Annotated in this window: 51 protein-coding genes (2 of these 51 running past the window's edge); 25 read left to right on the forward strand and 26 right to left on the reverse strand. The window is 66.4% G+C overall.

Features of this window, described 5'->3' with window-relative positions; genetic code table 11:
- Positions 1–579, reverse strand: the 5' portion of a protein-coding gene (locus J2W23_RS26105; protein WP_307650812.1) for a UdgX family uracil-DNA binding protein. The gene continues 888 nt to the left of window position 1, outside the view; only the first 579 of its 1,467 coding nucleotides appear in the window; it begins with the start codon at positions 577–579; its stop codon lies off the left edge, out of view.
- A gap of 11 nt (positions 580–590) precedes the next feature.
- The gene (locus tag J2W23_RS26110) at positions 591–1,853 is read right to left on the reverse strand and encodes a putative DNA modification/repair radical SAM protein (RefSeq protein ID WP_176660088.1); all 1,263 of its coding nucleotides are present in this window, start codon (positions 1,851–1,853) and stop codon (positions 591–593) included.
- A gap of 121 nt (positions 1,854–1,974) precedes the next feature.
- Between J2W23_RS26110 and J2W23_RS26115 the strand changes: the two genes are divergently transcribed.
- The 3 genes from J2W23_RS26115 to J2W23_RS26125 are packed head-to-tail and all read left to right on the forward strand — an operon-like array spanning position 1,975 to position 3,220.
- The gene (locus J2W23_RS26115) at positions 1,975–2,325 is read left to right on the forward strand and encodes a Rieske (2Fe-2S) protein (protein WP_176660087.1); all 351 of its coding nucleotides are present in this window, start codon (positions 1,975–1,977) and stop codon (positions 2,323–2,325) included.
- A gap of 28 nt (positions 2,326–2,353) precedes the next feature.
- The gene (locus J2W23_RS26120; protein ID WP_307650813.1) at positions 2,354–2,932 is read left to right on the forward strand and encodes a YbhB/YbcL family Raf kinase inhibitor-like protein; all 579 of its coding nucleotides are present in this window, start codon (positions 2,354–2,356) and stop codon (positions 2,930–2,932) included.
- Positions 2,933–2,983: 51 nt separating this feature from the next.
- Positions 2,984–3,220: a hypothetical protein gene (locus tag J2W23_RS26125; RefSeq protein WP_307650814.1), complete on the forward strand. Its 237-nt coding sequence runs from the start codon at positions 2,984–2,986 to the stop codon at positions 3,218–3,220.
- Here J2W23_RS26125 and J2W23_RS26130 read toward each other — a convergent pair.
- Positions 3,205–4,125 (reverse strand): LysR family transcriptional regulator, encoded by a 921-nt coding sequence (locus J2W23_RS26130; RefSeq protein WP_176660084.1) that lies wholly within the window; start codon positions 4,123–4,125, stop codon positions 3,205–3,207. The two genes, J2W23_RS26125 and J2W23_RS26130, sit on opposite strands and share 16 nt — an antisense overlap.
- A gap of 157 nt (positions 4,126–4,282) precedes the next feature.
- On the opposite strand from J2W23_RS26130, the gene J2W23_RS26135 reads away from it, so the two are divergent.
- From J2W23_RS26135 to J2W23_RS26225, 19 genes are all read left to right on the forward strand, one after another.
- Positions 4,283–6,418 (forward strand): 3-hydroxyacyl-CoA dehydrogenase NAD-binding domain-containing protein, encoded by a 2,136-nt coding sequence (locus tag J2W23_RS26135; RefSeq protein ID WP_307650815.1) that lies wholly within the window; start codon positions 4,283–4,285, stop codon positions 6,416–6,418.
- A gap of 14 nt (positions 6,419–6,432) precedes the next feature.
- Complete coding sequence (locus tag J2W23_RS26140) at positions 6,433–7,623, forward strand: acetyl-CoA C-acyltransferase (RefSeq protein WP_307650816.1); 1,191 nt, start codon at positions 6,433–6,435, stop codon at positions 7,621–7,623.
- 10 nt (positions 7,624–7,633) lie between these two features.
- Complete coding sequence (locus tag J2W23_RS26145) at positions 7,634–8,842, forward strand: acyl-CoA dehydrogenase family protein (RefSeq protein ID WP_307650817.1); 1,209 nt, start codon at positions 7,634–7,636, stop codon at positions 8,840–8,842.
- Positions 8,843–8,853: 11 nt separating this feature from the next.
- Positions 8,854–9,996: an acyl-CoA dehydrogenase family protein gene (locus J2W23_RS26150; protein ID WP_307650818.1), complete on the forward strand. Its 1,143-nt coding sequence runs from the start codon at positions 8,854–8,856 to the stop codon at positions 9,994–9,996.
- Positions 9,993–10,805 carry an oxepin-CoA hydrolase, alternative type gene (locus J2W23_RS26155; RefSeq protein ID WP_307650819.1) on the forward strand — a complete coding sequence of 271 codons (813 nt, stop codon included), beginning with the start codon at positions 9,993–9,995 and terminating at the stop codon, positions 10,803–10,805. The genes J2W23_RS26150 and J2W23_RS26155 overlap by 4 nt, the downstream gene beginning before the upstream one ends.
- An 82-nt stretch (positions 10,806–10,887) precedes the next feature.
- The gene (locus J2W23_RS26160) at positions 10,888–12,096 is read left to right on the forward strand and encodes a CaiB/BaiF CoA transferase family protein (protein ID WP_307650820.1); all 1,209 of its coding nucleotides are present in this window, start codon (positions 10,888–10,890) and stop codon (positions 12,094–12,096) included.
- Positions 12,097–12,141: 45 nt separating this feature from the next.
- The gene (locus tag J2W23_RS26165) at positions 12,142–13,140 is read left to right on the forward strand and encodes a Bug family tripartite tricarboxylate transporter substrate binding protein (protein ID WP_307650821.1); all 999 of its coding nucleotides are present in this window, start codon (positions 12,142–12,144) and stop codon (positions 13,138–13,140) included.
- Positions 13,141–13,193: 53 nt separating this feature from the next.
- Complete coding sequence (locus J2W23_RS26170) at positions 13,194–15,149, forward strand: acyl-CoA synthetase (protein WP_307650822.1); 1,956 nt, start codon at positions 13,194–13,196, stop codon at positions 15,147–15,149.
- A 42-nt stretch (positions 15,150–15,191) separates the two neighbouring features.
- Positions 15,192–16,193: a Bug family tripartite tricarboxylate transporter substrate binding protein gene (locus J2W23_RS26175; protein ID WP_307650823.1), complete on the forward strand. Its 1,002-nt coding sequence runs from the start codon at positions 15,192–15,194 to the stop codon at positions 16,191–16,193.
- A 32-nt stretch (positions 16,194–16,225) separates the two neighbouring features.
- Positions 16,226–16,975, forward strand: a complete 750-nt coding sequence (locus J2W23_RS26180) for an electron transfer flavoprotein subunit beta/FixA family protein (protein WP_307650824.1) — start codon at positions 16,226–16,228, stop codon at positions 16,973–16,975.
- Between the two features lie 2 nt (positions 16,976–16,977).
- Positions 16,978–17,910, forward strand: coding sequence for an electron transfer flavoprotein subunit alpha/FixB family protein (locus J2W23_RS26185; RefSeq protein ID WP_176658325.1), 933 nt, complete (start codon positions 16,978–16,980; stop codon positions 17,908–17,910).
- A gap of 4 nt (positions 17,911–17,914) precedes the next feature.
- A complete protein-coding gene (locus J2W23_RS26190) occupies positions 17,915–18,886 on the forward strand; it encodes an NAD(P)H-dependent flavin oxidoreductase (protein WP_307650825.1) in 972 nt (323 codons plus the stop codon).
- A gap of 952 nt (positions 18,887–19,838) precedes the next feature.
- Positions 19,839–21,158: a hypothetical protein gene (locus J2W23_RS26195; RefSeq protein ID WP_307650826.1), complete on the forward strand. Its 1,320-nt coding sequence runs from the start codon at positions 19,839–19,841 to the stop codon at positions 21,156–21,158.
- 42 nt (positions 21,159–21,200) lie between these two features.
- On the forward strand, positions 21,201–22,055 hold the full coding sequence (locus J2W23_RS26200; RefSeq protein ID WP_307650827.1) for a DNA adenine methylase: 855 nt from the start codon (positions 21,201–21,203) through the stop codon (positions 22,053–22,055).
- A 387-nt stretch (positions 22,056–22,442) separates the two neighbouring features.
- Complete coding sequence (locus J2W23_RS26205) at positions 22,443–23,927, forward strand: hypothetical protein (RefSeq protein ID WP_307650828.1); 1,485 nt, start codon at positions 22,443–22,445, stop codon at positions 23,925–23,927.
- Between the two features lie 809 nt (positions 23,928–24,736).
- Positions 24,737–25,327 (forward strand): TRAP transporter small permease, encoded by a 591-nt coding sequence (locus tag J2W23_RS26210; RefSeq protein WP_307650829.1) that lies wholly within the window; start codon positions 24,737–24,739, stop codon positions 25,325–25,327.
- Positions 25,324–26,622, forward strand: a complete 1,299-nt coding sequence (locus J2W23_RS26215; protein ID WP_206177170.1) for a TRAP transporter large permease — start codon at positions 25,324–25,326, stop codon at positions 26,620–26,622. Before J2W23_RS26210 ends, J2W23_RS26215 begins: the two co-directional genes overlap by 4 nt.
- A gap of 36 nt (positions 26,623–26,658) precedes the next feature.
- Positions 26,659–27,696, forward strand: a complete 1,038-nt coding sequence (locus tag J2W23_RS26220; RefSeq protein ID WP_307650830.1) for a DctP family TRAP transporter solute-binding subunit — start codon at positions 26,659–26,661, stop codon at positions 27,694–27,696.
- A gap of 248 nt (positions 27,697–27,944) precedes the next feature.
- Positions 27,945–29,003 carry a nucleoside hydrolase gene (locus J2W23_RS26225; protein ID WP_307650831.1) on the forward strand — a complete coding sequence of 353 codons (1,059 nt, stop codon included), beginning with the start codon at positions 27,945–27,947 and terminating at the stop codon, positions 29,001–29,003.
- A gap of 78 nt (positions 29,004–29,081) precedes the next feature.
- Here the strand turns inward: J2W23_RS26225 and J2W23_RS26230 are convergent, their stop codons facing one another.
- From J2W23_RS26230 to J2W23_RS26255, 6 genes are all read right to left on the reverse strand, one after another.
- Positions 29,082–29,819: an amino acid ABC transporter ATP-binding protein gene (locus tag J2W23_RS26230; protein WP_056576214.1), complete on the reverse strand. Its 738-nt coding sequence runs from the start codon at positions 29,817–29,819 to the stop codon at positions 29,082–29,084.
- Positions 29,820–29,854: 35 nt separating this feature from the next.
- Complete coding sequence (locus tag J2W23_RS26235; protein WP_176660067.1) at positions 29,855–30,544, reverse strand: amino acid ABC transporter permease; 690 nt, start codon at positions 30,542–30,544, stop codon at positions 29,855–29,857.
- 1 nt (position 30,545) lies between these two features.
- Positions 30,546–31,277, reverse strand: coding sequence for an amino acid ABC transporter permease (locus J2W23_RS26240; RefSeq protein ID WP_176660066.1), 732 nt, complete (start codon positions 31,275–31,277; stop codon positions 30,546–30,548).
- Between the two features lie 91 nt (positions 31,278–31,368).
- Positions 31,369–32,268, reverse strand: coding sequence for an amino acid ABC transporter substrate-binding protein (locus tag J2W23_RS26245; RefSeq protein WP_176660065.1), 900 nt, complete (start codon positions 32,266–32,268; stop codon positions 31,369–31,371).
- 182 nt (positions 32,269–32,450) lie between these two features.
- Complete coding sequence (locus J2W23_RS26250) at positions 32,451–33,917, reverse strand: aspartate ammonia-lyase (protein ID WP_307650832.1); 1,467 nt, start codon at positions 33,915–33,917, stop codon at positions 32,451–32,453.
- A gap of 196 nt (positions 33,918–34,113) precedes the next feature.
- A complete protein-coding gene (locus tag J2W23_RS26255) occupies positions 34,114–35,106 on the reverse strand; it encodes a LysR substrate-binding domain-containing protein (RefSeq protein WP_307650833.1) in 993 nt (330 codons plus the stop codon).
- Positions 35,107–35,167: 61 nt separating this feature from the next.
- Here J2W23_RS26255 and J2W23_RS26260 point away from each other — a divergent pair, with 61 nt between their 5' ends.
- Positions 35,168–36,610, forward strand: a complete 1,443-nt coding sequence (locus J2W23_RS26260) for an amidase (protein ID WP_307650834.1) — start codon at positions 35,168–35,170, stop codon at positions 36,608–36,610.
- 29 nt (positions 36,611–36,639) lie between these two features.
- Here J2W23_RS26260 and J2W23_RS26265 read toward each other — a convergent pair whose 3' ends face one another.
- Together J2W23_RS26265 and J2W23_RS26270 are read right to left on the reverse strand one after the other, a co-directional pair.
- Positions 36,640–37,578, reverse strand: a complete 939-nt coding sequence (locus tag J2W23_RS26265; RefSeq protein ID WP_176660061.1) for a 2-hydroxyacid dehydrogenase — start codon at positions 37,576–37,578, stop codon at positions 36,640–36,642.
- Between the two features lie 43 nt (positions 37,579–37,621).
- On the reverse strand, positions 37,622–39,454 hold the full coding sequence (locus tag J2W23_RS26270) for an ABCB family ABC transporter ATP-binding protein/permease (RefSeq protein ID WP_307650923.1): 1,833 nt from the start codon (positions 39,452–39,454) through the stop codon (positions 37,622–37,624).
- Between the two features lie 41 nt (positions 39,455–39,495).
- On the opposite strand from J2W23_RS26270, the gene J2W23_RS26275 reads away from it, so the two are divergent.
- A complete protein-coding gene (locus tag J2W23_RS26275) occupies positions 39,496–39,924 on the forward strand; it encodes an acyl-CoA thioesterase (protein WP_307650835.1) in 429 nt (142 codons plus the stop codon).
- Between the two features lie 85 nt (positions 39,925–40,009).
- On the opposite strand, the gene J2W23_RS26280 is transcribed toward J2W23_RS26275, so the two are convergent.
- From J2W23_RS26280 to J2W23_RS26335, 12 genes are all read right to left on the reverse strand, one after another.
- The gene (locus tag J2W23_RS26280; RefSeq protein ID WP_373423988.1) at positions 40,010–41,167 is read right to left on the reverse strand and encodes an ABC transporter substrate-binding protein; all 1,158 of its coding nucleotides are present in this window, start codon (positions 41,165–41,167) and stop codon (positions 40,010–40,012) included.
- Positions 41,168–41,313: 146 nt separating this feature from the next.
- Positions 41,314–42,078: an enoyl-CoA hydratase gene (locus J2W23_RS26285; RefSeq protein ID WP_176660058.1), complete on the reverse strand. Its 765-nt coding sequence runs from the start codon at positions 42,076–42,078 to the stop codon at positions 41,314–41,316.
- Positions 42,079–42,116: 38 nt separating this feature from the next.
- Positions 42,117–42,710: a 2-hydroxychromene-2-carboxylate isomerase gene (locus tag J2W23_RS26290; RefSeq protein ID WP_307650837.1), complete on the reverse strand. Its 594-nt coding sequence runs from the start codon at positions 42,708–42,710 to the stop codon at positions 42,117–42,119.
- A 29-nt stretch (positions 42,711–42,739) separates the two neighbouring features.
- Complete coding sequence (locus tag J2W23_RS26295) at positions 42,740–43,489, reverse strand: SDR family oxidoreductase (protein ID WP_307650838.1); 750 nt, start codon at positions 43,487–43,489, stop codon at positions 42,740–42,742.
- 6 nt (positions 43,490–43,495) lie between these two features.
- Positions 43,496–44,329 (reverse strand): acyl-CoA thioesterase, encoded by an 834-nt coding sequence (locus tag J2W23_RS26300; RefSeq protein WP_176660056.1) that lies wholly within the window; start codon positions 44,327–44,329, stop codon positions 43,496–43,498.
- 32 nt (positions 44,330–44,361) lie between these two features.
- Positions 44,362–45,288, reverse strand: coding sequence for an alpha/beta hydrolase family protein (locus tag J2W23_RS26305; protein ID WP_307650839.1), 927 nt, complete (start codon positions 45,286–45,288; stop codon positions 44,362–44,364).
- Positions 45,289–45,343: 55 nt separating this feature from the next.
- On the reverse strand, positions 45,344–46,543 hold the full coding sequence (locus J2W23_RS26310) for an acetyl-CoA C-acyltransferase (RefSeq protein WP_307650840.1): 1,200 nt from the start codon (positions 46,541–46,543) through the stop codon (positions 45,344–45,346).
- A gap of 11 nt (positions 46,544–46,554) precedes the next feature.
- Positions 46,555–48,954 (reverse strand): 3-hydroxyacyl-CoA dehydrogenase/enoyl-CoA hydratase family protein, encoded by a 2,400-nt coding sequence (locus J2W23_RS26315; RefSeq protein WP_307650841.1) that lies wholly within the window; start codon positions 48,952–48,954, stop codon positions 46,555–46,557.
- Between the two features lie 39 nt (positions 48,955–48,993).
- On the reverse strand, positions 48,994–49,428 hold the full coding sequence (locus J2W23_RS26320) for a DUF2147 domain-containing protein (RefSeq protein ID WP_307510728.1): 435 nt from the start codon (positions 49,426–49,428) through the stop codon (positions 48,994–48,996).
- Positions 49,429–49,468: 40 nt separating this feature from the next.
- The gene (locus J2W23_RS26325) at positions 49,469–51,265 is read right to left on the reverse strand and encodes an acyl-CoA dehydrogenase C-terminal domain-containing protein (RefSeq protein WP_307650842.1); all 1,797 of its coding nucleotides are present in this window, start codon (positions 51,263–51,265) and stop codon (positions 49,469–49,471) included.
- A 73-nt stretch (positions 51,266–51,338) separates the two neighbouring features.
- Positions 51,339–52,034, reverse strand: a complete 696-nt coding sequence (locus J2W23_RS26330; RefSeq protein ID WP_307650843.1) for a TetR/AcrR family transcriptional regulator — start codon at positions 52,032–52,034, stop codon at positions 51,339–51,341.
- A 127-nt stretch (positions 52,035–52,161) separates the two neighbouring features.
- Positions 52,162–52,920 carry an SDR family oxidoreductase gene (locus J2W23_RS26335; RefSeq protein ID WP_307650844.1) on the reverse strand — a complete coding sequence of 253 codons (759 nt, stop codon included), beginning with the start codon at positions 52,918–52,920 and terminating at the stop codon, positions 52,162–52,164.
- 110 nt (positions 52,921–53,030) lie between these two features.
- Here J2W23_RS26335 and J2W23_RS26340 point away from each other — a divergent pair, with 110 nt between their 5' ends.
- Positions 53,031–53,918, forward strand: coding sequence for a LysR family transcriptional regulator (locus J2W23_RS26340; RefSeq protein WP_176660048.1), 888 nt, complete (start codon positions 53,031–53,033; stop codon positions 53,916–53,918).
- Positions 53,919–53,927: 9 nt separating this feature from the next.
- Here J2W23_RS26340 and J2W23_RS26345 read toward each other — a convergent pair whose 3' ends face one another.
- The 3 genes in view from J2W23_RS26345 to J2W23_RS26355 are tightly spaced (each overlapping or abutting the next) and all read right to left on the reverse strand, a layout consistent with a single transcriptional unit that may run on beyond the window.
- Entirely contained in the window at positions 53,928–54,791 is an 864-nt protein-coding gene (locus J2W23_RS26345; protein WP_307650845.1) for an isocitrate lyase/PEP mutase family protein, read from the reverse strand.
- Positions 54,788–56,200 (reverse strand): FAD-dependent oxidoreductase, encoded by a 1,413-nt coding sequence (locus J2W23_RS26350; protein WP_307650846.1) that lies wholly within the window; start codon positions 56,198–56,200, stop codon positions 54,788–54,790. The genes J2W23_RS26345 and J2W23_RS26350 overlap by 4 nt, the downstream gene beginning before the upstream one ends.
- On the reverse strand, positions 56,197–56,609 hold the 3' portion of the coding sequence (locus J2W23_RS26355; RefSeq protein ID WP_307650847.1) for a cysteine hydrolase family protein. Its footprint extends 202 nt past the window's final position; 413 of the gene's 615 nt are visible here — the last part of the coding sequence; its start codon lies off the right edge, out of view — the gene reads right to left on this strand; the stop codon is at positions 56,197–56,199. Before J2W23_RS26355 ends, J2W23_RS26350 begins: the two co-directional genes overlap by 4 nt.

Raw genomic sequence — 56,609 nt, forward strand, 5'->3', positions numbered from 1 at the left:
GAAGGCCAGCGTTTCGCCGTCCCACTCGACACACCGCTCCGGCGTGAGGATGGCCCAGCGCATCTGCGCGAAGCGGCGTGCGAAGAACGGCGCGTTGGCCTCGACGATGTGGTGGTCGGGCTCGAACCACGCGACGTGGCGCTCGAGCCCGTCCTCCCCCATGACACGGGTGAAGCGCACGAAGGCGCGCATCTTGTGGATGTCGCGGTGCACGGCCTTGGCCATCTGCTGCGCCTGCAGCATGTCGGCGTCGAGCGGGTCGTGCCGCAGCGAGGGCTCGTGCGCGAGCCGCCACAGGAGCCGATACATCAATGCGAAGCGCTGCGGGTCGCGGTGCAGGATCACGTCGCCGCACAGCGCGACGAAGGCGGCGGGCACGGCATGCCGCTCGCCGGACGTCGGCGTCGCGGGCGGTGCGGCGTCGCCTGTCTCGCCTCCTTGGCCCGTCTCGCCGAACAGGTCCTCGTCACGCGCCCCGTTCCACGCGGCCTGCGCCGGCGGCACGCCCGCGGCCAGCAGCTGCCGCGCGTGGCGGCGGAAGGCGTCGAGATCCACCGGGTCATCGAGCCGCACGTGCATCGTGAACCCGCTCAGAACAGCGAAGCCTGCGCAGCTTGCGGCGCACGCGCGGCAGGCGCCGCCGAAGCCATCGCACCCGCCGCGGGCCGGTGCCCGTCGGCCACCACGAACGGCAGCACCCTGCGCGCCGGCACATGCAGCCGCCGCAAGTCGTCCGCGCGCACCCGGCGCACGCGCCGCGCCTGCAGCAGCCGCTCGACCGCCTTCACGCCCAGGCCGGGCACGCGCAGCAGCATCTCGCGCGGCGCGTGGTTCAGGTCGACCGGGAAACGCTCGGCATGCGCGAGCGCCCAGGCCATCTTGGGATCGACATCGAGCCGCAGCAGGCCATCGGGCGCGGCCACGATTTCCTGGTGCTCGAAGCCGTAGAAGCGCATGAGCCAGTCGGCCTGGTAGAGCCGGTGCTCGCGCATCAGCGGCGGCGCGACCAGCGGCAGCGCGCGGGCCGCATCGGGGATGGGGCTGAAGGCCGAGTAATAGACGCGCTTGAGCTTGTAGGCGCCGTAGAGCGTGGCGCTGGAGGCGAGGATGTGCCGGTCGTCGGTGGCGTCGGCGCCCACGATCATCTGCGTGCTCTGGCCCGCGGGCGCAAAGGGCGGCGGCTTGGCGGCGGTGGGAGCGGCGCCCGGCAACGCGCGGATCGGCACCACGCGGCGCGCCTCCTCGCGCGTGTCGTCGATGCGAAGGCGCAGCCGCGCCATGGAACGCCGGATCGCGCTCTCGTCCTTCTCGGGGGCGAGCGCTTGCAGGCCTTCGGTGGTGGGCAGCTCGACGTTGATGCTGAGCCGGTCGGCATAGCGGCCGGCGCGCGCGATGAGTTCGTCGCTGGCATCGGGAATGGTCTTCAGGTGGATGTAGCCGCGGAAGTCGTGCACTTCGCGCAGCTGGCGCGCCACCTCGACCACCTGCTCCATCGTGTGGTCGGGCGACTTGACGATGCCGCTGGAGAGAAACAGGCCCTCGATGCAGTTGCGGCGGTAGAAGTCGAGCGTGAGCTGCACCACCTCCTCGACGCGGAAGCGAGCGCGCGGCACGTTGCTCGACGCGCGATTGACGCAGTAGAGGCAGTCGTACTGGCAGTGGTTGGTGAGCAGCACCTTCAGCAGCGAGATGCAGCGGCCGTCAGGCGCGTAGCTGTGGCAGATGCCCATGCCCTCGGTCGAGCCGATGCCGCGGCCGCCGAGCGAGTCGCGCGGCTGCGAACCGCTGGACGCGCACGAGGCGTCGTACTTGGCGGCGTCCGCAAGGATGGCGAGTTTGCGCTGGATATCCACGGTTTTGCCCGGCTGAAAATACTGTATGAATATACAGTTTTCGAGAACCCCTGTCGGAAGAAGGCGCGAGCTGGCCGCATTGCATTGCCCGGCGCGGGGCCCTCGGCTACGCTCGGCGCCGATGACGCTTTCTCCCCCACGCGAGGCCGCAGCACCGCGCCTGATTTCCCCGAGCCTCGCCGATGGCGGCCTGGCCGCCACGTTTGCAATGTCCGACGGCACGCCTGCCTTCGCCATCCGGTGGCACGGCGGCGTCCACGGCTACCTCAACCAATGCCCGCATGCCGGTGGCCCACTCGACTTCGAGGGCCAGGTCCTCGAAAGCTCGGGCCGCTTCCTGATGTGCGCGCGGCACGGCGCGATCTTCGAGCCGGACACCGGCAAGTGCGTCGGTGGCCCCTGCCGCGGCGCACGGCTGACATCGCTCGCAGTCCGTGAAGAAGCGGACGGCAGCGTGTGGCTGATCGACTGACTCCGACAACCCTCACTGGAAAGAACACATGCGCACCCATCGCCTCGGCACCCTCTCCATCACGGCCGTTGCCCTCGCCACCGTCACCGCGCTGGTGGCCGGCTGCGGCGCCATGGCGCCCTCCACCGGCGGCAAGGCGCCGACCGGCATGAAGGTCACCTCGACCGCCTTCGCCGACAACGGCACCATTCCCGCCGAGCACGCCGGCGTCGGCGACTGCGGCGGCAAGAACGTCTCGATGCCCGTGGCATGGACGCAGTTGCCCGCCAAGGCGAAGTCGGTCGCGGTGCTGATGTCGGACCCGGACGGCGCGCTGGGCCTGGGCGTCTCGCACTGGGTGGCCTACAACATCCCGGCCGAGCGCGGCCAGCTCAAGGCGAACGAGACGGGCGGCTTCACGGTCGGCACCAACGTGGCGGGCGCAACGGCCTACCGCGGCATGTGCCCGCCGGTGGGCGACCATCCGCACCACTATGTGCTGACCGTGGTGGCTTCCGACCTCGCGCCGGGGGCGCTGCCGGCCGGGCTCACGCGCGATGCGCTGCTCGCGGCGCTCAAGGGGCATGCGCTGGGCGGGCAGAGCGTGGTCGGGCTGTACAGCCGCTAAAGTCGCGGCTTCCTTTCCCACTACCGTGCGCATCCGCGATGCGCATCCACGATGCGCCGCTCACTCGCACTCCTCGCTCTTCTGTCCACCGCACTCGTTGCCGCTGGCTGCGCCTCCTCCTCGCGGCCTGCGCCGCGCGTCAGCTTCCTCGGCGACGGCGTGTTCAAGTCGCCCACCGTGCAGGACGCCGAGGCCTACTGCCGCAACTTCGGCGCGCCGCTGCGCTACCTCGATCCGAAGGCGGCGCGCCTGGCGCCGGAGCGCGAAGTCACCTACCGCTGCGACTGAGCCGGCGCCTCCCCGCCAGCCGCACGCGCCCGCTCGAGGATGAAGTCGATGAAGGTGCGGATCGCGCGCGTGTGCTGCCGGTTCGGCATGTAGAGCATGAACATCTGCGTGCCGAAGATGCTGAGGCGCCAGTCGTCCAGCGTCGTCAGCACCTCGCCCTTGCGCACGTCTTCCTGCACCACGTAGTCGGGCACGAGGCCGATGCCCAGGCCCGCCAGGATCGCCTGGCGCAGGAACAGGAAGTTTTCCGAGATCAGCGTCGGCTCCAGGATCACCTCGCGCCGCGTTTCGCCCTGGTAGGCCGACACGCGCAGTTGCCGGCCGATGACCGCGGCCGTGACCACCGGCGCGCCGTGCAGTTCGTCGAGCTGTACGGGCAGCGGATGTTTCTCCGCATAGGCGCGTGAGGCGCACGCCACGTAGCGCACCGGCCCCAGGTCGCGCGCCACCAGGTTCTGTGGCGGCTCGGGAATCACGCGCACCGCGATGTCGACTTCGTCGCGCAGCAGGTCCTCGATGCGGTTCTCGAACACCACGTCCAGCACGATGCCGGGGTACTGGCGCTTGAAGTCGATGAGCCAGTCGGCCATCACGAGTTGCCCGTAGCCGCTGGGCACGCTCAGCCGCACGCGGCCTTGCAGGCCCTCGCCCAGCGTGGTGACCGATTCGCGCGCGGCCAGCAACTCGGTCTGGATGGCGACGCCGTGCTGGTAGAGCCTCAAGCCGATTTCGGTCGGCTCGGCGCGCCGCGTGGTGCGCCGAACGAGTTGCGCGCCGACCGAGCGCTCCAGCTGGTTCAGGTGGTAGCTGACGTTGGCGCGGCTCATCTTGAGCCGGCGGGCGGCGGCGCTCAGGTTGCCGGCGTCAAGGATTTCCACCAGCAGGGTGAGCGATTGGAGGTCCATGTGACGATTATGTCAAAAATCCTTTGACAGTCTGTCAACACTCTATGCAATTGTCAAAGCTGCGATGCGGGCCAAGAATGCTGGGTTCACCCCCAGAGCCTCGGGCCCCTCGCCTGCATCCGTATACGCAGGGCCCGCCAACGCAAGAGACAAGCACATGGCCACCACCACTCCGAGCCCTTCCACGTCTTCCGGTCCCGTCACCTTCGAGCGTCTTGGCGACGTTTTCGTGGTGACCATCGACAACCCGCCCGTCAACGCCCTGGGCGTGGATGTGCGCCGCGGCCTCGTGGCCGCCATCGGGGCGGCCGAGGCCGACAGCGGCGCCAAGGCGGTGCTGATCGTCGGCGCGGGCCGCAACTTCATCGCGGGCGCGGACATCCGCGAGTTCGGCAAGACGCCGCAGCCGCCGTCGCTGCCCGAGGCGTGCCTTGCGATCGAGAACTGCACGAAGCCGGTGATCGCCGCCATCCACGGCGCGGCGCTGGGCGGCGGGCTCGAAGTGGCGCTCTCGGCGCACTACCGCATCGCCTCGCCCACCGCCAAGCTGGGCCTGCCCGAAGTGGCGCTCGGCCTGCTGCCCGGCTCGGGCGGCACGCAGCGCGCGCCGCGCCTCATCGGCGTGAAGCCTGCGCTCGAACTGATGCTGAGCGGCCGCCATGCGGGTGCGAAGGAAGCGCTGTCGCTCGGCCTCGTCGACCGCCTGGGCACCGAAGCCGACGCACGCGCCGAAGGCCTCGCCTACGCCAACGAACTCATCGCCGCCAAGGCCCCGGTGCGCCGCACGCGCGAAGCCACCGCGCTGGCCGATGCCGAAGCCAGCCGCGCCGCCCTCGAAGCCGCGCGCGCCGACACCGCCAGGAAGAGCCGCGGCCTCTTCTCGCCGATGAAGATCATCGAAGCCGTCGAAGGCGCGCTCACGCTGCCTTTCGACGAAGGCATGGCGCTGGAGCGCAAGCTGTTCATGCAGTGCATCGACAGCCCGCAGCGCGCCGGCCTGATCCACGCCTTCTTCGCCGAGCGCGAAGTGCTGAAGGCGCCGGAAACCAAGTCCGCCAGCCCGCGCGCGCTCGCATCGGCCGGCATCATCGGCGGCGGCACCATGGGTGCGGGCATCGCGGTGGCGATGCTCGATGCGGGCCTGCCCGTGACCATGATCGAGCGCGACGAGCCCAGCCTCGCGCGCGGCCGCCAGCATGTCGAGAAGGTGTACGACGGTCTCATCGCCAAGGGCCGCATGACGCCCGAGGCCAAGGCTGCGGTGATGGCACGCTTCAGCGGCTCCACCTCCTATGACGCGCTGGCCAACGTCGACATCGTGGTCGAAGCCGTGTTCGAAGAGATGGGCGTGAAGAAAGCCGTGTTCGCCGAACTCGACCGCGTGTGCAAGCCCGGCGCCGTGCTCGCCACCAACACCTCGTACCTGGACATCGACGAGATCGCCGCCAGCATCTCGCGTCCGCAGGACGTGGTGGGCCTGCACTTCTTCTCGCCGGCCAACATCATGAAGCTGCTGGAGATCGTGGTGCCCGCCAAGGTGAGCGCCGACGTGGTGGCCACCGGCTTCGAGCTCGCGAAGAAACTGAAGAAGGTGCCGGTGCGCGCCGGCGTGTGCGACGGCTTCATCGGCAACCGCATCCTCGCGGTGTACCGCCAGGCGGCCGACCACATGATGGAAGACGGCGCCTCACCCTACCAGATCGACGAAGCCGTGCGCGAGTTCGGCTACCCGATGGGCCCGTTCCAGGTGTCGGACCTCGCGGGCGGCGACATCGGCTGGGCCACGCGCAAGCGCAAGGCCGCCACGCGCGACCCGCAGGCGCGCTACGTGCAGATCGCCGACCGCATCTGCGAGCGCGGCTGGTTCGGCCAGAAGACGCAGCGCGGCTATTACCTCTACCCCGAGGGCGCGCGCACCGGCTCGCCCGACCCGGCGGTGCTCGCCATCATCGACGCCGAGCGCGAGCGCGCGGGCATCGTGCGGCGCAGCTTCACGAACGAGGAAATCATCCGCCGCTACATGGCCGCGATGGTGAATGAAGGGGCCAACGTCGTGCTCCAGCGCATCGCGCTGCGCCCGCTCGATGTGGACGTGACCTTCCTCTACGGCTACGGCTTCCCACGCCACCGCGGCGGCCCGATGAAGTACGCGGACATGGTGGGCCTGCCGAAGGTGCTGGCCGACATCCGCGAGTTCGCGAAGGAAGACCCGATCTTCTGGAAGCCGTCGCCGCTGCTGGTCGAGCTGGTCGAACGCGGCGCCGATTTCTCGAGCTTGAACCAATCCGAATAAACAGGAGCACTCCCATGCGCGAAGCCGTCATCGTTTCCACCGCCCGCACCCCGCTCACCAAGGCGCACCGCGGCGAATTCAACATCACCCCCGGCGCCACGCTGGCGTCCTTCGCGGTGAAGGCCGCAGTGGAACGCTCGGGGCTGGACCCGGCACTCATCGAGGACGCGATCCTCGGCTGCGGCTACCCCGAGGGCACCACGGGCCGCAACATCGCGCGCCAGGCCATCATCCGTTCGGGCCTGCCGATCAGCATCGCCGGCACCACGGTGAACCGCTTCTGCGCCTCGGGCCTGCAGGCGATCGCCATGGCCGCGGGCCGCATCATCGTGGACGGCGCGCCGGCCATGATCGCTGGCGGCGTCGAAAGCATTTCGCAGATCCGTGGCCGCAGCCCCGGCGATGGCGGCGACCTCAGCCTGGACCCGTGGATCGTCGAGCACAAGCCCGATCTCTACATGGCGATGATCGACACGGCCGACATCGTCGCCAAGCGCTACAACATCAGCCGCGAGGCGCAGGACCGCTTCTCCGCCGAAAGCCAGCGCAAGACCGAAGAGGCGCAGCTGGCCGGCCGCTACAAGGACGAGATCGTCGCCTGCACCACCACGATGGCCGTGACCGACAAGGAGACCAAGGAAGTCACCTACCGCGAAGTCACCGCCACCGAGGACAACTGCAACCGCCGCGGCACCACCTACGAAGCGCTGGCCAAGCTCAAGCCGGTGATGGGCGAAGACAAGTTCATCACCGCCGGCAACGCCTCGCAACTCTCCGACGGCGCCTCGGCCTGCGTGCTGATGGAAGCCAGGGACGCCGAACGCGCCAATATCAAGCCGCTCGGCGCCTTCCGCGGCTTGGCACTGGCCGGCTGCGAGCCCGACGAAATGGGCATCGGCCCCGTGTTCGCCGTGCCCAAGCTGCTCGCGCGCCATGGCCTGAAGGTCGAGGACATCGGCCTCTGGGAACTCAACGAAGCCTTCGCCTCGCAATCGATCTATTGCCAGGACAAGCTGGGCATTCCCTCGGAACTGCTCAACGTGAACGGCGGCGCGATCTCCATCGGCCACCCCTTCGGCATGACCGGCGCGCGCCTCACGGGCCACGTGCTCATCGAAGGCAAGCGCCGCGGCGCGAAGTACGCGGTGGTCACGATGTGCATCGCCGGCGGCATGGGCGCCGCGGGCCTGTTCGAAATCTACTGAGGAGTCAGCGATGGACCTGAACTTCACCCCCGAAGAAGAAGCCTTCCGCACGGAAGTGCGCGCCTTCCTCGCCGACAAGCTGCCCGCGCGCCTTTCGGCGAAGGTCAGCGGCGGCCAGATCCTCAGCAAGGCCGACATGCAGGAATGGCACGCCATCCTCAATGCGCGCGGCTGGCTCGCCAACCACTGGCCCGAGCAGTACGGCGGCCCGGGCTGGACGGCGGTGGAGAAGTTCATCTTCGAACACGAATGCGCACTGGCCTTCGCACCGCGCATCGTGCCCTTCGGCGTGAACATGCTGGGGCCGGTGCTCATCAAGTACGGCAACGAGGCGCAGAAACAGCGCTGGCTGCCGCGCATCCTCGACGGCTCGGACTGGTGGTGCCAGGGCTACTCGGAACCCGGCGCGGGCTCCGACCTGGCGGCAGTGAAGACCTCGGCCGTGCGCGGCATCGACGCGCAGGGCGATCACTACATCGTGAACGGCCAGAAGACCTGGACCACGCTGGGCCAGCACGCCAACATGATCTTCTGCCTGGTGCGCACGAACCGCGAGGCGAAGAAGCAGGAAGGCATCAGCTTCCTCCTGATCGACATGACCTCGCCCGGCGTGGAAGTGCGTCCGATCATCACGCTCGACGGCGAGCATGAAGTCAACGAGGTGTTCTTCTCCGACGTGCGTGTGCCGGCCGAGAACCTCGTGGGCGAAGAGAACAAGGGCTGGACCTGCGCCAAGTACCTGCTGACCTACGAGCGCACCAACATCGCGGGCGTGGGCTTCTCGGTGGCCGCGCTCGAACAGCTCAAGGGCATTGCCGCCAAGCAGGTGAAGAACGGCAAGCCGCTGGCCGAAGACCCGTCGTTCGCCGCACGCATGGCGCGCGTGGAGATCGACCTGGAGAACATGAAGACGACGAACCTGCGCGTGATCGCGGCCGTGGCCGGCGGCGGCGTGCCCGGTGCGGAGAGCTCGATGCTGAAGATTCGCGGCACCGAGATCCGCCAGGAGATTTCGTCCTTAGCCCGCCGTGCGATGGGCGTGTATGGAAGGCCCTTCGTCGAGGAAGCGCTGCACGACGGTTTCGACGGCGAGACCTTCGGCCCCGCCTACGCGAAGGCAGCCGCCGCGCGCTACTTCAACAACCGCAAGCTGTCGATCTTCGGCGGCTCCAATGAAATCCAGAAGAACATCATCAGCAAGATGATCCTGGGCCTGTAAGGAGACATGCAATGAACTTCGAACACACCGAAGACCGGCGCATGCTCGCCGACAGCCTGAACCGCTTCATCGCCGAGCAGTACGCCTTCGATGCGCGCGACCGCATCGCGAAGTCGGCGAACGGTTTCAGCAAGGAAATCTTCCAGCAGTTCGCCGAACTCGGCGTGATCGGCGCGCTTTTCAGCGAGGCCGATGGCGGCTTCGGCGGCGGCGGCTTCGACATCGCCGTGGTCTTCGAGGCCCTGGGCCGCGGCCTCGTGGTCGAGCCGCTGCTGGGCGCGGTGATGGTCGGCGAAGCGCTCAGCGCGGCCGGCAACGATGCGCAGAAGGAAAAGCTCGGCGACATCATCAACGGCGTGACCGTCGCGGCCTTCGCGCACGACGAGGCCGACACACACTACGAACGCACGCGCGTCGCGACCCGCGCCGAGCGCAGCGGCGACGGCTGGGTGCTGAACGGCGCCAAGGCCGTCGTGCCGCAAGGCGAGCAGGCCGACCTGTTCCTCGTCTCCGCCCGCACCTCGGGCAACGTGGACGACGAAGCCGGCATCTCGCTGTTCCTCGTGCACGCAAAGGCTGCCGGCCTCACGGTGCGCGGCTGCCCCGCCATCGACGGCGGCCGCGTCGCCGAAGTCTCGCTCGACGGCGTGAAGCTCGGCGCCGACGCATTGCTCGGCGCAGAAGGCCAAGGCGCCGCGACGCTGGAACTCGCCATCGGCCGCGGCGTGCTCGCGCTGTGCGCCGAAGCCGTCGGCGCCATGGAAGCCGCCAAGACCGCGACGCTGGAGTACCTGCGAACGCGCAAGCAATTCGGCATCCTCATCGGCAGCTTCCAGGCGCTGCAGCACCGCATGGCCGACCTGCTGCTCGAGATCGAACAGGCCCGCTCGGCGGTCATCAACGCCGCGGCCGCCATCGACGGCACCGACCGCGTGGCGCGCGAGCGCGCGTTGTCGGCCGCCAAGTTCAGCATCGGCCGCATCGGCGCGCTGGTCGCCGAAGAAAGCATCCAGATGCACGGCGGCATCGGCATGACGTGGGAGCTTCCGCTGCCGCACTACGCTAAGCGCCTCGTGATGATCGACCACCAGCTCGGCGACGAAGACCATCACCTGCAGCGCTACATCGCGCTCGGTAAGGAGGTCGCGGCATGACGGACAAGACCGTCCTCATCAGCCAACAGGGCGCGGTCCGCATCCTGACCAACAGCAACCCCGGCGCGCGCAACGCGATCACGCCGACGCTGTATGCCGAACTGTCGTCCGCCCTCGCCGATGCACAGAACGACCCCGAAGTCGGCGCCATCGTCTTCACCGGCGCGGGCGATTTCTTCTGCTCCGGTGGCGACCTGAACCTGCTGGCCAAGCGCCGCGAGCTGCCCGCCTCGGAGCGCCGCGAAAAGCTCGAAGGGCTGCACAACCTCGTCCGAGCGATCCGCGATTGCGGCAAGCCTGTCATCGCGGCCGTCGAAGGCGGTGCGGCGGGCGCGGGCCTCTCGACGGCGCTGGCCTGCGACATGCTCGTGTCGGCGCGCGATGCGTTCTACACGGTGGCCTACGTCAAGGTCGGCCTCACGCCGGACGGCGGCGCGACGGCCTTTCTTGCGGAGTTCGTCTCGCGCCAGGTGCTGACCGAGATGTGCCTCACCGGCGACCGCATGACCGCCGAGCGCCTGCATGCGCTGGGCGCGGTCAACCGCCTCACCGACAAGGGCGCCGCGCTGGCCGAGGCGATTGCACTCGCGGCCAAGGTGGCCGACGGCCCGCTGCGCGCGAGCGCCCGCATCAAGACGCTGTGCCGGCAAGCGCACCGCGCCACGCTCGAAGAACAGCTCGACGCCGAGGCCGTCTACATGGTCGAGTCGCAGGCCGACGCCGAAGCGGCCGAAGGCATCGGCGCGTTCCTCGGCAAGCGCAAGGCGGATTTCGTCGCGCTGCGCCACAAGAAGCAGGACGCGCCCTGACGCCGTCCGCACAACCCCACCTTCCCGCCTCGCAGATCGGTCACGCCGTGCGGGGCTTTCTCGTTTCCAGGGAGTTGCCTTCATGCCACTGCTGAATTCCTCGCTGCCGCTCGCCGGCGTGCGCGTTCTCGATCTGTCCCGCATCCTCGCGGGCCCCTGGTGCGGCATGGTGCTGGCCGACATGGGTGCCGAGGTGATCAAGGTCGAGCATCCGGGCCGCGGCGACGACACGCGCGACTGGGGCCTGCGCGTCGGCAAGACCGAGACCGCCTACTTCAACAGCGTGAACCGCAACAAGCGCTCGGTCACGCTCGACCTGCAGACGCCCGAGGGCCAGCAGATCGCGCGCGATCTTGCGAAGCAGTGCGACGTGGTGATCCAGAACTTCAAGTTCGGCGGCATCGACAAGCTGGGCCTGGGCTACGAGCAACTGAGCAAGGAACATCCGGGCCTCATCTACTGCTCGATCTCCGGCTACGACCGCACCGGCCCCGAGGCCGCACGCCCCGGCTACGACCTCGTGGTGCAGGGCGAGGCAGGCCTGATGGCGCTCAACGGCGAAGCGAACCAGCCGCCGCTGAAGTTCGGCGTGGCCGCCGTGGACCTCTTCACCGGCATGTACTCGGCGCAGGCCATCCTCGCCGCGCTCTACCAGCGCGAAAAAACCGGCAAGGGTCGGCACGTGGAGATGGCGCTCTTCGACTGCGGCCTGATGATCACCGCCTACTACGGCCTCGAAGCGCTGCTGATGGGCGAAGACCCGCCGCGCTACGGCAACTCGCATCCGTCGATCGTGCCCTACGGCGTGTTCGATGCGGCCGACGGCCCGCTGGTCATCACCGTGGGCAACAACGCGCAGTTCGCGCGCTTCTGCACCGACGTGATCGAGCGGCCCGACCTTGCGGCCGACGAGCGCTTCAAGACCAACATCCTGCGTTCGGCGAACCGCGCGGTGCTGCTGCCCGAGCTGCACGCCGAACTCGCGAAGCGCCAGCGCGCCGACCTGCTCGCGAAGCTCACCGCCTCGGGCATTCCGTGCGGCGAAGTGCTGGGCCTGCTCGAAGCGCTGCAATCGAAGCGCGCGACCGATGCGGGTCTCGTGACCACGCAGCCGCACCCGGTGGCCGGCACGGTCAACGTGCTCGCGCCGCCCTACCGTTTCGATGGCGAGCGCCTGCCGGTGCGCAGTGCGCCGCCCACGCTAGGCGAAGGCACGCACGACGTGCTGCAGTCCCTGCTCGGCCTGTCGGATGACAAGCTGGCCGCGCTGAAAACAAGTGGCGTCGTCTGAAGACGCGCCTGTGCATTCCTGATCCCCTGAATTAGCAAGAAGTCCATGGCCTCCCTCGTTTCCCGTTCCCTTCGCAATCCTCTTCGCCGTGCACTCGTCGCCCTGGCTCTTCCACTCATCGCCGGCGGCGCCTTCGCGCAAGCCTGGCCCGCCAAGCCGATCACGCTGATCGTGCCCTTCCCGCCCGGCGGTCCGACCGACGTGGCCTCGCGCATCGTGGCGCAGAAGATGTCGGTCGCGCTCAAGCAGAGCATCGTCATCGACAACCGCAGCGGCGCCTCGGGCACCGTGGGCGCAGCCGCCGCGGCACGCGCGGCACCCGACGGCTACACCTTCGTGATGCTGGCCACGCCCACGCTCCTGGCTTCGCACCTCTACGGCCCGACCGGCTACGACATCTTCAAGAACTTCACGCCCGTGGGCTCGGTGTACGACCTGCCGATCGTGCTGGTGGTCAACCCCAAGTCGCTGCCCGACGTGACCACCCTGCAGGGCCTGATCGCCAAGGCCAAGGCCGAGGGCGGCAAGCTCAACTACACGACGGCCGGCGCCGGCAGCTTCGGCCACCTGACGACCGAGCAACTGAAGACCATCGGCAAGTTCGACATGCAGCACGTGCCCTACCGCGGCAGCGCGCCGGCCGTGACCGACCTCATCGGCGGCCAGGTGCCCGCGATGTTCTCGGACCTCGTGGGCGTGCTGCCGCACATCAAGGCCGGCAAGCTGCGCGCCATCGCGGTCGGCTCCGGCCAGCGCGTGAGCCTGCTGCCCGACGTGAAGACGGTGGCCGAGCAGGGCTTCCCCGGCTTCGATGCGACCTCGTGGGGCGGCCTGCTCGCACCCGCCGGCACGCCCAAGGAAGTGATCGACCGCATGAGCGCCGAACTCAAGACCGCCCTGGCCGACAAGCAGGTGCAGGAGAAGCTCGAAAGCGTCGGCTCCTTCGCGGCCTACCGCACGCCCGAGCAGACCGGCGTTCGCATGCGCGAGGACTTCGAACGCTGGGGCAAGGTCATTCGCGACAACAAGATCACGAACCAGTAAAACTGCAGCCACCCGTCCGCAGCCGGCAAGACGACATCAAGGAGACAGACAACATGACGACAGGCAACGACAAGAACAACAACATGGGAACGGCCGGTGCGCCGTTTCGCCCCCTGTTCCCGGTGCGCGGCCTCGCCGACATCCGGCGGCTGGAAGAAACGCCGCTCGAGGAAGCGCTCACGGTGCGCAGCACCTACGAGCTGTTCCGCAATTCCGGTGCGGCCTTTGGCGACAAGACCGCGCTCACGTTCTTGCGCTCCGGCAATCCGGCCGATGAACCGATCCGCTGGTCGTATGCCGAACTGCTCGCGGGCATTCACCAGACCGCGAACCTGCTGCACACGCTGGGCGTGGGGCCTCAAGACGCGGTCGCGGTGCTGCTGCCCGGCTGCCTCGAATACCACCTCGCGCTCTGGGGCGGCGAGGCGGCCGGCATCGTGCAGCCGCTCAATCCTTTGTTGACCGACGAGAAGCTGGTCGCGCTGATGACCGCGGCGCGCGCGAAGGTGCTGATCGCCTATGGCTCGGACGCGGAATCGGGCATGTGGTCGAAGGCGATGCGCCTGCGCGCCCAGGTGCCCACGCTCACGACCGTGCTGCGCGTGGCGCCGCACGACGAAGCGCCGGGCGCTGCCGGTGCACTGCCTGAAGGGGTAGCGGAGTTCGACGTGCTGCGCGCCGCGCAACCGTCGGATCGCCTCGTGAGCGGCCGCGACATCGCGCCCACCGACATCGCCGCCTACTTCCACACCGGCGGCACCACCGGCGCGCCCAAGCTCGCGCGCCACAGCCACGGCGCGCAGGTGTTCACCGCCTGGGCCAGCGTGCAGCTCGCGGGCATGAACGAACAAGGCATCTCGATCAACGGCTACCCGCTGTTCCATGTGGCGGGCGTGCTGCCGGCCTCGCTCTCGTCGCTGTCGGCGGGCGTGGAGGTGATCATTCCGACGCCTTCGCTGCTGCGCAACAAGGAGGTGCTCGCCAACTACTGGAAGCTGGTCGCGAAATACAGGCCGACCTCGCTTTCGGCCGTGCCCACGGTGCTCGCGGCACTGGCGAACGTGCCGCTCGATGGCGCGGACATTTCCTCGATCACCTACTGCCGTACCGGCGCCGCCGTGCTCGCGCCCGAGCTGGCCGCGCGCTTCGAGCGGCTGTTCGGCCTGCATGTGCACGAGAGCCTGGGCATGACGGAGATGGCGGGCATCTCGACCATCACGCCGCCGGGCGTGAACGGGCCCGCGGGGTGCGTGGGCTTTCGCCTGCCGTATTCGCAGATCCGCATCGTCGCGCTCGACGAGAGCGGCAACGCGAGCGACCGCGACGTGGCGCCCGGCGAACAGGGCATGGTGCTCTTCAAGTCGCCCAACGTGTTCTCGGGCTTCGTCGATCCGGCGGACAACGCCAAGGCCTTCACCGCCGACGGCTGGCTCGCGACCGGCGACCTCGGCTGGATGGACAGCGAGGAACGGCTCAATCTCACCGGCCGCTCGAAGGACCTGATCATCCGCAGCGGCCACAACATCGACCCCAAGACCATCGAGGACGCGCTCGGCGCGCACCCTGCGGTGCAACTGTGCGCGGCTGTGGGCGCGCCCGATGCCTATGCGGGCGAGCTGCCAGTGGTCTTCGCGACGCTGGTGCCTGGCGCCTCGGCCACCGAAGACGAGCTGCTCGCCTTCACCGCCGCGCGCGTGGACGAAGCGCCCGCCAAGCCCAAGTGGGTGTCGGTGATCGGCGCCATGCCGATGACCAACGTCGGCAAGATCTACAAGCCCGAGCTGCGCGCCATGGCCGCACGGCAGGTGGTGACCGCGACGGTCGGCGAGGTGTGCGCCGAACTCGGCGCGAGCGATGCGGCAACGCTCGCCGTGACCACCGAGGGCGAATGCCTCGTGCATGTGCAGATCGATGCCGCCGCAACTGGTGCACTGGCCGCAACGCTGCAGGAGCGGCTGCAGAAGGCGCTGGCGCCTCTGCCCTTCAAGACGCGCATTGCGCTGAAGTGAACTGAACCTCAAGAGTTTCTGAAACCAACGGGAGACAAGACCATGGCCCATTCATCCGCCAACCGCCGCGCATTGCTTTGCGCCGCCGCCGCATCGACCGCCGCACTGTTCGCGCTGGCACCCGCGCACGCGCAGGCGCCCTACCCGAACAAGCCCATTCGCCTCGTCGTGCCCTTCCAGGCCGGCGGCGCGACCGACGTGCTCGCGCGCGTGCTGGCCCAGAAGATGTCGACCGGCTTCGGCCAGCCCGTCGTCATCGACAACAAGCCGGGTGCGGCCGGCATCATCGGCACCGATGCAGTCGCCAAGTCGGCGCCGGATGGCTACACCGTCGTCTTCTCGCTCAGCAACGCGCTGCTGACCAACGAATTCCTCTACGAGAAGCTGCCCTACGACACGCAGCGCGACCTCACGCTGGTCTACCAGGTGGCGATGGGGCCGCTGGTGCTCGTGGTGCATCCGAGCGTGCCGGTGAAGACAGCGCCCGAACTGCTGAAGTACGTGGCCGCGAACAAGGGCAAGGTCGCCTACGGCTCCTACGGCGTGGGCGCGTACCCGCACCTGGCCGGCGCGCACATGAGCCTCACGCAGCAGGCCGACATGAACCACGTTGCCTACAAGGGCGAGGCACCGATGATCCAGGACCTGATCGGCGGCCAGATCCAGATGGCCTATGCGAGCGCGCTCGTGGCCAAGCCGCATATCGACGCGGGCAAGGTGCGGGCCATCGGCGTGAGCGGCGAACGCCGCATGGCCGCGCTGCCCAACGTGCCGACGATGGCCGAGCAGGGCCTGAAGGACGAGGCCTACCGCGTGACCGGCTGGCTCGCCTTCGCGGTGCCCGCCAAGACGCCCAAGCCCATCGTGGACCGCATTGCCGACGAAGTGCGCAAGGCCTCGCAGCAGCCCGACGTGCGCGAGCGCATTGCAGCCATGGGCTTCGAGCTCAAGGACAGCTCGCCCGAACTCTTTGCCGCCGCTTGGAAGCAGGAGCGCCCGGTGTGGGAGCGGCTCATCAAGCAATCGGGCGCGAAGCTCGAGTGAACGAACCTCATCTGATTTCTGAAGGAACAACCATGAAGATTCTTGTGCCTGTCAAACGGGTCGTCGATTACAACGTGAAGGTGCGCGTCAAGAGCGACGGCACCGGGGTGGACATTGCCAACGTCAAGATGAGCATGAACCCCTTCGATGAGATCGCTGTCGAAGAAGCTGTGCGTCTGAAAGAGAAGGGCGTGGTCACCGAAGTCATCGCCGTCTCGTGCGGCGATGCCAAGTGCCAGGAAACGCTGCGCACCGCGATGGCCATCGGTGCTGATCGCGGCATCCTGGTCGAGACCACCGAAGAGCTGCAGCCGCTGGCTGTCGCCAAGCTCCTGAAGGCGCTGGTCGACAAGGAACAGCCCCAGCTCATCATCCTGGGCAAGCAAGCCATCGACGATGACGCCAACCAGACGGGCCAGATGCTCGCTGCCCTGGCCGACCTGCCCCAGGCCACCTTCGCCTCCAAGGTCGAAGTCGCCGGCGACAAGGCCACGGTCACTCGCGAAGTCGACGGCGGCATGGAAACGCTGACGCTCACGCTGCCGGCCGTCATCACGACCGACCTGCGCCTGAACGAGCCGCGCTACGTCACCTTGCCCAACATCATGAAGGCCAAGAAGAAGCAGCTCGATACCTTCAAGCCCGAAGACCTGGGCGTCGATGTGAAGCCCCGCCTGAAGACCCTGAAGGTCAGCGAGCCGCCCAAGCGCGGCGCGGGCATCAAGGTGCCTGACGTGGCGACGCTGGTGGACAAACTGAAGAACGAAGCGAAGGTGATCTGAACATGACCGCACTTGTTATTGCCGAACACGACCACGCCAGCATCAAGCCGGCCACCCTCAACACCGTGACCGCAGCACTCGCTTGCGGTGGCGACGTCCACGTGCTCGTGGCCGGTGCCAATGCCGCCGAAGCCGGCAAGGCCGCCGCGCAGATCGCCGGCGTGTCGAAGGTCATCGTGGCTGACAGCCCCAGCCTTGCTGAAAACCTGGCGGAGAACGTCGCGGCCCAGGTGCTTGCGATCGCATCCAACTACAGCCACATCCTGTTCCCCTCGACCGCCAACGGCAAGAACGTCGCACCGCGCGTGGCGGCCAAGCTGGACGTGGCGCAGATCAGCGACATCACCAAGGTGGACAGCCCGGACACCTTCGAGCGTCCGATCTATGCCGGTAACGCGATTGCCACCGTGCAGAGCAGCGATGCCACCAAGGTGATCACCGTGCGCACGACCGGCTTCGATGCCGCAGCCGCCACCGGTGGCAGCGCAACGGTTGAAACGGCTGAAGGCGTCGCTGACAGCGGCAAGTCGAGCTTCGTGGGCCGTGAAGTCACCAAGAGCGAACGCCCCGAACTGACGGCCGCCAAGATCATCGTCTCGGGTGGCCGAGCCCTCGGCAGCGCCGAGAAGTTCACCGAAGTGATGGCACCGCTGGCCGACAAGCTCAACGCGGGCCTGGGCGCCAGCCGCGCAGCCGTCGATGCGGGCTACGCCCCGAACGACTGGCAAGTGGGCCAGACCGGCAAGATCGTCGCGCCGCAGCTGTACATCGCAGCGGGCATCTCGGGTGCGATCCAGCATCTGGCCGGCATGAAGGACTCCAAGGTGATCGTGGCGATCAACAAGGACGAGGAAGCGCCGATCTTCTCGGTGGCCGACTACGGCCTCGTGGCCGACCTGTTCACGGCTGTGCCGGAACTCGTGAAGGCGCTGTGAGCCAATGAAGACCCGCATCACCGAACTGCTCGGCATCCGCTACCCGATCGTGCAGGGCGGCATGCAGTGGGTGGGCCGCGCCGAGCTGGCCGCGGCCGTGTCGAACGCCGGCGGCCTGGGCATCGTGACGGCGCTCACGCAGCCCACGCCCGACGACCTGCGCAATGAAATCGCACGCACCCGCACGCTGACCGACAAGCCCTTCGGCGTGAACCTCACGATCCTGCCCGCGGTGAAGCCGCCGCCGTATGCGGAGTACGTGCAGGCGATCATCGACAGCGGCATCAAGATCGTGGAGACCGCGGGCAACAGCCCGAAGGATTTCATCGAGGCCTTGAAGCGCCACGACGTGAAGATCGTCCACAAGTGCACCTCGGTGCGCCACGCGCTCTCGGCGGAGCGCAACGGCGTCGATGCGGTGTCGGTGGACGGCTTCGAGTGCGCGGGCCATCCGGGCGAGGACGACGTGCCCGGCCTCGTGCTGCTGCCGATTGCGGCGCGCAAGCTCCGCATTCCGATCATCGCCTCGGGCGGCATCGCCGACGGACGCGGCATGGCGGCAGCGCTGGCGCTGGGCGCCGAGGGCGTGAACATGGGCACGCGCTTCTGCGTGACGCAGGAGGCGCCGATCCACCCGAACATCAAGCAGGCGCTGGTCGATGCGACCGAGCGCGACACGAAGCTGATGTTCCGCACCATGCGCAACACCGCGCGGGTTTTCCGCAACGCGATCTCCGAAGAGGTGGTGGCGACGGAGAACCGACCCGGCGGCTGCGAGTTCGAGGAAGTGCGCCCGCTGGTGGCCGGCGCGCGCGGCCGTGCGGCGCTGGAGTCGGGCGAGGTGCAGAACGGCGTGGTCTCGGCCGGCCAGTGCATCGGGCTGATTGACGACATTCCGACCTGCGCGGAACTGATCGAGCGCATGGTGCGCGAGTGCCGCGAGCATCTGGACCGGGCGCGGTCCTGGATGGACTGAGTCTTTCTGCTCGCGTCCGGGGCGACGCTCACGCCGACGGGGTACCTTGCTCCGCGAATGTCCCCCGGCCTTCGGCCTCCTCCTTTATTTCGCTGCGCAAGGCACCCCATCGGCGTGAGCGTTTGGAGCCGCTGTGGACTGGCACGACACGGCGCCCCGAGATCTACACGCAGCGCATTGCGGAAGCTGCATTTGTTGGCGGTTGCCGAGACTTCGCGCCGCATCGAACGCTCGCTTTGCTGCGTTCTTCTCTAAAGTGAATGCCCCTGTCACTCGATACCCCAACAAGGGGAGAAGGAAGGCGCAACACACCAAGCCACCACCGGATGTTTGAAGGCTGCTTGCCTCGCGGCAGGTTGTCGGTGCGAAAGCAGCGACGCAGATGCGAGGTATCAAAAGGCGACGGCCGAGGTGTTACGAGCACCCCGACCGTCTAACCAAAGACGTGCAACCACCTCTAAAGGAGCGCACAAAAATGGCTACCAAGACTATAGCCCGGCCTCGCACGCCGGTAGCTTCCGAAGACAACGCCCAAGACCCGGCGGATCTTCTCGAAAACACCCTCTCTCAACTCGAAGCTCTCCTGTGGGTCTGCCACGGGGAAGACATCGACTGGTGCAGCGGGGATGGGCCTCGGCGATTGGACAACCTGCTTTGGCTTGCGGCTGAACTGGCTCGCAAGGCTGGGGAGCTGTTTCAGGTGAGTGAGACGGCTCGGCGTGGGGCGCTTGAGACTGGTGGGTAGTGGCTGGTCTGCGGGCTGCGGGTTTCACGGCCTGCCCTGGGGAGCATGTCCTTAGGAGTGCGATTGCGGAAGTCTTCTTGATGGTGGGAATTCGGTTCGGTTGACATTTCGGCCGGAGACCCAGCACTGAAGCGTGCCCGGGTCAAGCCCTATCGAAATGCTAGTAACTCGATATATCCTCCACCACCAACTACATAGGGAGGGTTCATGGCTAAGGTTCGTCCTGACTTTTTGAATATCGACGATGTCACACTCACACGCCTTCATCTTGACCCAGAGAATCCTCGTCATGACCCGATCCAAGATGAGGATCGAATCATTGCCCAGCTCTTTGGCGCTGAAAAAACGCTCGCGGTTGCAAAAGATATCGCTCAGAAAGGGGCCATCAGTCCTTTGGATCGAATAGGCGTCATCGAGATGGAGGACAACCCAGGCCACTACATCGTCGTCGAGGGGAATCGCCGGACTTGTGCATTGAAGGTGCTGCACGATCCAAAAAAAGCTCCAAATACAACCATTCGAGACGCTATTGAAGCCCTGCGCGCTTCGGCAAAGGTTCCCAGCAAGGTGCCGGTGGTCGTATTCAAGGACCGCGTGACCGCTGAACCGTGGCTCAAGCTTCGCCACTTAGGCGCACAGGGAGGCGCAGGCACAAGGGAGTGGGATTCGGCGGCCAAGAACAGGTTCGCTCGAGGTGCCACTCCCGACCGGCTTGCGGTCGCTTTGCTGGATCGTGCAGAAGAAGCCGGCTGGATCGACCCAGTGTCGCGAAAAACGATCAGCGTGACGACGATGACGCGATATGTCAGCAATCCGGTTGTTCGAGCAGCACTCGGCCTGGGCTCGTCCAGTGAACTGAAATTCACTCACGAGCCCGCAGAGGTCGATGCCGCATTGCAGAGTTTTGTGAATGACGCACTGTCACAGAATGGTGCAGAGCCTGTCTTGAGTTCGCGATCCCGGAAAGCAGACAGAGTGGCTTATGCCAATGCATTGCACCAGCGTGGCGTTGCTCCCCGCACCTCGCTCCCTGCTCCTATCGATGCTCCAGCGCCTCAAGAGCCGACAGCAGCTAAGAAGGGACGTAATCCTAGAAGTCCGGACAAGAGGCCGCATATCGTCCAGTCTTCGTTTGTAGCCAAGCACGGCGATAAAAACCTCCAGCGCATCCTCCAAGAACTGCGAACGATCAAGCCGGACGACGGCTATGTCTTTTCTACAAACTACCTTGTGCGTGCCACCGTGGAGCGCATCATGGTGCTCTACGCGATAAAGCACGGCTTCCATCAATCAGGCACGCCCGATCACTTGTTGGTGAAGCAGTGCCATGAACACTTGGGGAACAACGGCGCAACAGCCAACCAACTAAAGGTCATGCGTGTTGCGGCATCGAACAAGGATGTCCTCTATAGCCTCGACACGCTAGGCTCGGCTGTGCATGGTGCTCACCTACCCACCCGTGCGGGCCTGATAGCGGTGTGGGACAACTGGGAGCCTAGCTTGCGTCTCATGCTGGATCGCATGTGATATCGCTGGCCAGCCACTCCTAAACTGGATACTCTCCCGCGCATGCCGTCTACCGACACCCCTCTCCGATATCCCGGAGGGAAGACCCAACTCACGCCCTTCGTTGCCGACCTGCTTCGTGCCAACGATCTTGACCGTGGCGTCTATGCAGAGCCCTTCGCCGGAGGCGCGGGCGTTGCTTGGCGCCTGCTTTTCGCCGGCCAAGTGAGCGAGGTGTGGCTGAACGATATCGATCCGGGTATCTACAGCTTCTGGAAATCAGTTCTGGACGACACCGACCGGCTTTGCCAATTGATCGAAGATACCCCCGTGACGATGGAGGAATGGCATCGTCAGCGCGCGGTCGTTGGTGGCCGGAATTCGAACACTCTCTCCTTCGGGTTCGCAACACTCTTTATGAACCGGACAAACCGCTCAGGAATCATTGGAGCGGGGGTCATTGGAGGAAAGGCTCAAGACGGCAATTACAAGTTGGATTGCCGTTTCAACAAGCAGGAACTTGTCGACAAGGTTCGACGGATCTCGATTTACCGCGATGTCGTGCAGCTGAGTCGCTTAGATGCAAAGCTTTGCCTGGAGCAATGGGCCAAGAAGTTACCGCAACGGGCCCTTCTGAACATTGACCCTCCGTACTACGCGAAAGGTCACGATCTCTACACCAACTTCTATGAGCCAAAGGATCATGCCGCGTTGGCCGGTGTGATTAAGAAGTTGAAGTGTCCTTGGATGTTGACCTACGACGACGAACCGGCGATTGAAGCTCTGTACTCGGGGTTTCCCACCTATCGAAAGGCTCTTGTCTACTACGCGCAAGTCAAGCGCCACGCAAACGAGCTGCTTGTCCTAGCCCCTCACCTTGTGCCACCAAAAGAGTTCAGAACAAGCCACGTGGCCTGAGAAAATGACTGATACCTTGATGCGTGCAATGCGCGCACCAAGGTTGGAAAAGATACGCGAAGCGTTGGTCAGAGATTTGTGATGAGCAACTCTCGCGGAGGTGCGCGGTTGCTTCAAGGTCCGCGAGGGCATAGCCTCTCCGAGCAAACAGTCGTCCAGCGGGCAGGTGCTAAAAGCCCGCTTCGGGCTGGAGCCGGCATTGCGCACCTGTCAGCTGTGCAGCGAAAGCGGGTCCTTTGAAATTTGGGAGGCCGGGTGTTTCGGGTAGTTCAGAACACATTGAATCCGGACATTCATCGGCGTTTTTCCTGATGGCGCCGCTCACAACCGGGGCATCTTCTGCCTTTGAACCTAACTAAAAAGAGCTCGCGGGGAGCGTCAGACATCATGCCGAATCAGATCAAGTTTTGGGTACCGCAGCCTGCACTGGCGGGCGCTATCAACCTCTCACTCGGACCCAAAAAGTTCCTTGCTCAGTTCGTAGCCGCGGCGAACCCTGGCGCACCTCTGCCGGACCCCGGAACACTCCCCGGCGCGGCCGAGTTGATTGCAGCAACACTTGACTCGGGCCACGGAGCCAACGTCGCTCCTATGCCGGTAATGAATCTGCTGGATCGGTGGCAACTTCAATGCCACGGACTGGTTCAACGACTCATGGTCCTGTCACTGCTGCGTCGGACGCCCGCAGGCTGGCATCGAGCGCCCTTCGTAGCGCACCTCGAGAAGAGCCTGAAGACATCGAATGCTTTCCTTCTCGGCATGCTCTACGCCCGTGTGTCGACCGATCACTGGGCCAGCACCAATGGCTGGGGTCAGGTCGTTCGCTTCTGGCATTACAGCGTCCTGGAGTCTTCAGCGTTCAACTTCGCAGCAATCACTGCCGCTTCGAAGGCGGGGAATCCAGACTTCTTGGTTCAGTTCTCCAACGGGCATTGGGCCTGCGTCGAGGCAAAAGGAACCCTTGATGGGTTTGATGAGGAGAAGCTTCGAGACGGGATGCGACAGGCCTGCAAGATCATCCAGGTTTCGTGGCTAGTACCTGGAGTGGCGATCCCAGTGGTAGCAGCACCAGTGTCGCAAGCTTGCTCTCTGGCCTACTTCGATGCACCCGCAGGAGACATGCTTGAGGTCTGCCACTTGGACCCACCCGCACGCAAGAGGACTCGCCGCGAAAGGCCACCCACACCTCTCTGGTTTCTTGAAGCCGGCGACTTCATTGCCTGGCAATGCGCCACCGACCAATTCCGTACTCTGGAGCGAGGCCACGAGAGTCGATGGCCTGAGGCGCTACCCAGGGGCGACTTCGAGTGGGCGCCATGGCTTGTTGATGAGCCCATCTGGGTAGGTGTACCTAAGGTCCTCCTTAGTGCCGCAGACGCCATTGACTGGTCGCTCCACTGCTTAGGTTGGTTACTGCCAGAACTGCGCAAATGGCGAAACACTGCGGTGAAGGTCCTTGACCGCCCGAAGGCCGGGCAAAAACGTTTGAGGAAGCTCTCAAAGCAGGCTACAGAACGAGCAGGCTCTGAGGCGCTGACATCGCCACAGAGCAGGTGCTGGCTCCTCCTGGCAACCTTGCTGGAGGGCCACGGGGACGAACGACCTGGTGCGACCTGGGAAGAAGCCTTGTCGGTAGTGTGGAACGCCGACCTTTTGATGCCACTATCCCCTGACGGTGTTGGCAACGCAGTGGCGCCCCCGAGCATGGAGAGCCTTTGGAGAAAGCTCGACGAATCGCAGTTGCCGATTCGGCGCAAGTGGCGCACCGAGGCAAACCTAGCCTTGGCTGAGTTCGATGGAGCGTCGAGCGTGAGCGTCGCAGAAACCGCTCGAGGGCTGCTTGTAGTGGCCTATCAACGTGTGAATGGCTGAAGGCCCACGGCGCGCCACCCCGACTTCACCCCGTCGGGCAATCCCCAAGCTCACAGGCCTGTTTTTCACTCGCTGACCCTGTATGTCGCAAACTTCCGGCCATGTCACCGCCTGGGATGGGCGGCATACCAGGAGTTCAGTCCTGCTGATCCCAGCGCTTTAGGGCAGCTAGCCGAGATCTATGCTGCGATAGTGCACACCGACAATGCATATACATTTCGCTGCAGCGGACAGCTTCGCCGCCCGCTGCGGCTCGAACTTTGGGCGACTGCATTGCGGCATCCGGTTCTTTGAGGCCGAGTGCTGCTCAGGGTCGGAAGCCGTCGGTCTAGCGAACGGCAACGAAAGACTGCTCCCAGTCTGAAGCGAGCATTGAGCGCAACCATATCTATGTCGACCGCGGCCAGCCCCAGCCCTTCGGACCTTTGCTTCGCTGACGCCTATCGCTCACGAAAGCTCAGTAGTACGCCCCCGCACGTCCATCTGCAATCCGCCACAGCGGTCGAGCCGCCGACCTCACAGCCGCACTCATCGTGCACAGGGCGTCGGGTACTCCCCGCAGCGAAATAAAGGAGGAGCCCGAAGGGCGGGGGACATTCGCGGAGGGGAGTACCCGGCGCCCTGTGCACACACACCCGAAGTGCCTTCCACAAGCCCCAAAAGGAAGACCCCAGCTAAGGAAACCCCCGATACATGAATGGTCATCGACCCTCTAGCATCGGCTACTGCTCCTCCCTGTCGAGGTGTACGGATCGCGTCCCGGCGTCCGCCCGGCGACAAGCGCGTCTGCCTCACCTGCCCTTCCTGCGATGACAACTCCTCCCGAGTCCGGCCCCACGCTGGACGCCGCCAGTCCCCTCCCCCCCGACATCGAAGCCGCCGACGAACCCACCAAGGTGCCGCTCGCCATCGAGGACTGGCTCACCGTCATCATCATGGGCGCGCTCGCGCTCATCACCTTTGCCAACGTGCTGGTGCGCTACTTCACCGACTCGTCCTTCGCGTGGACGGAAGAGTTCTCGGTGTTCCTCATGATCATGCTGGCGCTGGTGGCGGGCTCGGCCGCCGTGGCGCGCGACCGGCACATCCGCATCGAGTACTTCTCCGAAAGCGGCTCGATGGCACGGCGCAAGCGCCTGGCGCAGTTCGGCGCACTGATGATCGCGATCCTCTTCGGCCTGATCGGCGCGCTCAGCATCCGCATGGTGTGGGACGACTACCGCTTCGAGGAAACCACGCCGGGCATCGGGCTGCCGGCCTGGTGGTATTCGATCTGGCTGCCGATCGTGTCCTTCGCCATCGCGGGGCGCGCCATCGGCCTCATGGTCCGGCGCGGGCGCAAGACGAACTATCAGTCGGACGACAGCAACACCAACAGCAGCAAGGGCGAAGCCAAGTGATCGCCACCCTGCTCTTCGTTGCCTTCGTGCTGATGATGCTGGTGGGCGTGCCCATCGGCGCCGCGCTCGGCCTGGCGGGCGCCGCCTGCATCGCGCTCGCCAACAGCGACGCCCAGTGGTTCGGCCTGCTGGCCGTGCCGCAGAACTTCTATGCGGGCCTGGGCAAGTACCCGCTGCTTGCCATTCCGATGTTCGTGCTGGTGGGCTCCATCTTCGACCGCTCAGGCGTGGCGCTGCGGCTGGTGAACTTCGCGGTCGCCATCGTGGGGCGCGGCCCCGGCATGCTGCCGTTGGTGGCAATTGCGGTGGCGATGTTCCTCGGCGGCATCTCGGGCTCGGGCCCGGCCAATGCCGCCGCCGTGGGCGCGGTGATGATTGCGGCCATGTCGCGCGCCGGCTACCCGGCCGCGTTCTCGGCCAGCGTGGTGGGGGCCGCCGCGGCCACCGACATCCTGATCCCGCCCTCGGTCGCGTTCATCGTGTACTCGGTGCTGGTGCCCGGCGCCTCGGTGCCGGCGCTGTTCGCGGCCGGCATGATCCCGGGCGTGATGGCCGGCCTCGCGTTGATGATCCCGGCTGTGTGGCTGGCGCGCACGCACAAGATGGGCGCGCTCGAGGCGACGCTGCCGCGCCCGCCGTTCTGGAAGAGCTTTCGCGAAGCCATCTGGGGCCTTGCGGCGCCGGTGCTCATCCTCGGCGGCATGCGCGCGGGCTGGTTCACGCCGACCGAAGCGGCGGTGGTCGCGGTGTTCTACGGCCTCTTCGTGGGCATGTGCATCCACCGGACCATCAAGGTGCGCGACCTGTTCGTCATCTTGCGCGAATCGGGCGAGCTCTCGGCGGTGATCCTGCTGGTGGTGTCGCTCGCGGGCATCTTCGCGTACTCGCTCTCGACGCTGGGCATCATCGATCCGGTGACGCGGGCCATCGTGAATTCGGGGCTGGGCGAATACGGCATCCTCGCGCTGCTGATCCTGCTGCTCATCACCGTGGGCATGTTCCTCGACGGCGTTTCGATCTTCCTCATCTTCGTGCCGCTGTTGCTGCCCATCGTGCAGTACTACAAGTGGGACCCGGTGTGGTTCGGCGTGATCCTCACGCTGAAGGTCGCGCTCGGGCAGTTCACGCCGCCGCTCGCAGTCAACCTCATGGTCTCGTGCCGCATCGCGAAGGTGCGCATGGAAGAGACCGTGCGCTGGGTGGGCTGGATGCTGTTCTCGATGTTCGTGGTGATGGTGCTGGTCATCGCATTCCCCGAGTTGGCGCTCTGGCTGCCGCGCAAGCTCGGCTACTGATTTTTTCGTTCCATCTACAAAGAGGAGACCTTTCAAATGAAATTCCGCCGCACCCTGCTGGGCCTCGCCGCTGTCGCCGCCACGCTCGGCCTCTTCTCGACCGGCGCCATGGCGCAGGCCGCCTACAAGCCCGAGTACAAGATGTCGCTGGTGCTCGGCCCGCCGACGCCCTGGGGCCAGGCCGGAAAGATCTGGGCCGACCTCGTGAAGGAGCGCACCCAGGGCCGCATCAACATCAAGCTGTACCCCGGCGTGTCGCTCATTCAAGGCGACCAGACGCGCGAGTTCAGCGCGCTGCGCCAGGGCGTGATCGACATGGCCGTGGGCTCGACCATCAACTGGTCGCCGCAGGTCAAGCAGCTCAACCTGTTCTCGATGCCATTCCTCATGCCCGACTACGCGGCCATCGACGCGCTCACGCAGGGCGATGTGGGCGCGCAGATCTTCAAGACCCTGGACAAGTCCGGCGTGGTGCCGCTGGCCTGGGGCGAGAACGGCTACCGTGAAATCACCAACTCCAAGAAGCCGATCAAGTCCCCCGAAGACTTGAAGGGCATGAAGATCCGCGTGGTCGGCTCGCCGATCTATTCGGACATGTTCACCGCGCTCGGCGCCAACCCCACGCAGATGAGCTGGGCCGATGCGCAGCCCGCGCTCGCGAGCGGCGCGGTCGACGGGCAGGAGAACCCGCTGTTCCTCTTCACCGTGCTCAAGATGCACACCGTGGGCCAGAAGTTCGTGACCACCTGGGGCTACGTGGCCGACCCGCTGGTCTTCGTGGTGAACAAGGAAATCTGGGCCTCGTGGACACCGGCCGACCAGGCCATCGTGCGCCAGGCCGCCGTCGATGCGGGCAAGCAGGAAATCGCGATCGCCCGCAAGGGCCTCGTGGAAGCCGACAAGCCGGTGCTGAAGGACATCGCCGCCATGGGCGTGACGGTGACCAGCCTCACGCCGGCCGAGCGCGAGGCGTTCGTGAAAGCGACGCGCCCGGTGTACGACAAGTGGAAGTCGACGGTCGGCGCCGATCTCGTGGCGCAGGCCGAGAAGGCGATTGCCGCGCGCAAGAAGTAAGCGGCGTTTTCACAACACTGCGAGGGCTTCGATGGCCTCGCCAAGGCCCCGCTTGCGGGGCCTTTCCTTTGCCGGCTGCGCACTTTCAACTGCAACGAAAATGGCGGGCGAAATCCTTGGTTTGCGGATCGCCGATGGCCCTGCGGCATCGGCCCGAAACACGCCTTCGATTTCATGCCGCCGACGCGAAGGGCTCTGGCAGACTGGTTTTCACCGCGCGTTTTCTCGCGCTTCAAGGAAGCCATTTCATGCCTCTCTCTTCGCGCTGGAAAGCCGACCTCTCTTCGTTCCTTCTCGCGGGATTCGCCCTCTTGATGACCACCAGCATCGCCCCGACCGCAGCCCATGCCGCCGACGCCAACACGACGGTGCACACGCTCATCATCGACACCGACCCCGGCGCCGATGACGTGATCGCGCTGCTGTTCGCCATGGCCTCGCCCGAGCGGCTGAAGATCCAGGCGCTGACCACCGTGGCCGGCAACGTGCCGCTCGCCAAGACCTCGCGCAACGCGCGCCTCGCACGCGAGTGGGCCAAGCGCCCCGACATTCCGGTCTACGCCGGCGCACCGCGCCCCTTGCTGCGCACACCGATCTACGCGGCCGACGTGCACGGCAGCGAAGGCATCACGGGCGTGAAGGTGTTCGAGCCGAAGCAGCCGCTGGCCGATGGCAATGCGGTCGACTACCTGATCCGCACGCTGCGCGCCGCGCCCGAGAAGAGCGTGACGCTTGCGATGCTCGGACCGGAAACGAACCTGGCATTGGCGCTGACGCAAGCCCCCGACATCGTGCGCGGCCTGCGCGAGCTGGTGCTCATGGGCGGCGCGCACTTCAATGGCGGCAACATCACGCCAACCGCGGAGTTCAACGTGTTCGCCGATCCGCATGCGGCCGAGATCGTGCTCAAGAGCGGCGTGCCGATCACGATGCTGCCGCTGGACGTGACGCACAAGATCCTCACGAGCCCCGAGCGCATCGCGAAGCTGCGCGGCCTCGGCAACCAGGCGGGCAAGACGGTGGCCGACATCCTCGATGCCTATGTGCAGCACGACATGCAGTACTACGGCCTGCCCGGCGGCCCGGTGCACGATGCGACCGTGATCGCCTACCTGCTGCAGCCTTCGCTCTTCAAGGGCAGGCAGGTGAACGTGGAAGTCGACAGCCGCGAAGGCATCGGCTTCGGCCAGACGGCGGTCGACTGGTATGGTGGCCTCAAGCGCCCCGCCAACGTCAACTGGATCGCAGAGGGCGACGCGCAGGGCTTCTTCGATCTGCTGACGCAGCGCATCTCGCGCCTGCCCTGACGCCGGGGCGAGCCCCATGAAAAAAGCCACGCTGCAGAACAGCGTGGCTTTTGTCTTTCTTGAACCGCAGCGGATCGATCAGTGCTGCAGGATCTTGTTGAGGAAGTCCTTCGTGCGCGGCTGACGGTTCTCAGGGTGGTTGAAGAACTCGTCCTTCGGGCAGTCCTCAAGAATCTTGCCGCCGACGTCGATGAAGATCACGCGGCTCGCGACCTTGCGGGCGAAGGCCATTTCGTGCGTGACCACCATCATGGTCATGCCTTCCTTGGCCAGGCTCACCATCACGTCGAGCACTTCGCCGACCATCTCGGGGTCGAGCGCCGAGGTGGGTTCGTCGAACAGCATCACGATCGGGTCCATCGACAGCGCACGGGCAATCGCCACGCGCTGCTGCTGGCCGCCCGAGAGCTGGCCCGGGAACTTGTCCTTGTGCGCCATCAGGCCCACGCGGTCGAGCATCTTCAGGCCCCGGGTCTTGGCTTCGTCGGGCGTGCGGCCCAGCACCTTGATCTGCGCGATCGTGAGGTTCTCGGTCACCGACAGGTGCGGGAACAGCTCGAAGTGCTGGAACACCATGCCGACCTTGGAGCGCAGCTTGGGCAGGTTGGTCTTGGGGTCGTGCAGCGGGATGCCGTTGACGGTGATCTCGCCCTTCTGGAAGGGCTCGAGCGCGTTCACGGTCTTGATGAGCGTGGACTTGCCGGAACCCGACGGGCCGCACACCACCACCACGTCGCCCTTGGAGATGTTCACCGAGCAGTCGTTGAGCACCTGAACGGGGCCGTACCACTTGGAGACGTTCTTGATTTCGATCATTTTTTCGGACATATCTTTCTCTCCGGTTCAGCCTCTCAGCGAATGATGGCGATCTTCTTGTGCAGGCGCTTCACGAGCCAGGACAAGGCATAACACATGACGAAGTACACGACGGCTGCGAGCAGGTACGCCTCGATCGGGCGACCAAAGTTCTTGCCGGCGGTCTCGAAGCCCTTGAGCATGTCGTAGGCACCGATGGCGTAGACCAGCGAGGTGTCCTGGAACAGGATGATGGTCTGCGTGAGCAGCACCGGCAGCATGTTGCGGAACGCCTGCGGCAGCACCACCAGGCGCATGTTCTGGCCGTAGGTCATGCCCACCGCCTGGCCCGCATTCACCTGGCCGCGCGGGATCGACTGGATGCCCGCGCGCATGATCTCGGAGAAGTACGCCGCCTCGAACGCGACGAAGGTGATCACGGCCGAGATTTCGGAGCGGTAGTTCGAACCGAGCGAGCCGAACAGCGAATAGAACGACGCCGGCACGAGCAGGAAGAACCACAGGATCACCATCACCAGCGGGATGCTTCGCATGCCGTTGACGTAGAGCGCCGCGGGTGCGTCCAGCCACTTCTTGCCCGACAGGCGCATGAGCGCGAGGATCGTGCCGAAGATCACACCGCCAATGGTGGCCACCACCGTCAGCATGATGCTGAAGTAGAAGCCCTTGATGACGAAGTTGCTGATGACGTCCCAGTTGTAGAACGACAGGTCGAGATTCATCATGTCAGTGTCCTCCGCCGCCAGCGCTGGCCGAGACGATGAAGCCCGGCACGCGGGTCTTCTTCTCGATGTACGCCATGAGCCGGTTGATGGCCAGGGCCGACACCACGTAGCACGCCGTCACCGCCAGGTAGACCTCGATGCCGCGCGAGGTTTCTTCCTGCGCCTGCATCGCGAACATGGTGAGTTCGGTGACCGACACGGCGAACGCGACGGACGAGTTCTTGAAGATGTTCATCGTCTCGCTCGTGAGCGGCGGGATGATGATGCGGTAGGCCATCGGCAGGATCACGTAGCGGTAGTACTGCGTGGTGGTGAAGCCCACCGCCATGCCCGCGTAGCGCTGGCCCTTGGGCAGCGCCTGGATGCCCGAGCGCACCTGCTCGGCGATACGCGCCGAGGTGAAGAAGCCCAGCGCCAGCACCACCAGAATGAAGCTCGGCACGCTCTTCATCACCGGGATCAGCGCCGGAATGACGTGGTACCAGAGGAAGATCTGCACCAGCAGCGGGATGTTGCGAAAGAGCTCCACCCATGCGTTGCCGAAGCGCACCAGCCACGGGCTGTCGGGCAGCGTGCGGATGATGCCGATCAGCGAGCCCAGCACGAGCGCCACGACCAGCGCCAGCAGTGCAACGGACACCGTCCAGCCCCAGGCCGAGAGCATCCATTGCAGGTAGCTCGGATATTCCCCCCCGGGGTCCTGCAGGAAGACCTGCCAATCCCAGTTTCCCATTTCTTACTCCTTCACCGTCTTCGACAAAACCGTCCCTTGAAAAGAAACGCCCACCGCGAAAGGTGGGCGTCATTCACGCAGCGACGCGCGCTTATTCCTTGGTGACGTACTCTTCGGCGGGCTTGTCGTTCGGGTTGGCCCACGCGTTCTTGGTGGCTTCGCCCAGCGGCAGGTTGATCACGACGTTGGCCGGGGGAATCGGCTTCAGGAACCACTTGTCATAGAGCTTGGCGAGCTCGCCCGACTTGGCCTGGGCCTTGATGCTGTCGTCCACGGCCTTCTTGAAGGCCGGGTCGTCCTTGCGGATCATGATGCCGATGGGTTCCACGGCCAGCACGTCCGGCAGGATCTTGTAGTCCTTGGGCGACTTCGACTTGGCGGCCAGGGCAGCCAGGATCGAGCCGTCCATCACGAACGCGTCGGCACGGCCGGTTTCCAGCAGCAGGAAGCTGTCAGAGTGGTCCTTGCCGTAGACCTCCTTGAAGCTCAGGTTCTCGGCGCGCTTTTGCTTGCGCACGGTCTGCAGCGGCGTGGTGCCGGTGGTGGTGGCAACCGTCTTGTCCTTCAGGTCGGCCAGCGAGTTGATGCCCGAGTTGGCCTTGACGACGATCTTGGTTTCTTCGACGTAGGTGGTCACGCCGAAAGCCACGTCCTTCTGGCGGGTGGCGTTGTTGGTGGTGGAGCCGCACTCGATGTCCACGGTGCCGTTCTGCACGAGGGGAATGCGGTTCTGCGAGGTGACCGGCTGGTACTTGACTTCGAGCTTCTTGCCAACGGCCTTCTCCAGGTCCTTGATGATGTTGGCGCAGACGTCGTAGTGGAAGCCGGTGTACTGGCCGTTGCCCAGCGTGTACGACAGGCCGGAAGATTCGCGCACGCCTTCGGTGATGGTGCCCGAGGCCTTGATCTTGGCCAGGGTGTCATTGGCCTGCGCGAAGGCGCCGCTGGTGGCGAGCGCCGCGATCACCAATGCCATTGCTTGTTTTTTCATACAGAAAACTCCTGAGGGTGACTGAAACAGATACAACTAAATTCTAGACATACATATTTTGCGTGATACCCGGACCAACCCGGTGCATCCGGGGGGCATCCCGCCGTGCATTGCTGCACCGGCCGCGCGCATCGTGGCGCCAGCCTGGTGCGATCCTGCCTCCTGGCATTGTCCGACTTTCACTAAGCAGCCTTTATGCCCGAAGCCTGGCCCGAAGGCTCGGCAGCCGGGGGGACCGGTGCGGCGGACAGGCGCACCGGCTGGGTCAGGTTCTCTGGCACGAGCAGCGCCTCCATCTCGGCGCGCGTCATGATCCCGAGCGAATCCGCCACCAGATCGATGGGCCCGCCCGTGGCGAGCGCGGTCTTGGCGATGAGCGCGGCCTTCTCGTAGCCGATGAGCGGATTGAGCGCGGTGACCAGCGTGACCGACTCGCGCACCCGCTTGGCCAGGAACTCGCGATTGGCCTCGATGCCGTCCACGCAGTTCAGCTGCAGCGTGTTGCAGGCGTTGCCCAGGTGCTTGATGCTCTTGAAGAGGCTCCAGCCCATGATCGGCTCGAAGGCGTTGAGCTGCAGCTGGCCGGCCTCGGACGCCATGGTCACGGTGATGTCGTTGCCGATCACCTCGAAGGCCACCTGGTTCATCACTTCCGGGATCACCGGGTTGACCTTGCCCGGCATGATCGACGAGCCGGCCTGCCGAGCGGGCAAGCGGATTTCGCCGAAGCCGGCCTGCGGGCCGCTGGAGAGCAGGCGCAGGTCGTTGCAGGTCTTGCTGAGCTTGGTGGCCACGCGCTTCAGCACACCCGAAAGCTGCACGAAGGCACCCGTGTCCTGCGTGGCCTCGATGAGGTTGGCGGCTTGCTTCAAAGGCACGCCGGTCTGCTCGGCCAGGTACTGGCAGGCGAGGTTGGCATAGCCGTGCGGCGCATTGATGCCGGTGCCGATGGCGGTGGCGCCGAGGTTGATTTCCTCGATCAGCGCGCGGGCCTCGCCCAGCCGGGCTTCGTCTTCGCCGATCATGATCGCGTAGGTCAGGAACTCCTGGCCCAGCGTCATCGGCACGGCGTCCTGCAGCTGGGTGCGGCCGATCTTGAGGATGTCCTTGAACTCGAGCGCCTTGGCCTCGAAGCTGCGGCGCAGCGCGGCCATGGCGGCAAGCAGCTTGTCGATCGCGAACCACAGCGCCAGGCGCACCGCCGTGGGATACACGTCGTTGGTGCTCTGCGAGGCGTTGACGTGGTCGTTGGGATGCAGCACGTCGTAGCGCGCCTTCTCGTGGCCGAGCTTCTCGAGCGCGAGGTTGCAGATGACCTCGTTCGCGTTCATGTTGGTCGAGGTGCCGGCTCCGCCTTGGATGACGTCGACCACGAACTCGTCGAGCAGCTTGCCCTCGATGATGTCCTCGCAAGCCAGGATGATCGCGGCGGCGCGGTCGCGGTCGATGGCGCCCAGGTCGGCATTGGCGCGGGTGGCGGCCTTCTTCACGAAGGCCAGGGCGCGCACCAGGTCGGGCATGGCCGAGATGCGGGTGCCGGAGATCGCGAAGTTCTCGACGGCGCGCGCCGTGTGCACGCCCCAGTAGGCGGCGGCGGGAATCTGCTTCTCGCCGAGGAAGTCGTGTTCGGTCCTGAAATTGGCGCTCATACAGGTTCCTCGGCTAAAAAAAAGCACGCGAATGGCGCGTGCCTCGAATGATGCCGCCACTGCGGCTGAAGCGACTGAAATTGCGGCTGAAGAAAAACTGCCGCGACTGTAGTACCGCCGTGCTCACGGCGCCAATGCTGAATGCGGGGGGTCCTATGCGCTGCATTTATAGATTGTGCGGCGCACAAAACCCCGCTCAGCGGGCAGCCGGCTGGGTGCCGACGAGGTACGACCAGAGCGCATCCGCCGTGCGCTTGGGCTGGATTCCCTCGGACACCGCCGCCACCTTGGCGGAGCGCCCGTTGCCGGTCTTCACCGGCGCCGGCGCGCTCGGCCGCTCGCGGTAGGCGCGGATTTCCATCGTCGCCTCCAGGCTGTCGATCTCGGGCGGCAGCGCGCTCACGAGCTTGCGAGCCTTGATCTCCTTGCGCACTGCGCTCTGCGGCAGGAAAGCGATACCGTGGCCTTCGAGCGCCATGACCTTCAGGCCTTCGGCCATGTCGGTTTCGTAGACGCGGTCGAGGTGGATGGCGGTGCCCGATTCCTTGAGCAACTGGTCGACCACGCGGCCCAGGTAGGCGCCGGGTGCGTAGCCCAGGTAGGGCAGCGGCTGGCCCGGGCGGCCCGGCAGCCGGTAGCGCGGCGCGCCGTCGGCATCGGCCTTGACCCAGGGGGCCACGGTTTCCTCGCCGAGGCTGACCATCTCGTACTTGTTGTTGTCCAGCTGCAGCGGCTGCGAGGGGTGGTGGTAGGCGATCAGCAGGTCGCAGCTGCCTTCGACCAGCCGCAACACCGCGTCGTGCACGTTGAGCGCGATGAGCCGGCTCTTGATCGGCCCGAAGTGCTCGCGCAGGCTGGTGACCCACGAGGGAAAGAAGGTGAAGGCCAGCGTGTGCGGCACGGCGATCTCGATCACGTCCTGCCCGGCGGCCGAGTGGCCGCGCAGCATGGCCCGGGTGCTCTGCAGCGACTGCAGCATCTCGATGGCCTGGCTGTAGAGCGTCTGGCCTGCGGGCGTGAGGCGCGTAGGGTAGGAGCTGCGGTCGACGAGGTCGGTGCCGGCCCAGCCTTCGAGCGCCTGGATGCGGCGGGAGAACGCCGGCTGCGTCACGTGCCTCAACTGGGCCGAGCGGCTGAAGCTGCGGGTCTCCGCCAAGCTGATGAAGTCTTCAAGCCACTTTGTTTCCATGAGTGACGATTATGCGAGCGCCGCGCCATACTGGGCGCCTCCTCCTTTACCCGCATCCGCCATGCCTTCAGACGACCTGCTCGCCCTCAGTGCCACCGAACTCTCGCGCCGCATCGCGGCCCGCGAGGTGTCCTGCCAGGAACTCATGCAGGCGTCGCTGGGCCGCATCGAGGCGCTGAACCCGCGCTTCAACGCCATCGTCTCGCTGCGGGAGCCGGAACAGCTGCTGGCCGAAGCCGGCGAGCGCGATGCCGAACTGGCGCGCGGCGAACGGCGCGGCTGGATGCACGGCTTTCCGCTCGCGGTGAAGGACCTGAGCCACGCCGCCGGGCTGCCGACCTCGATGGGCTCCCCGCTGTCGCCGCGCTCGCCTTCGCGCATCGACAGCCTGCACGTGGCCAGGGCGCGTGCCGCCGGTGCCATCGTCATCGGCAAGACCAACACGCCCGAGTTCGGCCTCGGCTCGCACACCTACAACACGGTGTTCGGCATCACCCGCAACGCCTATGCGCCGGAGCGCAGCGCGGGCGGCAGCAGCGGCGGCGCGGCCGTGGCACTGGCACTGGGCATGCTGCCGGTGGCGGACGGCAGCGACATGATGGGGTCGCTGCGCAACCCCGCCGGCTTCAACAACGTGATCGGCATGCGGCCCTCGCGCGGGCGCGTGCCCGGCGATCCGGAGCAGGAGCTGTTCTTCCAGCAACTGAGCACCGAAGGCCCGATGGCCCGCACGGTGGAAGACACGGCGCGGCTGCTCGCGGTGCAGTCGGGCTTCGACGGGCGCGTGCCGCTGTCATCGCCGCACGCCCTGCCCTCGCCCGACGACATCGCGCTCGATGGCGACGGCAAGGGCCTTCGCATCGGCTGGCTCGGCAGCATCTGGCCCGAGCTGCCGCTCGCGCCCGGCATCCGCGAACTCGGCGAGAAGGCGCTCGACACCTTCCGCAGCATCGGCTGCGAGGTGGAGCCCTGCACGCTCGACGTGCCGCGCGAACACAACTGGAGCGCGTGGCTGCGGCTGCGGCAGCTGCTGGTCGGCGGCAAGCTCGGCGCGTACCTGAGCGATCCGAAGCTGTTCGCGCAGCTCAAGCCCGAGGCACAGTGGGAAATCGAGCAGAGCCGGCACCTGGATGCGGCCTCGCTGTACCAGGCCTCTCTCTATCGCTCGAACGTGTATCGCGCATTCCTGAAGCTCTTCGAGCGCTTCGACTTCGTCGTGGCGCCGACCGCGCAGGTCTTTCCGTTCGATGCCGAACTGCACTGGCCCGCCGAAGTGGACGGGGTGAAGAGCGACACGTACCACCGCTGGATGGAAATCGTCACGCCGTTCACGCTGGCGGGGCTGCCGACGCTGAATGTGCGCGCCGGGTTCGGTGAAGGCGGCCTGCCGATGGGCCTGCAACTCGCCGGGCCGATCCACTCGGACCTCGACGTGCTGCGGCTCGGGCATGCGTATGACCAGGCCTGCGGCTGGGGCGCGCGGCGCCCGTCGGCTTTGGCTTGACTCCCCCTCTGAGGGAGGGAGCAAGACCTTCAGATCGGCGTCAAGACGCCGCGCCCCGCGAAGTGCCCTTCGGCATTCGCGAGGAAGTGGTCCACCGACTTCTGCGTCGCCTCGGGCGACCAGCCGGCCATGTGCGGCGTCAGCAGGATGTTGTCCAGGCCGATGAGCTGCTCGGGCCGCTTGGGTTCGCTCTCGTACACGTCGAGCCCCGCGCCCGCGATGCGGTTCTCGCGCAGCGCAGCAGCCAGCGCCTCGGTGTCGACCACGCTGCCGCGGCCGATGCTCACGAGGTAGCCCTGCGGCCCCAGCGCATCGAGCACTTCGGCGTTGACCAGGTGCTTCGTCGCCGGCCCACCCGGCGCGGCGAGCACCAGGAAGTCGGCCCAGGCGGCGAGCGACTTCAGGTCGTCGAAGTAGCGGTGCGTCGCGCCTTCGCGCGGCTTCCTGTTGTGATAGCCGATCTCCATGTCGAACGCGGCGGCGCGCTTGGCGATCTTCTGGCCGATGGTGCCGAGCCCCAGGATGCCGAGCTTCTTGCCCGACACGTTCGGCGGCTGCGGAATGGCCTCGCGCCACACGCCTTCGCGGCACAGCCGGTCGAGCTTGCGGAACTCGCGCACGATGCCGATCAGGAGGCCGAAGGCGTGGTCGGCCACGCAGTCGTCGTTGGTGCCCGCGCCGTTGGCGGTGACGATGCCACGGGCGCGCGTGACTTCGAGCGGCACGCATTCGTAACCCGCGCCCAGGCAGCAGATCAGCTCGAGCGCCGGCATGGCCGCGATTTCCTCGGGCGTGATGCCGATCACGCCGATGGTCAGCACCGCGCGGAATGTCTTGCCGCGCTCGGCAATCGCGGCGGCCCGCGCGGCGGGATCGAAGGCGTAGGTCACGTCGTAAACCTCGGCAAGCTGGGCCTGGTGGGCGCTCGAGAGGCTGTTGAGCACCAGCAGGGGAATCTTGGTCGACACGTCTGAACTCCTGGATCGAGAGGGAAGGGGTTGAATGATCGGGCTAGAGCAGCGGCGCCGCTTCGCTCTTCTGCAAAGCCCACATCTGGGCGTAGCGGCCTTGTTTGGCGAGCAGTTCGGCGTGCGTGCCGCGCTCGACGATCACGCCGGATTCGAGCACCAGGATCTCGTGCGCATCGACCACCGTCGACAGGCGGTGCGCGATGACCAGCGTGGTCTTGTCCTGCGCGGCGCTCTTGAGCTCCGATTGGATGGCGCGCTCGTTGGCCGAGTCGAGCGCCGAGGTGGCCTCGTCGAAGATCACGATCGGCGGGTTCTTCAAGAGCGTGCGCGCGATGGCCACGCGCTGCTTCTCTCCCCCCGAGAGCTTGAGGCCGCGCTCGCCCACGGTCGTTTCGTAGCCCATGGGCGTGGCCGAGATGAAGTCGTGGATGCGCGCGGCCCGCGCTGCGCCTTCGACCTCTTCGCGCGTCGCACCCGGGCGACCGTAGGCGATGTTGTATTCGACCGTGTCGTTGAAGAGCACCGTGTCCTGCGGCACGATGCCGATCGCGCGGCGCACGCTCGACTGGGTGACCTCGCGGATGTCTTCACCGCCGATGGTGATGCGGCCCTGCTGCACGTCGTAGAAGCGATAGAGCAGCCGCGCCAGCGTGGACTTGCCCGAGCCCGACGGGCCGACCACCGCCACCGTCTTGCCGGCCGGGATCTCGAAACTCACATGCTTGAGGATCGGCCGCGCGGGTTCGTAGGCAAAGCTCACGTCCTCGAAGCGAATGGTGGAGTCGGCACCGGCCAGGGGCTGCGCGGTGGGCGCATCGCGCACCTCGCGCTCTTTCTCCATCAGCACGAACATCTTGTCCAGGTCGGTCAGGCTCTGCTTGATCTCGCGGTAGATCACGCCCAGGAAATTGAGCGGTATGTAGAGCTGGATCATGAAGGCGTTGACCATCACCAGGTCGCCCAGCGTCATGCGCCCCTCGACCACGCCCGAGGTGGCGCGCCACAGCATCAGCACCAGGCTCACCGCAATCAGCAGCTGCTGCCCGGTGTTGAGCATGCTCAGCGTGCGCTGGCTCTTGATGGCGGCCTTGCGGTAGCGGTCCAGGCTCGCGTCATAGCGCCTGGCCTCGAACTCCTCGTTGTTGAAGTACTTGACCGTCTCGTAGTTCAAAAGCGAATCGACCGCGCGGCTCTGGGCCGTGGAGTCGAGCTCGTTCATGGTCTTGCGGAACTGGGTGCGCCACTCGGTCACGGTCACCGTGAAGGTGATGTAGAGCACCAGCGCCGCCACGGTGATCCACACGAACAGCGAGTCGAACTTCACGCCCAGGATCGTGAGCACCAGCGCGAGCTCGATGATGGTGGGCACGATGCTGTAGAGCGACATCGAGATCAGCGAATGCACGCCGCGCGTGCCGCGCTCGATGTCGCGCGTCATGCCGCCGGTCTGGCGCTCCAGGTGGAAGCGCAGGCTCAGCGAATGCAGGTGGCCGAACACCTCCAGCGCGATCTGCCGCGCCGTGCCTTCGGTGGCCTTGGCGAAGATCAGTTCGCGCAGCTCACCGAAGAGGGCCGTGGAAAAGCGCAGGAGGCCATAGGCGAGCAGGAGGCCGATCGGCACGATCAGGAGCGCCTGCGCCATGTCCGGCTTGGGCGTCATCGTGTCGATGAGGTTCTTCAGCAGCACCGGCACGCCCACGTTGGCCACCTTGGCGCCCACCATGAACGCGAGCGCGGCCATCACGCGCCACTTGTATTGCCAGAGATACGGGAAGAGCCGGCGCAGCGTCGCCCAGTCGGAACGATCGCTTTTCGCCGGGGGATGGCCGGAGACGGTAGGGGAAGGAGGAAGGGCTTCGCCACTGCGGCGCATGAGGGACAATCGTGGTTGTTGTTTGTTGTCAGATTGTGCCCATGTCAGATACTTCCAGTGCTGCCGCCGCAGCGACCCTCAAAAGCCTGCCCACCGACATGGAGCTGGTGCTCAAGGTCATCCCGATGCCGGCGGACTGCAATGCCAACGGCGACATCTTCGGCGGCTGGGTCATGGCCCAGTGCGACCTGGCCGGTTCGGTGATTCCGGCGCGCTACGCCAAGGGGCGGCAGGCCACGGTGGCGGTCAACGAGTTCATCTTCAAGCAGCCGGTGCGGCTGGGCGACATTCTCTCGTTCTATTCGAAACTGGTGCGCATCGGGCGCACCTCGGTCACGGTCACGGTCGAGGTGTTTGCCGAGCGCTTCCGGGCGCAGGGCGAGTACATCAAGGTGACGCAGGCCACCTTCACCTACGTGGCGATCGACGACAACGGCCGGCCGCGCGTCATCGAACAACAGCCCACCTGAGAACCCAAACCGTTCGGGCTGAGCTTGTCGAAGCCCTGCGCCCACACTTCGACAAGCTCAGTGCGAACGGCTCTGCGACCTCCCATCAGACACCCGGGTCGCGCACGCGCTCGAAGCGCTCGAACTCGCGGTTGACCCAGCGCCCGTCGCGCCGCTCGGTGCGGCGGATGTAGACGGTCTGCACGATGTCGCGGGTGTGGGCGTCGATCTCGATCGGGCCGCGCGGGCTCTCGAACTTCAGGCCCCGGAAGGCGTCGACCAGCCGTTCCCCGCTCGCATTGCCGCGCACGCCAGGCGAGGTCATCGCGGCATCGATGGCCGCAAGCGCATCGTGCGCCGCCACCGCGAAATAGCCCGGCCGCAAATGGCTGCCGTATTCCGTCTCGAAGACACCCGTGAAGCGGCGGTTGGCCGGCGATTCGTGGGCGAACGAATAGTGGTGGCTGGTCACGAGCCCGTCGGCCAGTTCGCCGATGCCCTGCAGGTAGTGGTCGTCGGTGGCGTCGCCCGTCGCGAGCAGGCGGATGCCGGTGTCGGCCATGCCGCGGTCGCGCCAGAACTTGAGGAAGGTCGCCGGCATCTGCCCCGAGGGCAGGAAGAAGAACACCGCCTGCGGCTTGAGCTCGCGCAGCCGCAGCATGTAGGCCGAGTAGTCGAGCGTGTTGAGCGGCACCCGCAGCATTGCGCCGACCTGCCCGCCGCCGGCGGTGATGCCCGCGACGAAGGCGCTTTCCGCATCCACGCCCGATGCGTAGTCGGCCACCACGGTGCAGACATCGCGCAGGCCCTGCTGCAGCGCCCAGCGCGCGAGCGGCAGCGTGACCTGGGCGATGGTGAACGACAGCCGCACGGCATAAGGACAGCGCGCCGTGATGCCGGAGGACGCCGCGTTCATCACCACCAGCGGCAGCTTCGCCTGCACGGCGACGGTGCCGACTGCGTATGCGTTGGAGCTGAAGTCCAGGCCGGCGAGCAGGTCGACGCGCTCGTTCTCCACGAGGTCTTGCGCATTGCGGCGCGCCTGCTCGGGTGCGCTGCCCGGCACGTCGCGGCGCAGCAGCTCGACCGGCCGCCCCGCGATCTGCTGGTTGTGCGCGGCCAACCAGACCGACATGCCCGCATCGAACTGGCGCCCGCCGCCCGCATAAGGGCCGGACCAGGAACCGATGATGCCGATGCGCAGCGGGCGGACCCGTGCGAGGACCACGGAAGGGGCCGCCAAGGCGCCCGCGAGCAAACCCAAAGTACGCCTGCGTGCGCGGTCGATTGCTACTTTTTCAGTAGCACCACAGGCCCGCTGGACGGGCGTTTCGGAGGGTCTTGTCTCGAAAACTTGCACGGCAGACAGTGTAAGGGGGCACTGTCTGCAGGCCAACGCGGGAGGAACCCTCAGAGCTTCGAGAAATCGGGCTTGCGCTTCTCCATGAAGGCACCAAACGCTTCCTTGGCGGCCGGCTCGCGCAGCATGCGGCCGAAGCTCGCGCCCTCTTCGCCCATGCGTTCGAGCACGGCGGGCAGTTGCGCCTTCTTCAGCAGGCGCTTGGTCTCGACCAGCGCGCTCAGCGGCTTGGCCGCGAGCTTGCGGGCCTGCGTTTGCGCGATGCCGTTGGCTTCGGTCGGTGGCACGACGCGGTTGACCAGGCCCACTTCGAGCGCGGCTTCGGCCATGAAAGGCTCGCCCAGCAGCAGCGCCTCGGCCGCGCGGTGGTAGCCGAGCATCTGCGGCACGAGCAGGCTCGACGCCGCTTCGGGACACAGGCCGAGGTTCACGAAAGGCATCGAGAAAGCCGCGTTGTCGCCGGCATAAACGAGGTCGCAATGGAACAGCATCGTGGTGCCGATGCCCACGGCCGGGCCGCAGACGGCCGCCACGATGGGCTTCGGAAAGGTCGCGATGCCGCGCAGGAACCGGAACACCGGCGATTCCTGGGTGGCGGGCGGCGCGTTGAGGAAGTCGCCGATGTCGTTGCCCGCGCTGAAGATCGTCGGATCGCCCTGGATCAGCACGCAGCGCACCGCGGCTTCGGTCTCGGCCGTGGCCAGCGCGTCGGCCAGCTCGGCGTACATGCCGCTGGTGATCGAGTTCTTCTTGTCGACGCGGTTGAAGGTGATGGTCATCACACCGGCTTCGGTGTGGACGAGGATGTCGCTCATGGGAATGGTCCTTGGGTAAAAACGGTTGTCGACGACGCTCAGGCGTCGAGTGCCTCGCGCACGAAATCCAGGCGGTCCTGGCCCCAGAACATCTGGTCGCCGACGAACATGGTGGGGGCGCCGAACACGCCGCGCTCCACCGCTTCCTGCGTGACGGCCTTGAGGCGGTCTTTCACTTCCTGCGCGCCGGCCAGCGCGAGCAATGCGGTGGCGTCGAAGCCCGCATTTTGCAAGACGGCGCCGACCGTCGCCGGGTCGTTGAGGTTCTGCGGCTCGACCCACATCGCGTGGTAGACCGCATCGACGTACGCACCGAAGCGCGCCGGCTCCTTCATCTGCAGGCCGGTGGCGCCGCGCATCAGCAGCAGCGTGTTGATCGGGAAGTGCGGGTTGTGCACGAACGGCACGCCGTAGCGCCTGGCGAAGCGCTTCAAGTCGACGTTCATGTACGGGCCCTTGGGCTTGATCTCCGCGGGCGAATGGTTGCCGGTGGCCTGGAACACGCCGCCCAGCAGCATGGGCTTCCACACCAGTTCGGCGCCGGTGTCCGCGCACACATGCGGCAGTTGCGTCGCGGCCAGGTAGGCGGCGGGGCTGCCGAAGTCGAAATAGAACTCGACGGTCTTTGTCATGGGCGTCTCCGGATCTCTTGATTTGTTTGTCAGAACTTCTCGGACCACGGCCGCAGGTCGAGCTCGTGCGTCCACGCATCGCGCGGCTGCGAATGCAGCATCCAGTAGCTGTCGGCGATGTGGTCCGGGTTCAGGATGCCGTCGCTCTCCTTGAGCGCATAGCGCTCGGGGAAATTGCTGCGGATGAACTCGGTGTCGATGGCACCGTCGACCACGACGTGCGCGACGTGGATGCCCTGCGGCCCCAGCTCGCGCGCCATCGACTGGGCCAGCGCGCGCAAGGCCATCTTCGCGCCCGAGAACGCGCCGAAGTTCGCGGCGCCGCGCAGCGATGCGGTGGCGCCGGTGAAGATGATCGTGCCGCGGTGCCCGCCTTCCGGCACTTCGCGCGCCACCATGCGCCTGGCCACTTCGCGCCCGTTGAGAAAGCCCGAGAAGCAGGCCATCTCCCACACCTTGAAGTACTTGCGCGCGGTCTCCGTCAGGATGCTCTCGGGCACGTTGGCACCGATGTTGAACACCATCACCTCGATGGGGCCGACGGTCGATTCGATCTGCTCGATGAGCGCGACCACTTCTTCTTCCTTGCGCGCGTCGCATGCAAAGGCATGGGCGCGGCCGCCATCGGCCTCGATCTGCGCGACCAGCGGTTGCAGCTTGTCGAGGCTGCGGCGCGTGACGCAGGTGGCGAAACCCTCGCGCGCGAAGCGACGGGCGATGGCGCCGCCGGTGGCATCGCCTGCGCCGACGATGAGAGCGGCTTTCTGCAGAGCAGGCATTTCTATCTATTCCTTGTAGTAGACGATCTGGTTCGAGGTGGCGAGCAACACGCCCTTCTCGCTCCACAGGTGCGCCGTCTGGTCGAAGAATCCGTTGAAGAACTGCTGGCCCGCCGCGCGTCCGAGCAGGTAGCCCGTGCCGACCTCGGCCAGTTGCTCCGGCCCGGCATGAAAGTAGGTGGTGATCGACACCGTGCCCGCCGGCACATGCTTGGCGCGGCGCAGCCACACGCGCGGATAGAACATGTCGCTCATCGCGGCGAGCGATGCAAAGTCGAGCGGCCGGGGTTGCGCATCGCGCAGCCAGATGCGGGTTTCGCTGTGCTGCAGGCTGCCGTCCCACTTCGCGGGAATGCCGCCGCTGAACGGGCGCATCTCGTACTGGTTGATCCAGGCCACGCCGGACGGGCCGATGCTCATGCGCTCGACCGTTTCCGGCGCGGGCGCCTCGGGCATCGGCATGTCGCTCTCGCCCCAGGTGTCGCGGCGTGCAGCCGTCACCACGGTGGCGGTGGTCGTCATGTTCGGCGCGCCGCTCGCGCCGGCCTGCGTGATCTGCACGGTCCAGTGCTGCGTCGAGCGGTTGGTGCGCACGGCCGTGGCCTGGATATCGAACGCGCCGGCTTCGAGCGCGGCCGCGTAGTTGACGGTCAATGCGATCGGCGTGCCGAGCACATCGGGATGCCGCATCACCGACTGCAGCACGAGCGCCGCGGTGGCGCCGCCGAAGGGTCCGACCATGTTCCAGTAGTCGGGGCTGGTGCTGCCCATGAAGTGGCCCACGCGGATGTCGCTGTGGTGCAGTGCCAGGGCTTTGTCGAAGGGGTGTTGCGTGCTCATGGTGGCTTGCAGTGTGCCTCCGAGTGATGACGTCACGCAGTCGTGTGCGGGACGTTGGCGTGCTGCACCGCAGTAGAGGCACCAGGCACGGCAGGTGCGGTCAAAGCGGCCAGCCGGTGCAGCTTGTCGACCATGTTCGGCCAGAGGCTCTGGCTGAACTGTTCGCGAAAGAAACCGAAGTGCCCGATGCGCCGCGCCTGCACGTCGGCCGGCGCAATGCGCTCGACCGCGGTCGGCGCGCCCGCGTAGAAGCTCACGAGGCTCTCGGTGCCGGCGAGCGTCATGAGCTCGTCGTCGGTGATCGACAGCGCGAGCACCGGGAAGCGCACGCGTCCGTAGCTCTGCTGGGCCAACTCGCCTTCGGCGCCGACGCTGTAGCGCGGGTTCAGGCACCAGCGGCGCCATTGCAGGATCACGCCGCGCGGCAGGTCGCCCACCTTCTTCAGCTTGCGACCCGGGAAGTAACCGAACAGCCGCGTGACCAGCGGCACGAGCACGAACCAGAAGTAGAGGATGCTGCGCTTGAGCCTCGGCGCGTTCTCGCGCCAGTAGCCGCTGCCGGCCGCGATGCTCACGAGGCCCGCGACCTGCCCGGGCCGCTGCAGGAAGCCCGGCAGCTGCGCGCCGAGGCTGTGGCCCAGCAGGTAGAGCGGCTGGTCGGGCAGCTCGGCCTTGGCGGTGTCGATCACCGCTTCGTAGTCGCGCGCCCAGTCGAACAGGTCGGCCTTGAAGCCGCGCAGCGGCGCATCGCCGAGCGATTCACCGGAGCCGCGATAGTCGAAGGTCCAGACGCGCAGGCCCTGGCCGGCGAGCCACTGCGCGAAGGGTTCGTAGAACGACTGGCGCACGCCCATGGCGCCGCCGATCACGATGCTCGCGCGCGGTGCGCCGGCGGGCTCATAGCGGCGAACCGCCAGTTGCTGCGCACCGCCGTCGACCGGAAGCTGCTGCGTCTGCATGAAGTTGTCTCCTTCGTGTGCCGACACTCGTTGCGGTGTCTTGCGCGTTGCCGAATCAAACGCGCTCGAAGATCCCTGCAGCGCCCTGGCCCATGCCCACGCACATCGTGACCATGCCGTACTTCAGGTTCTCGCGGCGCAGCGCGTGCACCACGGTCGCCGCGCGGATCGCGCCCGTCGCGCCCAGCGGATGGCCCAGCGCGATCGCGCCGCCCATCGGGTTGACCTTCGACGGATCGAGGCCCAGCGTGTTGATCACCGCGAGCGATTGCGCGGCGAAGGCTTCGTTGAGCTCGAACCAGTCGATGTCCTCGTGCTTCAGGCCCGCATAGCGCAGCGCGGCGGGAATGGCCTCGATCGGGCCGATGCCCATGATGTGCGGCGGCACGCCCTTGCTCGCGAAGCTCACGAAGCGTGCGAGCGGCGTGAGGCCGTATTGCTTCACGGCCTTCTCACTCGCAAGGATCAGCGCGCCGGCGCCGTCGGAGGTCTGCGAGCTGTTGCCCGCGGTCACCGTGCCGCGCGCGGCGAACACGGTGCGCAGCTTGGCCAGGCCCTCGATGCTGGTGTCGGGGCGCGCGCCTTCGTCGAGGTTCACTGTGCGGGTCTTGGCAATCGACTCGCCGGTTTCCAGGTTCGGCGTGCGGTCGGTCACTTCGATGGGCGTGATCTCGTCGGCGAACTTGCCGGCCTTCTGCGCGGCCAGCGCCTTCTGGTGCGAGGCGAGCGCGAACGCGTCCTGCGCCTCGCGGCTCACCTTCCACTGCTGCGCGACCTTCTCGGCCGTGAGGCCCATGCCATAGGCAATGCCCACGTCGCCTTCGCGCTCGAAGATCGAAGGCGACAGCGACGGCGAGTTGCCCATCATCGGCACCATGCTCATGCTCTCGACGCCGGCCGCGATCATCACGTCGGCCTCGCCGACGCGGATGCGGTCCGCGGCCATCTGCACGGCCGACAGGCCCGAGGCGCAGAAGCGGTTGACGGTGATGCCGCCGATGCTGGTCGGCAGGCCCGCCAGCACCGCGCCGATGCGCGCGACGTTCAGGCCTTGCTGCGATTCGGGAATCGCGCAGCCGCAGATGATGTCCTCGATGGCCTTGGGGTCGAGCCCCGGCACGGCGGCCAGTGCCGCCTTCAGCGTGGTCGCGAGCAGGTCGTCGGGACGGTAGTTGCGGAAGTAGCCGCGGTGCGACTTGCCGATGGGCGTGCGGGTGGCGGAGACGATGTAGGCGTCTTGTACTTGCTTGCTCATGAAATCTGTCCTTAGTTGCGCACTGGCTTGCCGGTGCTGAGCATGCCCATGATGCGTTCCTGCGTCTTGGGGTGCACGATGAGCGAGCAGAACGCCTTGCGCTCCAGCGTCATCAGGTATTCCTCGGTCACGAGCGAGCCCGCGTCCACGTCGCCGCCGGTGACCACGTTCGCAATCAGGCTGGCGATGTGGAAGTCGTGCGCGCTGATGAAGCCGCCGTCGCGCATGTTCACCAGCTGGCCCTTGATCGTCGCGGCGCCGCTGCGGCCCGCCACGCGGAAGGTGCGGCGAAGCGGCGGGCGGTAGCCGGCGTCGGCCATCGCCTTGGCCTGCTGCAATGCCACGTAGAGCAGTTCGTCCTTGTTCGGCACGATCACGTCGCTGTCGAGCAGGTAGCCCAGCTTCTTCGAGTCGAGCGCGCCGGTGCCGACCTTGGCCATCGCCGCGGCGGTGAAGCCTTCGGTGAGGAACGGCAGCAGGTCGGTGCCCGTCGAGGCCGATGCGTTTTCTGCGGCACGGCGTGCGATGTAGGTCAGGCCGCCAGCGCCGGGGATGAGGCCCACGCCGACTTCGACCAGGCCGATGTAGCTTTCCATGGCCGCGACGCGCTTGGCCGAGTGAACCGCCAGCTCGCAGCCGCCGCCCAGCGCCATGCCGCGCACGGCGGAGATCACCGGCACGTTGGCATAGCGGATCTTGAGCATGACGTTCTGCAGCTCTTCTTCCGCGCCTTCGACCGCGCCGATGCCCGCGACCACGAAGGCCGGCAGCATCGCCTGCAGGTCAGCGCCGACCGAGAACACCTCGTCGGGCGACCAGATCACCAGGCCCTTGTATTCGGCTTCGGCCAGGTCGACCGCGGCGCCGAGCGCCTCGGCCACGTCGGGGCTGATGGCGTGCATCTTCGAATGAATGCTCGCGATGAGCACTTCACCGTCGAGCGTCCACACGCGCACGTCGCCTTCGTCGCTGATCGTCGTGCCGGCCGTGTTGGCATCGGCCGCGTTCGCGCCGAGCACGCTTTCGGGGAACAGCTGGCGGTCGTGCACCGGGAGCTTCCGTTGCGGAACGAACTGGCCCTGCGACGCGCTCCACGAGCCTTCGGGCGTGTGCACGCCGCCAGCCTTGGCCACGGCGCCTTCGAACACCCACTTGGGCAGCGGAACGGTGCTCAGCGCCTTGCCGGCGTCGATGTCTTCCTGCACCCACTTGGCGACCTGCGCCCAGCCTGCTTCCTGCCAGAGCTCGAACGGGCCCTGCTTCATGCCGAAGCCCCAGCGCATCGCGAAGTCGATGTCGCGCGCGCTCTCGGCGATGTCGGCCAGGTGCACGGCGGCGTAGTGGAAGCCGTCGCGCAGGATCGCCCAGAGGAACTGGCCCTGCGGCCCTTCGCTTTCGCGCAGCAGCTTCAAGCGCTCGCCCGCGGGCTTCTTGAGCATGCGGCCGTACACCTCGTCGGCCTTGGCACCGGCGGGTACGTATTCGCCGCTCTTCAGGTCGAAGCGCAGGATGTCGCGGCCGACCTTCTTGAAGAAGCCGGCCTTGGTCTTCTGGCCGAGGTTGCCGAGTTCGAGCAACTTGGCGAGCACCGGCGGCGTGGCGAAGTTGGCGTAGAACGGATCACTCTCGGCGTTCAGGTTGTCCTGCAGCGTCTTCACGACGTGGGCCATGGTGTCCAGGCCCACCACGTCGGCGGTGCGGAAGGTGCCCGAGCTCGCACGGCCCAGCTTCTTGCCGGTGAGGTCGTCCACCACGTCGGGCGTGAGGCCGAACTTCTCGACTTCCTTCAGGGTGGCCAGCATGCCGGCGATGCCGACGCGGTTGGCGATGAAGTTGGGCGTGTCGTGCGCGCGCACCACGCCCTTGCCGAGCGTGCTGGTGACGAAGACCTCGAGGTCGTCGAGCACCTGCGGTTGCGTGGTGGGCGTGTTGATCAGCTCCACCAGGAACATGTAGCGCGGCGGGTTGAAGAAGTGGATGCCGCAGAAGCGCGGCTTCAGCGCTTCGGGCAACGCTTCGCTCAGCTTGGTGATCGACAGGCCCGAGGTGTTCGAGGCGAGGATCGAATGCTTGGCCACGTGCGGCGCGATCTTCTTGTAGAGATCGAGCTTCCAGTCCATGCGCTCGGCAATGGCTTCGATGATGAGGTCGCACTCGCCGAGCTTGGCGAGGTCGTCTTCGTAGTTGGCCTGCTCGATCAGGCCCGCATCGGCCACGTCGCCGAGCGGCGCGGGCTTGAGCTTCTTGAGGTTGTCGATGGCGCGCGTGACGATGCCGTTCTTCGGGCCTTCCTTGGCGGCCAGGTCGAACAGCACGACGGGCACGCGCACGTTGACGAGATGAGCGGCAATCTGCGCGCCCATCACGCCGGCGCCGAGCACGGCGACCTTCTTCACTTGAAATCGGGACATGTTGCTTGGTATTTCTTCGGTTGAAAACGCGCGGCAGGGTTACTGCGCGCGGGTCCAGGTTTGGGTGCGCCAGAACGGGCCCAAGTAGCCTCGCACTTCGAGCTTCTTGCCGCCGTCGATGGGCGTGAAGCTCGCGCGGTATTCCTTGCCGTTCTCGGGGTCGAGGATCTTGCCGCCTTCCCAGACGTCCTTGCCCTCGGCCTTCTTGCCGCCGCGGATGATCTCCAGGCCCGTGATGGGCTTGCCCTTGCGGTCGTCGCTGCACTCGTCGCAGGTCGCGTCGGGCTTGGTGTCTTTCTTCAACGACTTCTCGATGCGGCCGCTGAGTGCGCCGTTGGTCTCGGCGATGCGGATCTCCGCCTTGACCTCGCCGGTCTTGTCGTCGGCGTTGCGCCAGAGCCCCACCGGGGTGCTCTGTGCCATGGCCGTGAAAGAAGTGGCGGCGAGGACGATGGCTGCAAGTGTCGTTTTCATGAGCGGCTCCCGGTGTGAAGGATGAAGAAAGACAGCAACCTTAGGCAAGCGCTGCGTCGGTGTCCATCAACACCTTGCTGCCGGCGCGCGCGGTGCGCATCAGCGTCGCGGTCTCAGGGAACAGCTTGGCGAAGTAGAAGCGCGCGGTCTGCAGCTTGGCGACGTAGAACGGGTCGGTGTTGCCGGCGGCAATTTCGCGCAGCGCCACCTGCGCCATGCGGGCGAACAGGTAGCCGAACACGAAGTGGCCGGCCACGCGCAGGTAATCCACCGCGGCAGCGCCCACTTCGTCGGGGTTCTGGAAGCCCTTGAAGCCGATCTCGGTCGTGAACTTGGTGAGCTGGTCGCCCAGCATGGCGATCGGGTTGATGAACTCGGCCATCTTCTCGTTGACGCCTTCTTCTTCCACCAGCTTCGCGACGAGCTTGCCGAACTTCTTGAGCGACGCACCGTTGTTGCCCAGCACCTTGCGGCCCAGCAGGTCCAGCGACTGGATCGTGTTGGTGCCTTCGTAGATCATGTTGATGCGGTTGTCGCGCACGAACTGCTCCATGCCCCACTCCTTGATGAAGCCGTGGCCGCCGAACACCTGCATGCACGCGTTGGTCGCGATGTGGCCGTTGTCGGTGATGAAGGCCTTGACGATCGGCGTGAGCAGCGCGACCAGTTCGCCCGAGTCCTTGCGCACCTTTTCGTCGGGGTGGTTGTGCTCCTTGTCTAGCAGCAGCGTGCAGAAGATCTGCAGCGCGCGGCCGCCTTCGGCATACGCCTTGGCGGTGAGCAGCATCTTGCGCACGTCGGGGTGCACGATGATCGGGTCGGCTTCCTTGTCCTTGGCCTTGACGCCCGAGAGCGAGCGCATCTGGATGCGGTCCTTGGCGTAGGCCAGCGCATTTTGATAAGCCACTTCGGTGAGGCCCAGCGACTGGTTGCCCACGCCCAGGCGCGCGGCATTCATCATCACGAACATCGCGGCCAGGCCCTTGTTGGGCTCGCCGACCAGCGTGCCGGTGGCGCCTTCGATCACGATCTGTGCGGTGGCATTGCCATGGATGCCCATCTTGTGCTCGAGACCCGCGCAGAAGATCGGGTTGCGCTCGCCGAGCGAGCCGTCGGCCTTCACCTTGAACTTCGGCACCACGAACAGGCTGATGCCCTTGCTGCCCTTGGGCGCATCCGGCAGGCGGGCCAGCACCAGGTGAATGATGTTGTCCGTCATGTCGTGCTCGCCGGCCGAGATGAAGATCTTGCTGCCGGTGATGCGGTAGGTGCCATCCGCCTGCGGCTCGGCCTTGGTGCGCAGGAGGCCCAGGTCGGTGCCGCAATGGGGTTCGGTCAGGCACATGGTGCCGGTCCACTCGCCGCTGGTGAGTTTGGGCAGGTAGGTCTTCTTCTGCTCGTCGGTGCCGTGCGCTGCCAGCGCCTCGTATGCGCCGTGCGAGAGGCCCGGGTACATGGTCCAGGCCTGGTTCGCGCTGTTGAGCATTTCGAAGAGGCACTGGTTCACCACGAAGGGCAGGCCCTGGCCGCCGAAAGCCGGGTCGCACGAGAGCGCGGGCCAGCCACCTTCGACGTACTTGGCGTAGGCGTCCTTGAAGCCCTTGGGCGTCTTGACCTCGTGCGTGGTCTTGTCGAGCACGCAGCCTTCTTCGTCGCCGCTGATGTTCAGCGGGAAGGTCACGTCGGCGGCGAACTTGCCCGCCTCCTCGATCACCGCATTGATGGTGTCGGCGTCTGTTTCGGCGTGGGCCGGGAGTGCCTTGAGTTCTTCGGTGACGTTGAGCACTTCGTGCAGCACGAACTGCATGTCACGCACGGGTGGGTTGTAGGTAGGCATCCGGGACTCTCCTGGTCGAAGCTAGATAGAAAGAAAAAAGGGAAATCGAAAAAGCGAAAACGGTGCCGCGCGCTCAGCGCACGGGCTTCAGGCGCCGGCCGGCAGGCGCAGGTGCGGCAGCAGCCGGGTCCGCTGGCGCGTTGGGCGTGGCGCTGCGCGCAAGGATGTTGTTGAAGCCGACAGTGGCGCGACCGATGGAGCCGGGCACCTGCAGGAAGCGGGCTTCGTAGTGCAGCGCGAGGATGAGGCCGTGGATCTCGAACGCGAGCTGGCGCTCATCGGCGTCCGCGCGCAGGTGGCCTTCGGTCTGCGACTGCACGATGGCGCGCAGCACCGCTGCCTGCCAGATGCTGACCGACTCGACCAGCGCATCGCGCACGGGGCCGGGACGGTCGTCGAATTCGGAAGCGCCGCTGATATAGATGCAGCCCGAGTCGATCTCGGTCGAGGTGCGCTTCATCCAGTTGGCGAACATGGCGCGAAGGCGCGGGAGGCCGCGCGGCGCCGAGAGCGCAGGAAAGAACACCTCCTGCTCGAAACGTGCGTGATACTCGCGCACCACCGAGATCTGCAGTTCCTCACGGGAGCCGAAGTGGGCGAAGACGCCCGACTTGCTCATCTTGGTGATCTCGGCCACCGCGCCGATCGACAGGCCCTCGAGCCCGATCTGCGCAGCCAGCGCCAGCGCGGCGTCGACGATCACGGCCTTGGTCTGCTGGCCCTTCTGGGCGGCGCGGGCCGGCTTGGCGGGAACGGCATTGACAGACATCGTGGAGCTCCGAATAAAACGAACGGTCGTTCTATTTTGAGGGAGCTTTGCACTTTTGGCCGCAAATGACCTTCGATTCCTGAAGGTTAATTGATGCGGAGCGGGGCCGCCACCGGCCCCACCCCGATCAGAAGTCCTGCGACACGGGCCGCACCACCACCTCGTTGATGTCCACGTTCGCCGGCTGCTCCACCGCATAGACCACGGCGCGGGCGACTGCATCGGCCGGAATCTGGTTGGCGTCGTAGAACGCCTTCAGCCCCGCCGCGGCTTCGGGGTCGGTGCTGCCGAACTTCAGTTCCGACTCGACCGCGCCGGGCGACACGACCGTCACGCGCACGCCGTTGTTGCCCATCTCGACACGCAGCCCTTCGGAGATGGCGCGCACCGCATGCTTGGTGGCGCTGTACACCGTGCCGATCGGCGTGAACACCTTGATGCCCGCGATCGACGCGACGTTCAGGATGTGCCCGCTGCCCTGTGCCTGCATGCGCGGCAGCACCGCGGCGATGCCGTAGAGCACGCCCTTGATGTTGACGTCGATGGTGCGGTCCCACTCGTCGACCTTGAGCTTCTCGAGCGGCGAGAGCGGCATCACGCCCGCGTTGTTGACCAGCACGTCGATGCGGCCGAAGGCCTCGACCGTCGCGGCGGCGAGCTTTTCCAGATCGGCGCGTTGCGCCACGTCGGTGGCGATGGCGATTGCTTCGCCGCCCGCCTCGCGGATCTCGGCGACCACCTTGTCGAGCCGATCGGTGCGGCGTGCAGCGAGCACCACCTTGGCACCTCGTGCGGCCAGGTGGCGGGCCATGGATTCGCCGATGCCGCTGCTCGCGCCGGTGACGATGGCGACCTTGCCCTTGATGTTGTCTTGAACGGATGTCATGGAGAAATTCCTTTCGGATGTGTTGAAGAAGTGCATGCAGTGTGGAAAATCCACGCGTTCCAGTAAATGAAACTCTGGCGACTTCAGAATTCCTCATCAAGGAACACACCATGTCCAACCGCCTCGAAGCCCTGCGCGTGTTCTTCACCGCCGCCGATGCCGCCAACTTCCGCGAAGCGGCCGTACGCCTGTCTGTGTCACCACAGGTCGTGACGCGCGCGGTGCGCGAGCTCGAAGAGGAATTGGGCGAGCCCCTTTTTCATCGCAGCACGCGCGGCGTACAGCTCACCGACTTCGGTCGTCAGCTCGCGCAGCGTGCGCGTGCCGCGGTGGGCGGCGTCGATGCGCTGTTCCACCGCACCGACCGGCGCGCGCTGTCGCAGCACGCAGGCACGGTGCGCGTGACAGCGCCCAACGTGTTCGGCCGCCGGCTGATCCCGCAGGTGCTGGCACCGATGCTGGCCGAGCATCCCGGCCTCGTGCTCGACCTGCGGCTGTCGGAGACCCATGCAGACGTGGTCGACGAGCAGATCGACATCGGCGTGCGCGCGGGCCCCATCCGCGATGCGCGCTTCGTCGCGCGCACCGTCGGCAAGATGCGCCTCTACGTGGTGGCGACACCCGCATTGATCGAGCGCACCGGTATTCCGAAGAGCCTCGATGCGCTGCCCGGCTTTCCGCTCACCGCGCTGATGGACCGCAGCTCGGGCCGCCCGTGGTCGTGGTTCTTCAGCAAGGGGCGGCAGGTGCCGGTCGCCGCGCCGGCCTTCGTCACCGACGACGTCGATGCCGAGTGCGCCGCAGTGCGCGCGGGCCTGGGCTTCGGCCAGCTCGTGGGCCCGCTGGCCGAGCCGCTGCTTCAATCGGGCGAACTGGTGGCGGTGCTCGAGGCCGAAGCGCCCGAGCCCTGGCCGATCCATGTCTATCGCTCGCAGCGCGCGCCGGTGCCGGCGCGGGTGCGGCTGGTCTACGACGCGCTGATCCGGGCGTTGCGCTGAGGCTCGCTGTCAGTCGTATTTCTGCCCGGTGCGCATCAACTCGGGCGTGCCGATCACTTCGTTGAGCGCATCGAAGTCCAGCATCTGCCCACGCCACGGCTGCGTGGTGCGGTGCTGGTGCAGGCTCGCGTAGTAGCCCTGCAGCGTGTGCACCACCGCGCGCGCCGTGCCGCCCGGGAAGATCGCGATGCGAAAGCCGTGCTTGTGCAGCGCATCCGCATCCTGGATCGGCGTCTTGCCGCCTTCGACCATGTTGGCCAGCAACGGCACGCGTCCGCCGAAGCGCTGGCACGCCGCGTCCATCTGCTCGGGCGAACGCAGCGCTTCGATGAAGAGCGCATCCACGCCGCAGGCGAGGTACGCCTCGGCGCGGTCGAGCGCGGCATCAAGTCCTTCGACAGCCACCGCATCGGTGCGCGCGAGGATCAGGGTGTCACTGGATGCGCGCGCGTCCAGCGCGGCCTTGAGCTTGCCGACCATCTCGCGCTCGGGCACCACGGCCTTGCCATCCAGATGGCCGCAGCGCTTGGGAAAGGTCTGGTCCTCGATCTGCACCATCGCCGCGCCCGCGCGCTCGAAGCCGCGCACGGTGCGCTGCGTGTTGAGCGCGTTGCCGAAGCCGGTGTCGGCATCGACGATCACCGGCAGGCTCACCCGCTCGGTGATGCGCGCGAGCGTGTCGGCCACCTCGGTGAAGGTGGTGAGGCCGACGTCGGAGCGGCCCAGGCGCGTGTAGGCGATGGAGGCGCCCGAGAGGTACAGCGCCTCGAAGCCGGCCTGTTCGGCCACGAGGGCGCTGAGCGCGTCGTACACGCCGGGCGCGAGCACGATGTCGTTGCGCGCGAGCCGGGTCTTGAAGGAGGGGTTCGTCATGGGGACGCTTTCGTCGAATGGATCAATGCGGCAGCCGTGCGCGCCGCGATGTAGCCGCCGGCGACGGCGCTCAACAGGCCGTTGCCGGAGAGATAGCCCCACACCGCATCGCCCGACACGCCGCCCGCCGCGCCACCAGCGGCGAAGAGGTTGGCGAAGGGCGTGCCGTCATGGCGCAGCACGCGCATGTCGGGCGCGGTGTCCAGGCCGCCCTGGGTATGGAAGAGCGCACCCGTCACCTTCACGGCAAAGTACGGGGCGTCGAGCGCGCGTGCGAACACGCGGCCGTCCGGCGGCGTGCCGCCACGCATGGCGTCCAGCGTGCCTTGCAGCACCGTGGGCTCGCAGCCGATGCAGTCCGCGAGAGCAGCCACCGATTCACAGCGGCGCAACGCGCCCGCCGCCTCCGCATCGCAGAAGTCGGGAAAGCCGCGCGCCAGCGCGAGCAGCGGCACATCGAACACGTTCCACGCGATGCCGCCCGGCTGCGCGAGCACATGCACCGCCGCTTCCGAGTAGCCCTGGGTCTCGTCGTGAAAGCGACGGCCCTCGCAGTTGATCTGCACGCCACCTTCCATCATCACGGCCCACGACATGAGCGTCCCTTGCGGCGTGACCCAAGAGCCGTGGCCCTGGTAGCCGCCGAGGTCGCGCAGCCGCGCGCCCAGCGATTCGCCCCAGAGGATCGCGCTGCCGTCGTTGCCGGTATGGCCGCCGAAGGTGGCCTCGGCCATCTCGGGCAGCAGTGCGCGGACCATCTGCGCATTGCCGCCGAAGCCGTTGCAGGCGAGCAGCAGCGCGTCGCAGGCCAGCGTCTCGCGATTGCCGTCGGGCCGGGCGTAGTCGATGCCGATCACGCGGTCTTCAGCGTCGATCACCAACGTATCGACCAGCGCCTGTGTCAGCACGGGGATGCCTGCGGCCTCGACGGCCGACTGCAGCACGGCCATCAGTGATGCCCCCGTCTTCTGCGGCAGCGCGTGCATGCGATGCACGCTGTGCCCCGGATAGAGAAAGCCGTCGAGCAGTATCCACTGCAGCCCATGCCGCTCCTGCAGCGCATCGAGCGCCGGGCCGATGGAGGCCGCATACGCCTCGACCAGCGCAGGCGCCGCCCGCCCGTGGGCCTTCGCCTGGATGTCGGCGGCGAAGCGTTCGGCGCTGTCGTCATGCACGCCGTGCGCGTGTTGCGTGCGCGTGCCGGGCGCGGGGATGAAACCCGAGGACAGCGCAGTCGATCCGCTCGGCAGCGCGTCGCGCTCCAGCACCACGCACTCCACGCCCGCATCGGCCAGCATCAGTGCGGCCGTGAGCCCGCAGGCGCCGCCGCCGACGATGGCAACCGGCACATGCGCGTCGGCCTCGACCTGCACGGCACGGCGTATGTGACGCGAGGAGCTGCCAGTCATTCGAGCGATGCAGTGAAGGCCGCGCAGTCCGTCACCTCGGCGACGTTGCGCATGTCGGCGAGCGAAGTCTGGTGGCGTTCTTCGCCGAAGGCCGCGCAGCCATCGGCGAGCACCAGCGTGCGGTAGTCGCGCATGTGCGCATCGCGCACTGTGCTGGCAACGCCGCCGTTGGTGACGATGCCGCAGACCGCCACCGTGTCGATGCCCGCGCGGCGCAGCACCCAGTCGAGTTGCGTGTTGAAGAAAGCCGAGTACGCGACCTTGCTGACCGTCACGTCGACCAGCCCTGTCAGCGCATCGACATTCGCCTGGCCCCAGCTGCCCGGCGCGAAGTCGCCCTTCTTCAGGTACGGGCGCAGCGCCTTCAGGTGCGGCGACACCATCGGCTCGCCGTTTGCATCGGGCCACA

Origin of the sequence: Variovorax boronicumulans, assembly GCF_030812215.1 — a bacterium.
GTDB lineage: Bacteria > Pseudomonadota > Gammaproteobacteria > Burkholderiales > Burkholderiaceae_C > Variovorax > Variovorax boronicumulans_C.

Excerpts from the sequence above, each read along its gene's own strand:
- J2W23_RS26345 (WP_307650845.1), bottom strand. The coding sequence starts at position 54,791 with ATGACGAACCCCTCCTTCAAGACCCGGCTCGCGCGCAACGACATCGTG.
- J2W23_RS26340 (WP_176660048.1), top strand. The coding sequence starts at position 53,031 with ATGTCCAACCGCCTCGAAGCCCTGCGCGTGTTCTTCACCGCCGCCGAT.
- J2W23_RS26170 (WP_307650822.1), top strand. The coding sequence starts at position 13,194 with ATGACGACAGGCAACGACAAGAACAACAACATGGGAACGGCCGGTGCG.
- J2W23_RS26115 (WP_176660087.1), top strand. The coding sequence starts at position 1,975 with ATGACGCTTTCTCCCCCACGCGAGGCCGCAGCACCGCGCCTGATTTCC.
- J2W23_RS26350 (WP_307650846.1), bottom strand. The coding sequence starts at position 56,200 with ATGACTGGCAGCTCCTCGCGTCACATACGCCGTGCCGTGCAGGTCGAG.
- J2W23_RS26310 (WP_307650840.1), bottom strand. The coding sequence starts at position 46,543 with ATGAGCAAGCAAGTACAAGACGCCTACATCGTCTCCGCCACCCGCACG.
- J2W23_RS26135 (WP_307650815.1), top strand. The coding sequence starts at position 4,283 with ATGGCCACCACCACTCCGAGCCCTTCCACGTCTTCCGGTCCCGTCACC.
- J2W23_RS26325 (WP_307650842.1), bottom strand. The coding sequence starts at position 51,265 with ATGCCTACCTACAACCCACCCGTGCGTGACATGCAGTTCGTGCTGCAC.
- J2W23_RS26180 (WP_307650824.1), top strand. The coding sequence starts at position 16,226 with ATGAAGATTCTTGTGCCTGTCAAACGGGTCGTCGATTACAACGTGAAG.
- J2W23_RS26165 (WP_307650821.1), top strand. The coding sequence starts at position 12,142 with ATGGCCTCCCTCGTTTCCCGTTCCCTTCGCAATCCTCTTCGCCGTGCA.
- J2W23_RS26130 (WP_176660084.1), bottom strand. The coding sequence starts at position 4,125 with ATGGACCTCCAATCGCTCACCCTGCTGGTGGAAATCCTTGACGCCGGC.
- J2W23_RS26140 (WP_307650816.1), top strand. The coding sequence starts at position 6,433 with ATGCGCGAAGCCGTCATCGTTTCCACCGCCCGCACCCCGCTCACCAAG.
- J2W23_RS26255 (WP_307650833.1), bottom strand. The coding sequence starts at position 35,106 with ATGGAAACAAAGTGGCTTGAAGACTTCATCAGCTTGGCGGAGACCCGC.
- J2W23_RS26120 (WP_307650813.1), top strand. The coding sequence starts at position 2,354 with ATGCGCACCCATCGCCTCGGCACCCTCTCCATCACGGCCGTTGCCCTC.
- J2W23_RS26245 (WP_176660065.1), bottom strand. The coding sequence starts at position 32,268 with ATGAAAAAACAAGCAATGGCATTGGTGATCGCGGCGCTCGCCACCAGC.
- J2W23_RS26150 (WP_307650818.1), top strand. The coding sequence starts at position 8,854 with ATGAACTTCGAACACACCGAAGACCGGCGCATGCTCGCCGACAGCCTG.
- J2W23_RS26300 (WP_176660056.1), bottom strand. The coding sequence starts at position 44,329 with ATGAGCACGCAACACCCCTTCGACAAAGCCCTGGCACTGCACCACAGC.
- J2W23_RS26190 (WP_307650825.1), top strand. The coding sequence starts at position 17,915 with ATGAAGACCCGCATCACCGAACTGCTCGGCATCCGCTACCCGATCGTG.
- J2W23_RS26185 (WP_176658325.1), top strand. The coding sequence starts at position 16,978 with ATGACCGCACTTGTTATTGCCGAACACGACCACGCCAGCATCAAGCCG.
- J2W23_RS26230 (WP_056576214.1), bottom strand. The coding sequence starts at position 29,819 with ATGATCGAAATCAAGAACGTCTCCAAGTGGTACGGCCCCGTTCAGGTG.
- J2W23_RS26305 (WP_307650839.1), bottom strand. The coding sequence starts at position 45,288 with ATGCAGACGCAGCAGCTTCCGGTCGACGGCGGTGCGCAGCAACTGGCG.
- J2W23_RS26220 (WP_307650830.1), top strand. The coding sequence starts at position 26,659 with ATGAAATTCCGCCGCACCCTGCTGGGCCTCGCCGCTGTCGCCGCCACG.
- J2W23_RS26290 (WP_307650837.1), bottom strand. The coding sequence starts at position 42,710 with ATGACAAAGACCGTCGAGTTCTATTTCGACTTCGGCAGCCCCGCCGCC.
- J2W23_RS26145 (WP_307650817.1), top strand. The coding sequence starts at position 7,634 with ATGGACCTGAACTTCACCCCCGAAGAAGAAGCCTTCCGCACGGAAGTG.
- J2W23_RS26250 (WP_307650832.1), bottom strand. The coding sequence starts at position 33,917 with ATGAGCGCCAATTTCAGGACCGAACACGACTTCCTCGGCGAGAAGCAG.
- J2W23_RS26335 (WP_307650844.1), bottom strand. The coding sequence starts at position 52,920 with ATGACATCCGTTCAAGACAACATCAAGGGCAAGGTCGCCATCGTCACC.
- J2W23_RS26315 (WP_307650841.1), bottom strand. The coding sequence starts at position 48,954 with ATGTCCCGATTTCAAGTGAAGAAGGTCGCCGTGCTCGGCGCCGGCGTG.
- J2W23_RS26270 (WP_307650923.1), bottom strand. The coding sequence starts at position 39,454 with ATGCGCCGCAGTGGCGAAGCCCTTCCTCCTTCCCCTACCGTCTCCGGC.
- J2W23_RS26195 (WP_307650826.1), top strand. The coding sequence starts at position 19,839 with ATGGCTAAGGTTCGTCCTGACTTTTTGAATATCGACGATGTCACACTC.
- J2W23_RS26125 (WP_307650814.1), top strand. The coding sequence starts at position 2,984 with ATGCGCCGCTCACTCGCACTCCTCGCTCTTCTGTCCACCGCACTCGTT.
- J2W23_RS26285 (WP_176660058.1), bottom strand. The coding sequence starts at position 42,078 with ATGAGCGACATCCTCGTCCACACCGAAGCCGGTGTGATGACCATCACC.
- J2W23_RS26155 (WP_307650819.1), top strand. The coding sequence starts at position 9,993 with ATGACGGACAAGACCGTCCTCATCAGCCAACAGGGCGCGGTCCGCATC.
- J2W23_RS26295 (WP_307650838.1), bottom strand. The coding sequence starts at position 43,489 with ATGCCTGCTCTGCAGAAAGCCGCTCTCATCGTCGGCGCAGGCGATGCC.
- J2W23_RS26175 (WP_307650823.1), top strand. The coding sequence starts at position 15,192 with ATGGCCCATTCATCCGCCAACCGCCGCGCATTGCTTTGCGCCGCCGCC.
- J2W23_RS26225 (WP_307650831.1), top strand. The coding sequence starts at position 27,945 with ATGCCTCTCTCTTCGCGCTGGAAAGCCGACCTCTCTTCGTTCCTTCTC.
- J2W23_RS26275 (WP_307650835.1), top strand. The coding sequence starts at position 39,496 with ATGTCAGATACTTCCAGTGCTGCCGCCGCAGCGACCCTCAAAAGCCTG.
- J2W23_RS26235 (WP_176660067.1), bottom strand. The coding sequence starts at position 30,544 with ATGATGAATCTCGACCTGTCGTTCTACAACTGGGACGTCATCAGCAAC.
- J2W23_RS26205 (WP_307650828.1), top strand. The coding sequence starts at position 22,443 with ATGCCGAATCAGATCAAGTTTTGGGTACCGCAGCCTGCACTGGCGGGC.
- J2W23_RS26210 (WP_307650829.1), top strand. The coding sequence starts at position 24,737 with ATGACAACTCCTCCCGAGTCCGGCCCCACGCTGGACGCCGCCAGTCCC.
- J2W23_RS26240 (WP_176660066.1), bottom strand. The coding sequence starts at position 31,277 with ATGGGAAACTGGGATTGGCAGGTCTTCCTGCAGGACCCCGGGGGGGAA.
- J2W23_RS26320 (WP_307510728.1), bottom strand. The coding sequence starts at position 49,428 with ATGAAAACGACACTTGCAGCCATCGTCCTCGCCGCCACTTCTTTCACG.
- J2W23_RS26330 (WP_307650843.1), bottom strand. The coding sequence starts at position 52,034 with ATGTCTGTCAATGCCGTTCCCGCCAAGCCGGCCCGCGCCGCCCAGAAG.
- J2W23_RS26260 (WP_307650834.1), top strand. The coding sequence starts at position 35,168 with ATGCCTTCAGACGACCTGCTCGCCCTCAGTGCCACCGAACTCTCGCGC.
- J2W23_RS26200 (WP_307650827.1), top strand. The coding sequence starts at position 21,201 with ATGCCGTCTACCGACACCCCTCTCCGATATCCCGGAGGGAAGACCCAA.
- J2W23_RS26160 (WP_307650820.1), top strand. The coding sequence starts at position 10,888 with ATGCCACTGCTGAATTCCTCGCTGCCGCTCGCCGGCGTGCGCGTTCTC.